Raw genomic sequence first — 57671 nt, forward strand, 5'->3', positions numbered from 1 at the left:
TTTTTGACGGGATGGTAAAAGTATTTAAAAAACTAACGCTGCGTACCCGGGAAATTATCTTCCAGGTAATTTTGCATGGCCTGGTTTTTATTTTCTATGCGGTAAGCAGACAACATCCTCAGTTTGAAAGTTATGAAATACCTTTTTTTCTCAATTATGCACTTTTAGCTTTTATCATCAATTATTTTCTGCTGCCCAAATTCCTGTACCAAAAAAAATACACCCGGTTTATTCTTTTTCTTTTATTGACCCTTGTAGGTGTGATCTTAATTGAGGAACTATTTCTTGAACAAATTTTTTTCCCCGATACCCGAGGGACTAATTTCCCGGGGATTTTCTTTACCCTTTTAGGCATACTGCCAGTAAGTACCATTCTTGTGGGGCTCAAAACGATTTGGGATGCATTTGTCAAACAACGTGAGCTAGAGGAATTACAAAATGCAGCAACAGAAAACGAGCTTCAGTTTCTGAAATCCCAGATTAACCCCCATTTCTTATTTAACAACCTTAATAATTTGTATGCCCATGCCATTGAAGGCTCTTCCAAAACTCCGGATATAATCCTGGAATTATCATCGGTTTTGCGTTATATGCTATATGATTGCAAAGCCCGGTATGTCGCTCTTGACAAAGAGGTTGAACAACTCGAAAACTTTATCAATATAAGCGAAATGCAAATTGAAGATCGCGGAAAAGTTACTTTCGAAACGGATATCCAATACGGGTATAAAATTGCGCCATTGCTATTGTCTGTTTTTGTAGAGAATGCATTCAAACACAGTACGGCTAGTCAGGCAAAAGACATTGATATTTATGTCAAAGTAAAAGTGACTGTCGATGGGGAATTGCATTTTACATGTGAAAATACGTTTGCACGGGAGTCGAATATAAGTAGTATTTCCAGTGGAATTGGCCTGGAAAATGTAAGGAAGCGGCTTCAATTGTTATATCCCGATCAACACCATCTCGATATTTCGATCGAAAAAAATCGCTATAAAGTTTTCTTATCTTTATCACTTAACCGAATTGGTGAAGAAGCATGAAATGCATTATCATAGAGGATCAACCACCTGCCCAACGGATACTGAAAAAATTCATTGAGGATTATGGTTCACTGGAATTACAAGCTATTTTTTCAGAAGCGCTTTCAGCATTGGATTACCTAAAAAAAGAAAAGGTAGAGTTGATTTTTTTAGATATCCATTTACCCAAAATATCCGGAATTGATTTTCTCAAAACATTAGTCCACCCTCCCAAAATAATCCTTACCACGGCTTTCCCGGATTATGCGTTGGAAAGTTACGAATTCGACGTAGTGGATTATTTACTAAAACCTTTTTCGTTTCAACGATTCGTTAAGGCGGTTACGCGCGCCCGGAATATCCCTGTACAGGGAACGAATCCGGATTCAGGAGAGGAGCAGGAAAACGAATTATTTGTTAAATCGGGATATGAGTATATAAAAGTAAGCATAAGTGATATCCTGTATATCCGGACGGATGCTGATTACACCGAAATTTATATCCCCGTCCGCAAAATCCTTAGTTCCGAATCCCTGCGTTATTGGGTGGAGAATCTTCCGGATGAAAAATTTATCCAGGTGCATCGATCGTTTGTCGTACAAATCTCTAAAATTGAAAAATTTGCAGGCAATCGTATCGAACTTGTAAATGGTGATGAAATTCCCATTGGACGAGCGTATAAAGAGGCCTTTGTCCAAAGGTTGGTATAAGTTGTGACTTTTGATAATAATACATGCCTTGTAGTTGATGCACTGGGTTGTTGGGGAGAAATTACATTTGCCTATGGAAATGCAAATATACCTCCTCATTCTTGATTCGTTTCAATCTTTCTTCAATCATGCTTAAAATGGCTACTTTTGGGTAAAAATATAATATGAACCGATACGTACTTCTATTGATCATTTTTGTTGCCAATTTGACGTTTTCATTTGCCCAAACCCCGGAAGAAAAAATCCAGGATATGGGGATCACTTTACCTGAGATTAGTCAGCCCCTTGCAAATTATGTCAAATGGCGCCAGGTTGGGAATATGCTTTACCTTTCGGGGAGTGTATCCTCCGCCGAAGGCAAGCTCGGAGTAGACCTTGCCGCAGATGAAGGATATAAAGCAGCCCGCGAGACAGGGGTTCAAATCCTGGCTACACTGAAAGTGGCGTGCGGGGATCTTTCCCGTATCAAACAATTTGTCAAAGTCAATGGGATGGTTAATTCAGCCCCCAGCTTTTATGACCAATCAAAAGTAATGAACGGATTTTCCGATTTGATGGCAGAGGTTTTTGGTGAGGCAGGCAAACATGCCCGGGTAGCGGTAGGCCAATCTTCACTGCCTTTTAACCGGGCGGTGGAAATTGATGTGATTGTGGAATTGAGGGAGTAATTTAAAGGTAACCGACAGGATCGCATTTTCATTATAGCAATATCTTACAATGGTCAATTAGGGACCAAAGAATTGGAAATGAAACTGGTAGTAGAGATTCAATACGCGAGGTGTCTTATTTGTAAACAAACGGGACCGTATTGTATAAGCAGTAAACTATAATAAACGTTTACCCAAAATGATTGAACTTGCATGACTGGTAAACTGTCGGTAGTAGATATCTATTAAAACAATAAACCACCTGGTATGTCTGTATGCACTGCACCTAGGGCGCGGTAATTTGCAATTTTACCGATATTTACCTATTGTGATTATATTCAGCATTCTATGAGATTAAGTCTATCGGAACAATAAATGGGTAAAAATAAGGTGATAACATTATATGGGGTGCCATAGACATTGTAGCAGAAAAGAAGTTTAGAATGCCCAATAGAACTCTATAGGGCTAAAAAGGAAATTATCACTCAATGGTTTTAGGCTAAACATCCTTTATACTATTCGACAGTTTTTTATTGACGGAGGAGAAGTCAGCTAAGGTTCTCGAAGCCGCTCTAAGTTCGTATCAGGCCAAATCTTTTATCAATAATAAGCCACTAATACCCGAATGGGTTGTCAGTAAATAGCCCGTCATAAGATTAGTGAGATTTATTCAACTCCACCTGCGATCTGTAGGTATTTTTGGCAAGTTTAGAAAATGGAAGATTTTAGAAGAAATTTGAAGCCACCACTATAATCACCCCTATCTTTGTCAGAACCGAACGCAATCTTTCGATGGCTCTGTGTACATAAATCCGAGCTACGTTAGGTTTTATATCCAGGATATTGGCGATGTCATTGTAGGACAGGTTGGAAAAATACCGGAGGTAAAGGGTCTGCTGGAGGTAATCCGGTAAGTTGGCAATTTCTGATTGAAGTTGTTGGTTTCGAATTTGTTCGCTTTCCTTTTCCATCCATTGGGTTTCTGCACTTTGGGACTGGATGAGGTCTTCCACCACTTGATTTAGGTTATTTATATCTGCTTTATTGGACTTATTGAGATCTTTAATCAGATTATTCCGCAGGGACCGGAACAGGTAAACATCAGGGCGATCGAGTCGGGATACTTTATTTGGATTTTCAATAAACCAGATTAAAATATTTTGGATGGCGTCTTCGATAAGTTGGAGGTCAGAAGTTACCAGTTTGCCAAACCGGATAAAAGTATTGTAATGTTGGGAATAAAAGTCTCGGAAGGCAACTTCTTTCCCATTGGCCATGGCCCTGAGTGTAAAGATTAGGTTGTCTTCTTCTATTGGTTTCATTCCGGGATAAATTATTTCACAGTCCGATAATTATTAGTCAAAATTAGCGATTTGGCGAAAGGAAATTGTAATCAAAACTAATTTTTAAATATTTTGCAGTGCAAATATATAAAATAATTAATATGTAGTTATTTGAAAGTAAGTTGTTTTAGAGGGTTGGTTCAATTATTTTGATTTTGGTGATAAATAAAAATTAAAATTTTTTCTATAAAGAGGTTAACAAAACTGTTATTAGGGACTCTATTCAATAAACAATCCAAAATATCAGTTTAGAAGAATGTAATTAAATGAACAAGGATCATCATAAAATAGAAAAATATAATAGCTACGATATATACGATTTCCTGGAAGACCGTGAATTTAGAAATTATGTTCTTCTTGATAGTGCTAGTGATGAAAGTTGGAGGAGGATAGTTGAGGAGTATTCGAGTGAGTCCGGGGATAGCGCTTTTGACAAAGCCCGATCGATATTATTGAATTTACGGGCTCATTTCGAAAATAATGGGTTGACAGATCTTGAAATTCGTGCAAGAATTGACCAGCGAATTAATACATACCGGGCACAAACTACAAAGCACAATAAGAAATTAAGAACCCGGAGGCTAGTATGGCGGGCAGCAGCAGCTGTCTTGATCCTGATTGGAATGGCGTGGTTGCTACAATGGAATAATCGTCCCACGGTTATGTATGAAACGGGTAATGGTGAGCGGATCGTTGTCGAGTTACCCGATGCTTCTGTTGTCCATTTAAATGGAAATTCAAAATTGATATGGAACCGCCATTGGGAAGACAGTAAAGTGCGGAAGGTATTTCTGGAAGGGGAGGGGTATTTCGATGTAGCAAAAGTCGATGGTATGCCGTTTGATGTGGTAACCGACGATGTGACCATTGAAGTGTTGGGTACTGTATTTAATGTCAATAACCGTCGCCAAAAAACAAAGGTGTTTCTGGAAGAAGGAAAGATCAACCTGAAGATCAATGAAAAACCCGAAGAAAGTTTGATGTTGGAGCCGGGGGATGAAGTGGAATACAATGCCGGCGATGAAAACCTTATCAAATATAAATTAGAAGAAGGTAATGAGAAGATTACCTGGAAAGACGGCTTGTTGATTTATCGGGAGGAACCGCTGATAGAGGTAATGAAGGAAGTAGCAGACATATATGGGAAGGAATTTATGTTTGTGGATAGCGCCTTGTTGGATCGTAAGATTACCTCGACTATACCGTTGACGGATTGGGAAATGAGTGCTACGGCGATCCAGATGGCCATGAGACTTGAGTTTAAGGAAAAGAACGATACAATACGGATAAAAGAAAAAGACTGAGAAAAAATTGGACCCTTTTCCCAGTCTATATTAGAACTATTAATTCAGTTTAAAAGTACAAAAGTATGGAAATAGGATTACTTACTCGATGGAAAATACTAGTTATTTTCCTTTTAATCGCCTATCAGGGTATTTCTTCTCCTGATCCGGCCGAAAAATTACAAGCAAAGGAAAAATACCTAATCGAGGTATTGGATGAAATCAGTGAGGAGCACAATGTCTACTTTACGTATGACTCTGATATGATCAAGGATGTAAAGGTAGAGTATGAGAAGAAGGAAGGGGAAAGCATTCGTTCAGTGCTTGACCGGGTATTGAAGGAGGTGAATTTTGGATTCAAGATCTTCGAAGATCGTTTTGTTATTATTTATAAGAATGACGATGCCGGGATTGAATCATTGGAGCAAATGATCCGCCATATGGAAGGCATCGTATCTGCGCGGAAAAATGCAGCACGGAAAAATGTAAAAGTGGACCGACTAAATACTCCTAGTGCGCTGGAGGTGTACAATAAACGTCTGGTCATCAATGTATCTGGTATGGTAACCGACCAAAACGGAGAGCCTTTGATTGGGGTAAATGTGCTGGTAAAAGGTACAGATAAAGGAACGGCCACTGATTTTGATGGAAATTTTACGTTAGAAGATGTAGGGGATCAAGCGGTTTTAGTTGTCTCGTATATTGGGTATCAAACGCAAGAGGTTCCATTGAATGGAAAGCACGAAATAACAATTACATTACTGGAAGATTCCCAGACCTTGGATGAGGTGGTAGTGGTGGGATATGGGACGGTAAAGAAAGAAAATTTAACAGGGTCAGTTGACAATGTTAATATGGAGAAACTTTTAAATAATCGGCCAGTAACTAATATTACCTCAGCATTACAAGGCGCACTTTCAGGAGTACAAATTACTAAAAGCACAGGAAGGCCAGGAGACTTTGGGGCCACTTCAATTTCTATTCGAGGAATGATGTCTATTAATGGGGGTAGTCCATTAATACTTGTGGATAATGTTCCTGTGGAAAATATTCAATCTATAAATCCTGTTGATATTGAAAGTGTTTCTGTTTTAAAAGATGCCTCTTCATCTTCAATTTATGGAGGACGAGCTGCTTTTGGAGTAATTCTTATAAAAACAAAAAAGGGGGTAAGGAATCAAAAAATAAAATTTAACTACTCCAGTAACTTGGCAATTAGTTGGCCTTTTGAATTGCCAGAAAAGGCGACAGCGTTAGAACAAAATATTGCTTTATTAGCAGCAGGGAATCTAAGTGATAGGTCAGGGCAAGATTTAAATACATGGAATAGTTTGTTAAAAGATTATCAATCGAATCCTTCAAATTACCCAAATGGAGCAACCTATGTCGATGATGTGTATTATCATTTGGCAGAAAGTGATATGTACGACTTAAGTTTTACAAATAGCTTTGAACAAATACACAATTTTTCTTTTTCAGGTGGATCAGAAAACTCTGATTATAGGGTTTCATTTGGATATTCCAATGAGGATGGAATTTTTGAGTTCGATAAAGATACCTATAAAAAATACACAATTAGCGGCAATTTGAACACTGATTTAACAAGGAGACTTTCTTCGGAGTTAAACATAAATTATAAAAATGATTATACTACTGTTCCCGGTTCAGTTGGGAGGGTTATATACTCAATTGCTAATGAAAAGCGGGCAATTAATGTTGGTTCACATACTCTTGAAGATGGATCTACTTTACCTACATTAACACCTAGAAATATTTTAGATCGTGAACCTCCCAGAAAAGAATATAGTGATAATTTAAGGATCTTAGAAAGATTGAATTATAAAGTTTCAGAAAATATTAATGTTACAGCAGAATATACATTTATTAAATCAAACAATAATAGAATAGATGTTGGTACTGGTAATAATTATTGGGATATTAGTTCCTTTTTCGTAACGCCGATTAATAATAACAGTAGCTATTACAGAAATTTTGGAGATAAAAATCATCACGCTTTTAATTTATATACAAATTTTGGAAAAGACTTTGGGAGCCATTCTTTTAAACTATTAGTTGGAACAAATCATGAATTAATTAAGACCTCAGGTTTTAATGCTATGAGATTAGATTTATTAAGTGTTAATGTACCATCCTTAGCTACCTCTACAGGAATTATGTCCAATAGTGAAACCTTTGATGAAAATGCAATATCAGGATATTTTGGACGATTAAACTATATTTTTTTAAATAAATATCTTTTAGAAGCTAATGTGCGCTATGACGGTTCTTCAAAGTTTCCAATAGGGAATAGATTTGGTTTGTTTCCTTCATTTTCAGCTGGTTGGGTTGTTTCTGAAGAACCATTTATGAAAAATATAAGAAATGTCATAGATTTTATGAAAATTAGGACATCATGGGGTGAAATTGGGAATCAAGATGTGGCAAACTACACGTATATTCCTAGTATGGAAACCAATAGTTCAAATTGGGTTGACGCAACAACTAATCTTAGAAACTTATCGATTTCTGTACCTGCTCTAGTGAGTTCTACATTAACTTGGGAAACGATAAGATCTAAAAATATTGGTATTGATATAAGTGTATTAAACGGAAGTATAAATGCAACTTTCGATTATTTTCACCGATTAACCCTTAATATGCTTGGTCCTGGTGAAGAATTACCTGCTACTATTGGCGCTGCAGCACCACAAAAGAATGTGGCAGATTTAGTTTCAAAAGGATGGGAATTAAGTCTTAGTTGGAATAAGGTTATTAATCCAGGACTTAGTTACTCCTTAGGTATTAAATTGTGGGATGATAGGGCATTTGTGACAAAATTTGATAACGAAGGAGGAATATTAAGCCAATACTATGAGGGATATGAATTTGGTGAAATTTGGGGATATGAAACTCAGGGATTTTATAAATTTGAAGATTTCATTCAAGGAACTCTGGATGAGAAATTGTTGAATGGTAAATTAAAGGACGGAATCCCAGTTTATTTGACAACTGCCATTACAAATCCGGGAGACATTCGCTATGTTGATTTAAATGGTGATGGACAAATAAGTCCAGGAACAAATACACTTTCTAATCCAGGAGATAGAAAAATCATTGGCAATAGTAACAGACGATATCAATTTGGTATAACTGGAAACTTATCTGTTAAAAATTTTAATATCTCTTTTTTAATTCAAGGCATTGCTAAACGGGATGTTTGGAAATCTGATCAGTCATATTGGCCTTATGTTAATATTTATGATTCGTTTAATAAATATGAATTGGATTTTTGGACTCCCGAGAATCTAGATGCATATTATCCAAGACTGTATGAAAGTGCAGGAGGGAACACCGCAAATAGCCGATTAGTTCAAACCAAATATTTGTTAAATGGAGCTTATTTACGAGTGAAAAATATCGAGTTAAATTATACGTTGCCTGAGCAAATAATACAGAAATTAACAATTGATCGATTAGGAATATTTTTATCCTTTGAAGATATTCTAAGACTTGATTATCTGCCAAAAGGGATTGATACAGAGCTAGTTGATATCGGAAGTGGATTATCTTATCCGGTTATCTCTAAAATCAGTTGTGGAATAAAATTAACTTTTTAAATAGGTGAAAATCATGAAATTATTTAGAATATTTATTGCTATAGTTGTTTTCATACTAAACTATAGTTGCGAAGATTTTTTGGAAAGGACTCCCAAAGATGAATTATCGATAGAATCTACTTTTTCGAATTATAATACAATTAAGGCCTATGCATGGAATTTTTATAATGATTTTTTAGGCTATGGTACTGGGGGTAATCCATCCTTTATTCAGGAGGAATTTTCTACGGATTTAATGGCTAGAAGTCGGAGAAATGCATATTCTCCTTGGATTTGGCAAACAGTAGAGATTCCTGCAACTGACGTCGCTAATTATTCTCAACCTTTCGAAGGAATTAGACGATGTAATATTATGATTGATAATATAGATCAATCAGGTATTTCAGAGTCAGAAAAAAATCATTGGCGAAGTGTCGCTTATTTTTTTAAGGCTTATTACTATATGGACTTAGTGAATAAGTATGGTGATATTACTTGGGTTGAAAACACTTTGAAGGATGATGATGATACTATATTATATGGACCCAGAACTTCAAGAGATATCGTTGCTGCTAATATCCTTGAATTACTAGAATATGCGGAAAATAATATCAATCCTGATGGTAATATCAATGTAGATGGTGAAAATACCATTAATGTACATGTCGTTAGGGCATTAATTTCAAGATTTGGAATAAGAGAAGGAACATGGAGAAAGTACCATGGACTTTCAGGTTCAGAAACTTATTTAAGTGCTGCTATATCCTCATCAGAAAAATTAATTGAAGCATATCCTAATATTATGGCAGATTATTCAAAAGTGTATTGTAGTGAATCTTTGGCAGGAGCAGATGGAATAATTCTATATACACAATATGAAGAATCTGTTTTGGGGCATACTTTTGGATGGTATCCTGGTAGCTCAAATGGATACTGTGATTTAACTCGTAAAGCGATAGATATGTATTTGATGAAAGATGGGCAGACTAGATGGACGAGTCCTATGTTTGAAGGGGAGTATCCATATAATAATGAATTTAGAAACCGAGATCTGCGGCTATATTATACCACACCTCCCCCCTATAAAATTATAGGTCCAGGTGTTACTACAAATTGGGATTATACTGATACTCCTTCAGATAGGGAATTTATTGACATAATGGATACCTTGTCAACGGATGGATCGAAGGGTTTGCCTATGCGCGCATGGAGTGGGCCAGTTGTGCAAAAGGTTCCCCATTTTTCTGATAATAATTATGGTCAAACATGGAGTATTACTCTTACGGGGTACCAATATAGTAAACTTTTTACAAGATTGAATGAAGGTTTACGTCCGTGCATAAATGATTCTCCCGTCTTCAGAATGGGTGAAGTTTTGCTTAATTATGCAGAAGCTAAAATGGAATTAGGAGATTTCAATCAAGATATTTGTGATGCTACTATAAATAAATTGAGAGCTCGTGGCGGTGTTGCTAGTTTAGATATTTTAAATATACCTGATGACCCAACCCGTGACCCATTAGTAGATCCTGTTTTATGGGAAATTAGACGAGAAAGAGCTGTCGAATTAATGGGAGATGGTTTTCGATTTAATGATTTAAGAAGATGGAAAAAAATGGATTATGCAACTGAAAGAAAGTTAGGGAAATATATTGTTGCAGCGGAGGAGAATAATAAAGTTCCAATATTAAATGGGGCGAGCGAAGGTTACGCAGCATATGAAGAGCAGCCCCCAACTCCCTTTTTGGAGCATTATTATTTATATCCAATACCAACAAATGAAATAACTTTATCACAAGGCCAAATAAAACAAAATCCTGGATGGTAATAAGGAATTCTTAAACTATAAATTGGGTGATAGGGGTATTGATTTATTTTTATAAAGATCTAATATTTGAAATAATTAATTCAGGTAATTTTTAATGAGAAACTATAATTCAAAGAAAGATGCTATTATATATAGATTATTTCAATACCTGATAAAAATGGACAATGTTTAATTCATTTTATACTATGTCAAAATTATCTTTTGTTTGTTTTGGGAGTTTTCTAATACTAATATTTTCATGCAATATTTCTGATAACCTTAATGAGACAAAACTAATTGAAGAGAACAATTTTGATTCTCTGTCTTTGAACTCTTATGTAGAGAATGATTTCCCTTTTTTCAGTACTTATTTGGATGCACGAGAGTTGGGTAGAAATTTTCCGGATAACAATGTAGTTTCGCGTGGGCTGGTTGTAAATCTTGGAGATAGTTCGTATGCTTGTTTTGACAGGGATTTATTGCGATGGTCGGTAGCATGGACGGGGGATTTGTTAACGGAAAGTATGTTACCCCAAGTGTCGTATAGTGACTACTTTAATAAGGAAAATACCGTTCCTTTGGTAGCAGGTAAAGCGGATATTGCTACAGGTGTTTATCCCGGATGGTCTGCCGGGCAATTGGTATTGGAGGACATCCGTTCTGAAAATCAATTTCGGGAAGGCTTTGCCTGGGGTCCTTTACCATCTGATTATGGTCGTTGGAATGGATGTTATCCATATGGAGACCGGGTGGTGTTATCTTATTCAATTGCCAATGCCAATGTATTGGAATTGCCCGGATCTGTGAAAAAAAATGGAGAAACAATATATACTCGAACAATAGAAGTGGATGCATTCTCAGATACTTTATTTATTAATGCGGCTGAGATACGGAATGGAACTAATAGCTATATTGAGGACGGAACAGGGTATATCTATGTGGGAAAAGCTCAAGATTCCCTAATTGCAGTGGGGATTGGAGGAAGCAGCTTAGAATCGGGACCAAAAGTACGGATAAGTGATGGAAAATATATAAGTGTAGTGATACCACCGGGGGATCAAAAAAGGAAGATAGCGATTTTTTTATGGAAAGGCTGGCCTGAAGATATTGAATCCTTTCATTCTGCTATTTCAGATTTTAAGATTGAAATGCCGAATTTCGGTAAAGGAGGAGAGCCTAATTGGCCGGAAAGGGTACTTACAAAAGGGATGATGGCATCTGATACATCGACTTTTGTAACAGATCTTGTTACTCTACCCTTGCCCAATCCCTGGAACAGAAACGTACGTGTTACGGATTTGACTTTTTTAAGCAAGGAAAAGGCAGCCGTTTCTACCTTTGAGGGAGATATTTGGTTAGTGGATGGAATCAAAGGAGATCTGGAAAAGATGTCCTGGAAGCGATTTGCTTCTGGATTGTACGAGCCGATGAGTATTGAGTATTTTAGAGGTCAAATTTATACTTTTGGGAAAGAGGGTATTGTTCGACTGCATGACATAAATGGGGATAATGAGGCGGATTTTTATGAGAATTTTTGTGATTTGATGCAGCAATCCGCCGAATCCTATGAGTGGGCATCGGATATGGTGATGTCTGAAAAGTACGGTATTTTTATTTCGAAAGGTGGCGGCTTAACCGCCAGGCCTGGAATCACAAAAGTAATGACACCAGGATTCAGAGCAGGATCCAATCATTCCGGGGTGATTATGAAAGTATCCCTGGATGGTAAAAAAGTAGATGTATTCAGTACCGGCTTTCGAGCGCCTTATATGGGATTTCATCCGGACTCTGGTATTTTGACCGCTACTGATCAACAAGGTAATTACGTGCCTTCGACACCAATTTATTCTGTGGGGGAAGGGGGATTTTATGGAGTTCCGGCAACGAGCCATCGAGGAGATCATCCCGTTGTCAAGCGCCCTATTACCTGGATTCCTCACCGAATTGATCGTTCTGCTGGTAGTCAAATATGGATTACCAGCGGACAAATGGGACCGTTGAATAATAGCCTCGTACATTTTTCATTTGGACGACCGGGTCTATTCAAGGTCTTATTGCACAGTACAGAGAATGGAATTCAAGGAGCTGTAGTCCCTATACATTCTGAATATTCAACACCGGTGATAAAAGGGGAGATGGGACCTGGTGACGGCCAATTGTATATGGCTGGATTTAATCTTTTCGGAAGTAGCTCCGAGGGGATAAGTGCAATCCAAAGGCTGAGGTATACCAGAATGAAAAATTATATACCCAACAAATTTCGAGTTGGAGAACAAGGGGTGATCCTTTCTTTTGACACTAAATTAGATTCTAATGTGGCTATTGACCCAAAGAGCTATAAGGTAAAGCGCTGGAATTATCAGCGGTCGGAGAAGTACGGGTCGGGCCATTTTAAACTGGACGACACCCCGGGGGAAGAGATATTACCCGTCCTGTCTTCATATATATCTACTGATCAGAAAAAAGTATTGCTTCTGATTCCAGATATGAAAGTAGTGGATCAAATGGAGTTATTGTACCATCTTAAAGCGAAAGATGGTCAGGAATTGAATGACGGTGTTTGGTTTAGTGTAAACCACGTAGAAGATCTGGATTTGCAGTCTCAGGACTTTAAGAATGTGAACTTGGACAAATTGCAAATCGATACTGAAAGGATTACATCATTAATAAAGTCTGACCCACCCATTACCCGGGAAAGGGGTAGGGATTTGTTTAGAGAAAAGGGATGTGAAAGTTGTCATTCTTCCGGGACAAAAACAGATGGGATGTATGGCCCCCCGTTCAAAGGTATTTACGGTTCAGAAAGAGCCATGGCTGATGGTTCTTTTGTGATTGCTGATGATGATTATCTCAAAGAGTCAATTCTTGAACCGGAAAAGAAAATTGTGAAAGGATATGAGGCGGAAATGCCTTCTTTTCAAGGAATTTTATCAGATGCAGATATAGAAGCTTTGTTGCTATATATCATGTATTTAAAATATTGATTTAGTAATGGTTAGTCGGTTTAAATTATACACAACTACAATAGGGGTAGCAGTTGTTGCCCTGTTGATTATATTTTTTTGGATTGAGTTTAAGTCTCAAGAGAAAACAAAGGAAACGGTATATTTATCTGATCCTGAAGTTCTAATAAAAGGGGAGAAACTTTTCGAGGACAATTGTTCCTCGTGTCATAATTTCTCCCATAATAGTATTGGTCCTGGGTTACAGAATACTACCAATCGATTGCCAAAAAAGTGGCTTAAAAGTTTTATTCGGAATGCTCCCGAAATGATATCTAAAAAAGATGCCAGGTCAATGAAATTGTATGAGCAATTTAAGCAGGTAATGCCACCGTTTACCAACCTAACCTCAAAAGAGGTGGATGCACTTCTGGCATACATGCACCAAAACCAAAGTAATGAGGAAGGAACACAAGAAACAAATGATTTTTATCTGAAGGACCCTGTTCCGGCACGGATCCCTTACACGGGAGGAAAATTGTACTTAACAACACATTCAATTGCCCCGGCCAGCGGAACAAAAGCTCCTATGGCAAGAATCAATAATATGCGGACTTTGGATGGAATGCAAGAAAGGATGTTTGTCATTGACTTACAGGGAATCCTGTACGAGATCCGTGATAAACAATGGACCGTTGCAATGGATATTAAAAAACTGCGTTCGGACTTTGTTTCATCTCCGGGATTAGGAACGGGCTTTGGGAGTTTTGCCTTTCATCCTGATTTTGATGAAAACAGATTATTATACACCACTCATGCTGAAAAATACAAGAATACTCCTGGAGACCTGGGTTTTGAGGACACTATAGAAGTAGGTCTCCAGTGGATTTTGACAGAATGGAAAGTAGAAGATCCTTTGGAACTTCCATTTAAGGTTAAAGGCAGGGAGGTGCTTAGGATTGACTTATTAACACCTTTTCACGGTGTTCAGGAAATTTCCTTTAATCCCTATGCTTTACAAAGTGATGAAGATTACGGTCTTTTATACATCTGTGTAGGTGATGGAGGTGCAGGTGAAAAGGGGTATGATTACCTATGTAATAGCCCTAATTACGCTTCGAGCTCTGTTTTAAGGATTGATCCTTTGGGAAGAAATAGTAAGAATGGAGAGTACGGTATTCCTCCTTCCAACCCATTTGTAAATGATACGAGCTCATATGTGTTGAAGGAAATTTATTGTAGGGGTTTCCGCAATCCCAATCGAATTTCCTGGACACCGAATGGCAAAATGTTAATAAGTGATATTGGTCAATCAAATATAGAGGAAATAAATATAGGGGAATCGGGAGCAGATTATGGATGGCCTGTAAGAGAAGGAACTTTTATGATAGATACAAAAGGAGATGTAAGCAAAGTTTCAGCACTACCTGATGGTGAACTACCTAGTAAATTTACATATCCGGTTCTGCAATACGATCATGACGAGGGTAGGGCGATTTCAGGTGGGTTTGTGTACAATGGTTCAGCAATTCCTGAACTTAAAAACAAGTATGTTTTTGCAGACATCACAAATGGACGATTTTTCGTAACAGAGAATACTCAGATGAATATTGGTGGAATGGCTTCAATTAAGGAATTAGAGATATGGATTGATAATGAAAAAACCACATTTCAGGAGGTAAATGGTCCTGCCAAACCTGATCCGCGTTTGGGAATAGGGTTAAAGGGAGAATTATATGTTTTTACTAAAGCTGATGGAAAACTTTATAAAGTGGTTGATTACAAACCTGATTAATGATAGATTTTATATTCCAATTTACAAATTTATAAAGTGGATAAAATAGTATGTTTATTTATATTAACACAGTTATTTGTATCTCCAAATTCTGCTTTGAGTTTTGAATCATTTCTGAAAATAGGTAGGTTGCATGTTTGTTATTTTTATACATTTCCTGCAAGCGACATGCAAAAGAATATTGGGCAAATTTCTTTGTCACCAGTTGAATTTACGGATACCAGCAAGCAAAAAGTTCAAATGATTAATCACAAAGATTCAAAATATAGGAATGATACAATTTCTTCAATTGAATTTTCAGGATTTTTAAAATACGAAGCTTTTTTTGATTCACGTCAAACGGTAAACGCCCGTGAAGGTTTGGTTGTGTTGTATCCGGCGAATCGTTTATTAGATTTTAATCAAAAAGATATTAATGCGAATCCAAGTATAAATATGCTTTCAATACATTCCCGGTTAAGGAGTGGTATTAGAGGTCCTGTTATATTGGGAGCTATTTCAAGCGCGGTAATTGAAGCAGATTTTTACGGAAATGAGAATCAATTTTTCAGTGATCTGAACGGGTTGAGATTATTCAATGCATATGTGAAGTTGAATTGGAAAACAACGGAATTAATGGCTGGCCAGTATTGGCATCCAATGTCCGTTCCGGGATTTTTTCCAAGAATGATTTCATTTAATGCAGGTGCACCCTTTCATCCGGTAGCACGAAACCCTCAAATTCAGGTTTCACAAGAATTAGGAAGCTTTAAATTAATTGGAAGTTTACTATCACAAAGAGATTTTAAAGGAACGGGGCCTGCAGGTCCGGGCTCACAGTATTTGAGAAACTCTGGTGTGCCCAATATTCATCTACAAGCTCAATATAGCCAGGATTCTTCAAGTCTATCTGCAGGAATTGGAGTGAATTATAAAAAGATCGTTCCGGAATTGTATACAGAGAATGGAAGTGGAGACATATTTAAAACAGGTAATGCATTAAACAGTATATCCTGGACAGGGTATTTAAATGCTAAAGTATTTAATACATCAGTAAGGCTCCAGGGGGTTTATGCACAAAACGCCTATGATGTACTTTTGATAGGGGGATATGCTGTAAAAGGAGTCAAGGATTCTGAAACAGGTGAAAGAGCGTTTTCAAATTTAAATACGGCTTCGGTTTGGACGGATATCCAATCTGGCGGGAATGCTAAAATACAGATTGGGTTATTTTGCGGTCATACAATGAATTTAGGGACGTTTGAACCCATTGATGGTCCCTTCTATAGCCGTGGAGTGGATATTGGAAGTGCGACAAGGGTTGCTCCTCGAATAATTTATTCGACGGGACCACTGGGAATTTCATTAGAAGGAGAATATACTTCTGCCAGATTTGGTGATGCCAACGGGGATCAAAAAGGAAGAGTGACAAATACAAGTCCAGTATCAAATTATAGACTGTTATTTTCAATTAAATATTCATTTGGAAATTTTATCAATTAAATTTTAGTCAATTTTTAAATAGTATTATGATGAAGCGAAGAAATTTTATTAAAAATAGCATGGGTGCAGCAATTGCTGGATCTTCATTGATGAATGGATTTAATATCAATCAAACTGAAGAAGATTCTCCCATGACACGAAATAAACTAGGCAATATTAATTCACAGCATAACATAGAGATAAACTCCATACAGGATAATGCTAAAAGACCTTCCTTTTTAAATAAATCTTATCCGATAATAAGTGGTATTTTTGCAGGTCAAACAGTTAAAGAATTAATTGCGGAAGCCAGAAATGCGGAGTTTGAAGGAGCTAAAGGTATAACAATAGACCTTTTCGATTTAAAACCGGAATTTAGAAACTCTGATTCGCTAGAACGAGTCATCAATTCTGTGAACTTACCATTTATGTTTTATTTTTATCGCAACGATAAATGGAAGGATTCAAGTGATGATGACCGTCAGGAATTGTTGTTGACAGCAGCCGGTTCAGGAGCTTCAATGATTGATGTCATGGGAGACTTGTATGACCCTTCTTCGAGGGAAATTACGTATAACAAAGAGGCAATAGATAAGCAAAAAAGACTTATTGATAAAATTCACGAAAAGGGTGCAGATGTGGTTATGTCTTCTCATACTTCAAGTTCCCTGTCGACAGAAGAAGTTGTCGAACATATGCTTGCACTAGAAAAACGAGACCCGGATGTAGTCAAAATTGTAACAAATACCAATACAGAAGAAGAACTTGCTGAAGCTTTTGCAACAACGATGACACTGAATCGTGAACTAAAGAAACCATTTATTCATCTTTGTGGGGGAAAATATAGCCGCTTACACCGATTTGTCTGCCCTACGTTAGGAGTTTCAATACTGTTCGCAGTTTCTAACTATTCTGATCGATATGGTTTTGGACAACCGACTATTAAATCAATGAAGGCAGTTCTGGACAATATTCATTGGAATATTAATAGTGTAAAATAAATTCAATAGTGTTGCACTGATTAATGAATGCCCCATATAAATGGATAACTTTTTTTGCTCATTTATTATGTCCCCCATCCACATAGCCATCAATAGAATTAGCTGGAAAGTAAACTATGACATTTTTGATTCTTGGTTGAGTGAAAAAGATGAAACATAAATTTAAAAGCAAAATACTGTAGTTCGAGCGTATTTCAAAGTTAAATATTCAGGCATAATCTAAACCTACCTTAATACTAGAAATAAATAACATTTCGGCTTGAAATAGCTTTTTATATACCCTGAAAATATTATAAGCTAAATATTGATAAGGTTGAAGGAAGCTATGGAAATGAAAATTATTGTAGCTTTGATGAAGGATTGTAATTGTCATCAAGCCAGCTTATGGGGATTTGGGAAATATTTAAAGATTGTTGCCTGTGCTGACGAGAAGATGATGAAGTGAATAATATCGACCTACTTAGAACTTGGTTTGAAATTCAGATAATCAGTGACTACCTTGGATTGAATGACATTTTTTATAACAAAATATAAATGCTAATAGATAGCAAACTTCACGCAGTTTTATACTTCTCTATAAGAGGATTGACTTGTTTACTTCTCCTGTGCTTCAACACCATTTTACCTGGACAACCCCTTTGGCAAAATCCAATGGAAAAACAAGGACGATTGGGTTCCCCTTTGGTAGAAACTTCCCCTTTTGTATTTAATGACAAATTATTTCTGCTGGAAAATAACCAGCGATTTTGGGACGTACAGGGAGCCAAGCCCGGAGATTTTTTTCGTGAAGATGAAGTCAGGATCAGAGATGTGGAGTCGGGCCAGGTCATTTCTGTACCCCTTAAAAATCATGCCTTTGGGACGGTTTTGACCTGGAACAACCGTGTATATATTTTTGCAGGGGATTATGGAGAAGGGAAACCCTGGCGTCATATAAGTGAGATTTCGATGACTAGTTCCACCGATTTAAAAAATTGGACAAAACCAATAACCATACTAAAGGCAAAGGAGGATGAGTTTTTTTACAACACCGCCGTGTGTAGAGGGGAAGATCGGTTTGTGTTACTATATGAGACCAATGACGATACATGGAAACCGTTTACATTCCGATATATGGAGTCTACCGATCTGGAAAATTGGAAGGAGATTCCGGATGCGATTTATGGAAAGAAGAAATATGTGGGTGGTCCGGCATTGTATTATGAAAATGACTGGTATTATACGCTGTACCTTGAATCCCTAGAAAATGGATATGAAACGAGGATTACACGATCCAGGGATTTGATTACATGGGAAGATGCTTCTTCAGACCGCCCGTTTATCACTTTTGATTCTACACATAAAGATATTCCATTAATAGATCCTTCGATTTCTGAAAGCAATGCGTCTGATGTAGAACTATGTTATTACAATGGGAAGACTATTATTTACTTTACTGGCAGTGATCAGACCACTGCAGGAGATCTACAATGGGCCACCTATGAAGGTACGCCCCGCCAATTGTTCGAACATTTTTTTAAAGAAACGGATGAACAGACCAACAAACCTCCCCAGCATCAGGGAGACTGGACTCCGGTCCTCACTTCTCCTGAAGATAGAAGTAAATATAGGAGTATTTCCGCAGTGGATATGAGGGTGAAGCCTACCCGTCAGCAACTCGCCTATCAGGAAAGGCAATTGGGAGCTTTCATCCACTTTGGACCGGCTACTTACATCGAGTCAGATATGCTTTCCGTTCCGGATGCTGATTTGTTTAATCCCTCCCGGCTTAATGCTGAACAATGGGTGAAAACGGCTCGTTCGTTTGGAGCAAAACATATTGTCCTGACAGCCAAACATCACAACGGGTTTTGCCTATGGCCCACAAAGACGACGGATTATTCAGTAAAAAATTCTCCGTGGAAAAATGGTGATGGGGATGTCGTAGCAGAATTTGTAGATGCCTGTCGAAAATATGATATGAAGGTAGGATTATATTTATCGGGAGGGGATAAGCATTTTCCTTGTTCCAGCACCCCTGATCCTCAGGGAGAGAGAAAACTAGTGGGTGACATTGATAAGTATTTCCCGGTGTACCTCGAACAACTCAGAGAACTGTTGACAGCGTATGGAGAAGTATCAATCGTATGGTTGGATGGTGCCTATGACCCATTTGGATGGGATGTTATGGACCCTGAAACCTTGGAACCACTGGGAACCGCCTATGGAGATGCTATACGTTCGATGGTTGCCCATTTACAACCCAATGCCGTAGTAATGGGTGGGACCAAGCCGGATGTCCGGTGGTCAGGGAGTGAACAAGGATGGGCGGCTTATCCTTTGTGGAATACTGTTGAGCCAGGTAAGGAACTTGATAATTGGGTCGCGCCTAATAATGTCGGATGGATTCCGGCTGAAGCCAACTTGCACACCCGAAAATCCTGGTTCTGGACGCCTGATTCCGATAAATCACTCAGAAGTATTCCTTTTTTGAAGAAAGTCTATTTCGAAACCATAGGTCGGGGTGCCAACTTGCTTATTAATATGACGCCTGACACCAGTGGCTTAATTCCCGAAGCAGAAGTAGATCGATTAACCCAATTCGGAAAAACCTTAAAGCAGACTTTTTCAGCTCCGATAGGTAGTACCCGTTCTGTAGAGAATTTGTCTGGTGGCGAACTTGTAATAAATATTCCCAGTAAACAACAAGTAAACCTTCTCGTTATTGAAGAGGATATTCGACATGGACAACATGTCCGGCAATATAAAGTGGATGCTTATACCGATGGAGAATGGACAACTATTGCCGAAGGCCAAAGTATCGGAAGGAAGCGAATTCAAATCTTTGAACCTGTAGAAACTACAAAGATTCGACTTTTGGTAGAGGGAAAAGAGGATAAAGCTTTTATCCAATCTTTTACGGTTTATCGGGCGGAATAAATGTTGTAACTTGTTTCTTGTCCAAAGTTGAGACGTCGTTGATTAAGTTGTGTGGTATTGTATAGAAGGTATTGTTCACTGAAAGGATACCAGGATCTATATTTCTCCGGTTTGGTATAGGTTGTAATTTCTTTTTAATCTTGACACGGTTTAATTTCATTATATTTAACAAAATTATTGAGGTATGAATTATATACAAAAGTGGAGGTTTGCGCTTATTGCCTTTTGTCTCCCACTAGTATTGTGGGCCCAAAAGTTTGAAGTTTCGGATGATTATTTGGATGAGATTTATCCTTCGTTAGAGGAATTATATATCCATTTCCACCAGAATCCCGAATTGTCAATGCAGGAGGAGGAGACTTCAACATTGATGACCCAAAATCTCCGGGACCTTGGATTTGAAATTATTACTGACCTGGGGGCCACCAACCGGGCAGGAATTTTCAGAAATGGTGAGGGGCCGGTTGTATTAATCCGTGCAGATATGGATGCATTACCGGTCAGGGAACAAACCGGACTTCCCTATGCAAGTGAAGCAAGAGGGGTGAATGCGGAAGGAGATTCTACGGCCATTATGCATGCTTGTGGCCACGATGTACATATGACGGTTTTTACCGGGGTAGCGCGTACATTGGTAAGATATAAAGACGAGTGGAGCGGAACATTGGTAATGGTAGCCCAAGCTGCCGAAGAAGCGGGTTTGGGGGCTGACTTGTTGTTTAAAAACAAGCTATATGACAAAGTACCTAAACCGGATTATGCCTTGGCCCTACATACAAGTTCGTATCACGAAGCGGGAAAAGTAGGGTATAAAAGCGGACCGGTTTTGGCGAGTGTAGATATGATAGATATTACCGTACACGGTCAGGGGGGACATGGTGCGGCTCCTCATACAACAATTGACCCTATCGTATTAAGTGCACAGTTGATAGAATCTTTCCAGACCATTGTCAGTCGGGAAAATAATCCATTTGATCCCGCCGTAGTAACAGTAGGATCTATCCATGGCGGAAAAGTCCACAATGTCATTCCTGATGAAGTGAAATTGCAATTAACCATTCGATCGTATTCTACAGAAGTACGAAATAAGATTATCAGTGCGCTGGAAAGAAAATGCAATAGCCTGGCAAAGGCCGCGGGTTTGAAAGAGGAACAATATCCTGATATTAAAATCCGTGACCCTTATACACCCACTACGATTAATGACAAAGCACTCACGGAAAGACTGGTTGGGGTATTTAAGAATGTATTGGGTGAAGAAAATGTGGTAGAAACACCCGCTTATACATTCGGAGAGGATTTTAGCCGGTTTGGCTTACAGGATCATAAGGTCCCGATTTGTTTGTTTTGGTTGGGGGCAGTAGATCCTGAAAAGATGGACGGCAGGGATCTTCCTTCATTGCACTCGCCGTTTTTTGCGCCATTACCTGAACCTACCTTGAAAACAGGAGTAAAAGCTATGACTTCTGCTGCTTTGGAGTTATTTGAAGAGTAAAATTATTATGACATGAAAATTATCACCGAAACTTCTAAGAAAATTTTATTTACTACTTTTCAAATTATAGTATTTTTTCTAGTAATTCCTGCTTTGACTTACTCGCAAAATACAATAAGTAATAATTCTTTGACAGAAGTTAATCCTCCCGGAAGCCCCGGAGGAGGTGTTGTACAAGCTATCGTCGGCGCCAGGTTGATTGACGGCTTGGGTGGAGAACCAATAGAGAATTCTGTGGTTATTTTGGAAGGAAACCGAATAAAAACTGTAGGTGTTGTGGGGGATATTGAAATACCGGAAAATGCTAAAGTAGTTAATGCCGAAGGTCAGACACTCTTACCCGGTCTGGTTGATGCCCATTTCCATTCGGTAAACAATAATGAAGTGCTCAATCAGTTTTTGAGGAATGGAGTGACTTCAATGCGGGATCCCGGACATCCCTTTCGATTTTATCAGGCGTTGGATTTTGCAAAGAACCCTGTTCCCCGTATGTTTCTCACAGGCTCACACCTTGATGGATATCCGGGCGTATATAAAGATCATGCGTTGTTAGTGAAAGACAGTGGTCATGCTCGTGAAATGGTCCATCAATATGCAAAAAATGGAAGTTCGGGCATTAAAATTTATTTCCGATTACCGTTGAAATATTACGAACCTATTGTTCAGGCAGCGGATTTTCATGGAATCCCGGTATTTGCTCATTTGGAATTGGTTGATGCAGACGATGCCATACGAGCTGGGGTATCGGGGATAGAACACGTAAGTTCATTTGGTACGGCAATTGCTGAACCTTCCGCTGCGGAGGAATTCAGGAAGGCTGTTGAAAGAAATAGCAATAACCGGAGGGAGGGAAGATATAAGCTTTGGGCTGGTATTGATTTGGAAGCTGACCGGGTAAAAGATGTAATAAAACTAGCAGCAGATAAGAAGATATTCTTTTGTCCTACGTTGGCAACCTTTGAACGTCAGTCAGGAGGGCAAGGCGTTGAAGATTATCATGTACAGGCTTTTGAAAATATGTTGAAATTTGTGGGTATGGCTCACGATGCCGGAGTAACAATAGTTACAGGGTCTCATACCCACTCTAAGTATGTGGAAATGGGTTGGGCCTATCAGCGTGAAATGGAGTTGTTGGTAAAAGCGGGTTTGTCCCCTGATGAGACGATTAAAGCAAGTACAAGTATGAATGCAAAATATTTCCGCTCTTCAGAGCGAATAGGAAGTATAGAACCGGGGAAAATGGCAGATTTGATTCTAGTCGAAGGAAATCCATCCAGTTCCATATCTGAAATGTACAATATCAGAAAAGTTATGATTAATGGTAAGTGGGTGGATAATTCTGTTGTCGAATAGGCGGTAATTATTTCCTCTTAAACTGAACTTGAAGAATTGTTGTCGATTCAGGGTGATAGAGAGCTGAAAGAACAAAGTTTATATCCTTATCGGTAGTATACCCATCCTGACCAAATAGGGAATTAAGGATTTCAAATTTATTATTTTGACCGGGAGCAATCCTATAGAAGGTCCTTAGTACTGCTGTCAATTTTACTTATGGGTTTCTACTTCCCAGGAGATTAATCATTTCCCGATCCGATTCATGAACAGCGACGAAATTAGGACCAATAAAATCTTCATATTTGTATTTATAAGGTCTGAATTTAACTTTCCTTGGGAATATTTTACCGACGACATAACCGTGTTTATTAAAAAAAGAATAAAAGTCGATTAATAAGTTTTTGGTCGTGATATTAATATACCCGTATTCAAACTGAATAATGCGGATTTTTTGATCGGAAATACTTTTTTCGAATCCTTTAACAGCATCGAAATCAGCTCCTTCAATATCCAACTTAAGAAAGTCTAATGTATCTATCCTGTGCCTATCAAGAAAATGATCTCCTTTTACCAGTTTGATATTTTCTGTTTTTTGCTGTTGAAGATTATTACCTCTTATATCAAAAATACTGGCATGCGTGGAAGATTCATATATATTAATTTTTTTATTGGTTTTTTTATGAAACAATCCTTTCTTAATGGGGTACACATTCACAAGGTCGTTGGTGTTTGCTTTTAGTTTTTCATATGTTGTATCAACAGGTTCAAAACTGTAAATCAAACATTCGGGATTGAAGGAATTAAGTAATTTAGAATATGTCCCGGTATTTGCTCCCCCGTCAATGATTACTTTTGGGTCAGTGGTAGATATTTTTTTAATTATAGTTTTTTCCCCATTGCTATGGGGGTTGTGGTTTCGGTTTTCATAAATGCGGTGCATTGATCTTCCAAATCCTGAAAGTCCTTTAAATAAAAGATTGTGCGAGTTTCGTTTAAAGAGATTTTTTAGTGACATAAACTAAAAGTATATTTAGTATTTCAATAAAGTCCTGTTTATTCAATTTTATAATGTAACGTTATTTTTATGGAATGAAAAGGAAATTTAATATTTACTTATCATTCTAATTATTATTATAGGAGGAAGATTATTTTAATTTTGGGTTTTTAGTAAAACCTATCAAGCAAGTAAAAAACATGAAAATTTATAGACCAATACGTAGGGAACTTACACTGTTTATTGTAATGTCGACATTTTTTCTGGGTAGCCATTTAAATGCACAAACGGCAAACGGGTATGTGTACGAAGACACCAATAATAATCAGGAAATGGATGCGGGGGAGAAAGGTATACCTGGAATAGGAGTGTCGAATGGCTCAGACGTTGTAAAAACCAAAAGTGATGGTTCTTATGAAATACCAGTATCGGATGATAATATAATTTTCGTTATTAAACCTACCGGATATGCTCTGGCTGTAAATGAATATCAACAACCGCAGTCCTATTATATCCATAAGCCCAATGGATCTCCTAAAATGGATTTTACCGGTGTAGCTCCGACGGGTCCATTACCGGAGTCAATTGATTTTGGTTTAATACCTCAACAGGAAGATAATAATTACGATATCATATTGTTTGGTGACCCACAACCCTATACGCTGGAGGAAGTAAGTCACTTCAACACAGCCATTGTATCGGAATTAGTGGGTACGAAAGATTATAAATTCGGTATCAGTCTGGGCGATCTGGTAGGGAATGATTTAACTTTATTTTATCCCTACTTGCATTCGGTTTCCCGGGTTGGCTTGCCATGGTACCATGTATACGGGAACCACGATATGAATTTTGATGCGGAGACCGATAATATGGCTGACGAAACTTTTGAAGCTGTATTTGGCCCGGCGAATTATTCGTTTAACTATGGAAAAGTGCATTATATCATCATAGATGATGTGTATTACCCGGATCCCCGTGATGGAAGTGGATATTGGGGGGGATTTCGTGAAGACCAACTGGAATTTTTGGAAAATGATCTTAAACTGGTACCCAAAGACTATTTGGTAGTCGTTAGTTTGCACATACCTCTTACCGATTTTGGTAGTGGGGATCAATTCAGGGATGAAGATCGAGAAGCACTTTTTGATTTATTAAAGAAATTTCCAAATACAATTTCCCTTTCAGCCCACACCCACTTTCAGATGCATGACTTTTTTGGAAAGGACCGGGGATGGAAAGGAAAAGACGTACATCACCATTATAACGTAGGGACCACTTCTGGTGATTGGTATTCTGGTTCTGATGATAGTTATGGTACGCCGAATTCGAGGATGAGAGACGGTACGCCCAAAGGATACGCCGTATTGAAGATTAAAGGAAATGACTATGAGTTTGATTATAAAGTTTCAGGAGCGGATTGGTCTGAAAAGATGCATATCCACCTGCCCAGGGTTGTTCCTCAGAATAGGAGGAGCCGGGCCCAGGTAATTGTCAATTTTTTCCAGGGATCCAGTAAAGATTCATTATTTTATAGAGTAGATGGCGGAGAATGGATGCCAATGCGATATTCACCCATGCATGATCCTGTTATTTCCAAAGTTCATCATGATTGGGAGTACAATTACACTTTACCCGGAGGGAAAAGACCGTCTTTCCCTGTAGAGTCCACTCACATTTGGAGAGCGGGGATTCCCAATGACCTGGATCCTGGGAAACACGAGGTGGAAATTATGGCAAAAGACTTTTTAGGTAGGGAGTATACAGGAAAGGCATCGTATCTTATTCGATAGAAATCTCTGCATAAGGTAAAATTTATTGAACCTTGAGGGTTAGATAAGAATTTTTTTATATTAAAAAGTCCTCAAGGTTCTTTTTAGTTTACTTAGAACGTTGTCCGAATTCAAATATATTTACCTCCTTCATCGGATACCCGGGGCGAACGATGGTGTCAGGGAAATCGGGAACATTGGGGCTATTGGGGAAATATTGTGGCTCCATGCAGAAACTCCCCCATTTTATATACTTTGCCTCGCCTTTCCCGGGCCTTTCGTTACCGGAATTACAGGTGTAGAATTGTAACCCGGGCATAGTGGTGTGGATTTTCATAAAACGGCCGGAGTTTTCATCCCATATTTCGGCGGCTTGCAAGAGACTTGAATTTCGTTCATCTTTCAATATATAGTTGTGGTCAAAACCCCCGGCAAGAATAATTTGCGGGTTAACGGAGTGTAACCGTTCGGTAATTTTAACCGGACTCCTCAAATCAAATTCGGTGCTTGCAACGGATTGTTTTTCCCCTTTGACAATAAAATATTCGTTCATTGGGAAAATGTTCTCTGCAAAAATTTGAAAGAGTTGAGTTCCTATTGATCCTGAATCGTGACCAGAGAGGTTGAAATAAGGATGAGATGCGAGATTGACAGGAGTGGGGCAGTCTGATTCGGCTTCCAACTCCATTTTCAGGGTTTGCTTACCTTGGAGAGCGTAGGAAACCCTCACTTGGACATTGCCGGGATATCCTTCCTCGCCGTCTTCTGAAAAATAAGTAAAAACCACTTTGTCTCCGGTATATTCTTCAGTAGTCCACATCCTGGCCTGAAAACCTGTAGGCCCCCCGTGCAGAGTAGCCCCTTTTACATTTTCGGATAAAAAATACGTCTTCCCTTCTAGATCAAATTTTGCATCTTCTATTCGGTTGGCCACGCGACCACATACCGCTCCATAAGCATTCACATGGCTTTGGTAGGTCGATAATTCATCATATCCCTGAAGGATGTCTTCTCTTTTACCACTTTTATCAGATACAAAGGCTTCAATCCACCGCGCTCCGAAATTGGTGAAAACAAATTCTATTGAATCGTTTTTTAAGCTGTATTTTTTGGCTGTATTTGTTCCCATTATTAAATTTTCGATCAAAATTATTATTTTACAAATAGAAGCAAAGGTATATTGAGATTTTAAATTCTTAAATGAATGGATTTTGAAAAATAATAAATGAAAAAGGAATATAAAAAGGACAATCTTACTATAACCTGGGAGCCTGATAAATGCATCCATTCCGGAATTTGTTGGAAAGGGTTGAATAGGGTATTCAAACCCAATTCCAGGCCGTGGGTAGATGTGGATGGTGCGGAAATTGGCGAAATTACGGCACAAATTGGAAATTGTCCTTCAGGGGCATTGGGGTTTTACTTCGATAGGGAAGAAAAAAAGAATTTAACTCCGGATTTTATTCCAGAAAAAACAACTATCCAGGTAATCAAGGACGGGCCCTATTTGATAAAAGGGAAATTGGAAATATCTGATTCGTCGGAGGCGACCCTAAAAAACAAAGTGTTTTTGTGTAGGTGTGGTCATTCATCCAAGAAGCCTTATTGTGATGGATCGCATAAGAGAAAGGGCTTTAAAGGGTAGTTAAATATTAAAGGGCCTAATCCCGCACGTTTGCGGGATAAAGTTAATAGTGCTTAAAATTAGCAGAGCTAAGACTTGGAAGTTTTACTCATCCATAATTGCCCCTACGTTAGACTTTTAATGTACTTTTATATTATTCCTCTACCAATACCGGTATCATCTTCTTTGGAGGGCTGGAAAGCATCTATTTTTATTTTAACAATACCTTTTCAAACTTTTCTTTATTTTTTGTAGTGAAAGCTTTGATATACGGGCAAATGGGTTTGACTTTTATTCCCTTCTCCTCTGCGTACTCCATGGCGAAAGTTGTAATTTTGGCTGCGTATCCTTGACCTCTGTAAGTGGGTGGAACGAAGACATAGGTGTATGCCCAGGTGGTATCATCCAGGGGGCGGTAATTCAGGAATGCAGTTTGTCCATCCAGGTCCCATTCAAACCTTGAAGATTTTTTATTAAAAATGATTTCGTTCATATTCGATTTTTATTGAAATCCATTTAAGGGGACTTCCATTATTAATATTTCTCCGGTTTCTTCGGGAACTATATCAAAATATTCAATTTCGGAAACCGATAAAGCATCTCTAGGGTTGAGTATTTGCCCGTCAATATTGAATTTACCGCTAATGACGAATATGTACACCCCGTTGTCAGGCTTCCGGAATTGGTAAGTAGTGCTGATTTTTTCTTCCAAATGCCCTATGTGAAACCATGCATCCTGATGGATCCAGGCGCCTTCTTCGTTTTTATCCGGTGAAATGATTTGCTGGAGTTTATTCTGTCGATTTCTGGGATTGAGAGTAAGCTGTTGATATCTCGGTTCTACATCCTTTTTGTTGGGGAATACCCAGATTTGCAGGAATTTAACGGGATCTGTTTGGCTGCCATTCATTTCCGAGTGGACAATACCTGTCCCGGCCGACATTACCTGAACGTCATTTTTACGTATCATGCCTTTGTTGCCCTGGTTGTCTCCATGGGATAAAACACCTTCTAAAGGAATACTTATTATTTCCATATTGTCGTGGGGATGTTGGCCGAATCCCCTCCCGGGGTCGACGGTATCGTCATTGAGGACCCGCAATGCCCCGAACTGTATTTTATCGGGATTATAGTAATTGGCAAAACTAAAGCTGTGCCAGGAATCCAGCCATCCGTGATTGGCGTGCCCCCTGGATTCTGCAGGATGATAATGCTTTTTCATATTTTTGAGTTGTACATGCTATAATTATTTTATAAAGCCAGCTATAACCAATACAATATTCGAAAGCTAATTATTGTTCATTTATCGGGTAAATGGAAAAGCTTCATTGGCAAAAAGCGTACATTTGAACCTATTTAAATTTAATCTTTAAAGTAAAGTACATTCATCTATGATTGAAAAAACATATACAGACTATCTTCCGGATACATTGGAATTGGTGAGAAAAGCAGGGGCTGCATTGCTCGATATTTACAATGGGAATAAAAGCCTGGATGTAGAGACTAAGTCTGATGACTCGCCTGTTACCATTGCGGACTTCCGTTCGAATGAAATATTGATCAAGGGGTTGAAGGAAATCGATGTGAATATTCCAATCATTTCTGAAGAAAGTGCCAGGATTCCATATGAAGAGCGTAAGGAATATGATTATTTCTGGATTATTGATCCACTGGATGGGACGCGGGAATTTGTGCAACATCTCGATGAATTTACTATTCACCTGGCGCTGGTAAAAGGTAACAAACCCGTGATGGGTGTCATTTATGCACCGGTTTATGATGACATGTACTATGCCTGGGAGAACGGCGGAGCCTGGCGTGAATATGATGGACAAAAAACAAAGCTAAAGGGACATTCTGTCGATCTCAATGATTCGGGTTTGAGAATTGTCCGTTCTAGATCAAATCTTGACCCCAAAACCCAGGAAGCGATAGATGGTTTTGATGATCCCAAACCGTATATTCTGGGTAGTGGCCTGAAATTTATGAAGTTGATCACGGGAGATGCAGATTATTATCCCAGAGTGCGGACCAATATGAAAGAATGGGATGTGGCCCCGGCATCGATCATCCTGGAAGAAGCCGGTGGCGGATTGTTTGATTGGGGGAAGAGGACACCGTTACAATACAATAAAAAGGAATTGACGGTTAAAGGCTTCGAGGCCGTTTCGCTGGTGGAGTAGTACTTACCGCTCCAGAAATAATTGCGTATCTGTCTGGTTGTATATTCCGAAGATACCATATCCTCCACTAATATTGCTATAGACTGGCCTTTTGGTGGTAAAAGGTTCACCATAGATCTCTTGTGCACCCTCCAAATCTTTAAAAAATCGGGTCAATTCGGGAGAAAGATGGCTTACTTCTACTTTCAGGACATTGATAAAAAAACCTGATTTCCCAGGACTGATCAGTTCTAAATAATTGTGTTTTCTATTCCAGCGCTTCTCCCGTTGGAATGCCTATGGCAAGCTAGGAGTTTTAAAATTGGATTTTCAAACATATAAGGGAGGCCTTTCGGCAAGTGGGTATACTATGGCTTAAATAATTATGAAACACTAGTGTAGTATTTTTAGGATACAATGTTATGGAATAAATAATTGAATAATTTTATTTTAACTTAAGGGCTATAAAAGTAGAATAAAATGATTTTTAATATAAGCAGAAGAAAGTTTGTGAAAGGGACAACCGCTTCTTTGGTTCTTTCTTCATTTGGCGATTATGGACTTGATTTGATGTATAGGGAAAAACCCTGGAGAGTGGGACTTATTGGAACCGGTTGGTACGGTAAAAGTGATCTTTTTCGGCTGATCCAGGTGACTGATGTCGAAGTTATTGCGTTGTGCGATGTCGATGAGAATATGTTAGAAGGGGCCATAAACCTGGTGTCAGAACGTCAAAAGTCAGGTAAAAAACCCCAAAAGTATTCTGATTACAGGAAGATGCTGGCTAAAGAGGAGTTGGATATTGTACTGATCGGAACACCAGACCATTGGCATGCTCTACAAACGATTGAAGCGCTCCAGGCGGGTGCCCATGTTTATGTGCAAAAACCGGTCAGCGTTGATGTCATGGAAGGTGAAGCAATGGTTGCCGCAGCGCGTAAATATGGAAAAACCGTACAGGTGGGAACACAAAGAAAAAGTACTCCTCATTTGATAGATGCCAAAAAGAAAATAGTGGATACGGGACTATTAGGGAAAATCGGGCATGTGGAATTGTGTTGTTATTACCATATGCGGGCTAATGGGAATCCCCCTGTTCAGGAGGTTCCTGACTTCTTTGATTATAATTTGTGGACAGGTCCGGCGCCGTTACGGCCTTATGATGGATTGCCTCACAGGCGATGGTGGAGAACATTTATGGAGTATGGAAACGGAATAATGGGGGATATGTGCGTACATATGTTGGATACGGTTCGGTGGATGCTGGACCTGGGTTGGCCGACAAGGATTAGTTCTTCCGGAGGTATTTATATCGACAAATCTGGAAAATCAAATACTGCCGATACCCAATCTGCTACGTTTGAATACAACGGTCTGAATTGTGTATGGCAGCATCGCGCATGGGGACATCCGGCAGATCCGGACTACCCCTGGGCATTCAAAATTTATGGAGATAAAGGAACATTGAAAGGAAGTGTTCAGAAATATGAATTTATTCCCCGGGGTGAAGGGGATCCTATTCGACAGGAAGTCGTCTACGAACGGGAAGAATATCCGGAAGACCTGACGGAAAAAGACATTGAATTACATGCGGCACCTGCTACCCGTTTGCACATGCTTGATTTTTTGGCTGCTATTGATCAGGGTAGTCGTCCTGTAGCTGATATCGAAGAAGGCCATATTTCTTCTGCTAGTTGTATTCTGGCTAATTTGTCCATGAAATTGAATCGTTCGCTTGAGTATGACCCCGTGAAGAAGATCGTGAAAAATGACCCGGAAGCTACGGCTTTATTGTCTAGAGATTATAGAGGGCCATGGGTGCATCCGGTACCGGGGGATTTTTGATAGTGGGTAATGTAATTATAGTTCAAAACATACTTGTAATTATTTGCATGATTGAAAAATTCGAAACCAAATTGAAAAACTACCTTTTCCTGGCTTTTATTATTGCTTGTTTATGTGGGTGCGAGCCCCAAAAAGTTACCTGGGTAGCCATTGGTGATTCCATTACCTATCTGAATGACCACCAGGATGAGACGGGCCATCGCCTGGAAAAGGGATATATGACACGGCTCTGTGAAAAATATCCCAATGTGGACTATATCAACCAGGGGCACAACGGTTGGACAGCTATTGGCATTGCAGAAAATATTGAAGACCTGGGGCTGGTGGAAGCCGATGTATATACTGTCTTTCTGGGAACCAATGACTGGTGGCAGGGGAAGCCGGTGGGTACTATGGCAGATTATGAAAATAACACCGGGACGGGCACTTCTTCGGGTAGTTTCCGAATTATTGTTGACAAATTGAAGTCATTGAATAAAGGTGCTCAGATTATTCTGATCACTCCCATGCAGCGAGGCGATTTCGTCTATGTAAATGATTATTCTAACAATGCCTTTGGATCGTATAAAGCAAAAAACGGTCAAACCCTGGAGGAATTTGCTAATCTGGTTACTTGGATTGGGAAAAAGGAAAATTTTCCAGTTGTAGATCTCTATCACAATAGCGGGATTACGGATGAAAAGGCGGTACATTTTAAAAGATTAAAAGATCCGGAAACAGGGCAATATAAGAAATTCATATACCCGGATTATGTTGACTTACCTTTTGACCCTGAGAATGATGAATATCCCTATCCTGAAGATGCCATCTATATGACATACGATGGATTACACCCTTCCGATGAAGGATGCGAGATTATCGCTGATATGATAATCGAAAAATGGGAGGGGTTATAAGATATCCGGACCTGTATACAACCATTAAGTTTGGTAGTTTCTGTTTTTGATTGACTGAAATGGTTTCATAAGGGATTATTCTATTATACGTGAACTCGACGAATAATTGTTTCTGTCATTATTTTTGCAATATTGGCAATGCCGAGGCATCGCTATGCGGAAATCAATGCCAGAAACCTCATTTTTACTTGTTTTCCCACCCTGGGCTACACCCAGGGTTAGTAATATTTCGCTTCCCGCCGATTTCATGTCGGGAAAGACACTTCAGAGCTTTCATCTTTTCCATCGAACTGACGTTATTATAGTATTTGTTACATTGTAGAAGACTAGATTTACGGTGTCGCTTCCTTTTCTTTCCATTGTTCTTTTACTTTTTCCCTGTGCATATTTCCCCATTTGACCAATTCATCAAGGACCTTGTGAAGTGTCGAACTATAGTCTGTCAATTGGTATTCTACCGCTACCGGGCTACCCGTATATACCTCTCTTGTAACGAAACCATTTATCTCCAGCATTTTTAATTCTGAGGAGAGTACTTTTGCAGAAATGCCCTTAACCGTTCTCTGGAGTTCATTAAATCGTTTAGGCCCCTCCATCAGCGCGATAATAATCCTGAGTTTCCACTTGCCACCAATGACATATAAAGCATCTTCTACTGCTGACAATCTGGAAATACATTTATCGCTGTCTAACCGCTGAGAATCTTTAGGTTTCATATTATTTTATTCATGATCGGACAAGTTACAAAAATGTAACTACTTACCTAGAGTAAAGTGATAACTTTTTGTTAGTTCCAATTGATACATTTGTCGAATTCAAAATCAAAAAGTAAATTATGAAGAATAATACCTTATTCATTCTAACCCTTCTTTTCGGACTAATGATGGTTAATGCCGGCTTGAACAAGTTTTTGCACTATATGCCAATGCCAAAGCCTGATGAAGATACAATGGCCATTTTTGGTGCTTTTAGTACACTTCTTTGGATTATGCCTTTGGTTGCCATCATAGAAATAATCGGGGGAATCCTCATATCTATACCCCGTTTTCGGGCGTTAGGAGCCATTGTCATTTTTCCGGTAATGGTAGGGATCGTAATACACCATTTAGTTCTCGATCAGGAGGGGTTGGCTATACCCCTTGTGATGGTTTTAATTAATTTCTGGGCAATTGCAGATAATATAGACAAATACCTGCCCATGATTAAAGAACAGCTAGAAAGTACTGCTGATTAGATTTTTTTATGAAGTATTTTTTCCCATTTTTAAATGAGATAATAAAAAAGCCGGAACCTTTCGGAACCGGCTTTTAAAAATAACTTCAGTATTTTTTTATTTAAAACGCATAATTCAATCCCAGGCTGAAAAAACTCTGCATATCCTGGTTTTCAAATTCAGCTTTTCGCAATCCCCATCCGACGCCAACGCCAATCCCTTTCCACAAATTGAAAGCAATGTTGTTGATCCATGAAAATTCAGACATGGAAGCGTCAAAAACCTCTCCTTCGGGAGTCATAGCTTCAATAGTCTGGTCTCCATAGGGAAGGAAAGAGGTAAACGTCGATGTAAATAACATTTCATTTCCAACGATGGTGAATTTTTTATTGTATTCGGCTCTGAGTTTAGCACCGAGTGCAGCCTGGTTTTCTACATTATCAAAACCGGAAAAAGAAAAGTGGTAATTTAATGGGTGTACAATAACGACAAGGTTATTATTGGGAGTCCAGGTGGCACCCGCCCCCAGGTCTGCGGTACCAGGACTTAGAAAATTGCCTAAGGATGTATTCAATTCACCCATGGCAGATGCCGCAAACTTAGGAGAAAATCTGTACCCATAAAGTGAAGATAAGTTTAATAAATCTACTGTACCGTTATCGAATAGCCCGTCATCCTCGCTATCATCTAAATCGATATCTTGCCATTGCTTGGTAAGTATGCCGGAATTTCTCCACATCGACTTTTCTTTGATATTATTGGCATACCCGGAAAGGTTTAATCCGAGGCTGGATGATTTGGCATCGGGATTGGGACTGGCTGCCCATCGCTTATTATTGTTAAAGGCGAATCCGACGGTACCGCCAAAGCCAAATTGCCATCCACCCAGTATATCAATCTGCTTTTGTAATGCGGAGGCTGAACTCTTTAATGTATTGACTTCAGCGGTTTTTTCATTAATTTCACTTTGTATTTCCGCTTTTTGTTCTTTCAATTCTTCAATACTCACTTCATCCTGGGCCTGGAGTGTAATAGAAAATAAGGGAATAGCCAACAATAGAAATAAGCGTAAATTTTTCATTATTATAGTTTTTCTTTAAAAAAATCCATTCTTGTGACGCAAACATACAGTAAAAGTCATGTATTGGACTGTAAAAAAAATGTTAAAAGCTAGCCTGGACGGATAGTTATAAGTTTAAATGATGGAATATATACAATGGTTTTCCTATTCCGTTATCGGTAAAAGGTAAGGGAAAGAATGCTGTAAAATTGCCTTTGCTCTTCAATCTTGTGAGTTAATTGTTCTCAAAATTTCTGCTCTTGAAATAGCGATCTTTTTATCTCTAAGGCAATTAGGATGCAAAGTGACACTTAGGAAAAATCTCTTAGCGCAACTAACTGCTTTCCATATTTGAGTGGTCAGAATTTAAGCATACCGGATATAAAAGAACAAAATAATAGCGGTAATCAATCCCCACCAGATCACAGGGTGTCTGACCCCTCTTTGAAGAGCCCTTTCCGAAGGAGGTAGTGAAAGGCTTTCTTTGGTCCAGATCAAACCTTCTAACTCAGCTTCGGTCTTGGGTTTTGTGAACAAACTAATGGCCACACAAACCAGCATACAGGTCCAGAAGACAATGCCTGTTCGATTGAAGAAGGGCATGCCGGGAAACCATATTTCCATGGCTATAGACATAGGGATGGTCAATATCCCGGCTGCCAGAGCCCCGGCATGTGTTGTTCTTTTCCACAAGATTCCCATTAGAAACATAGTGGCAATTCCGGGAGTAAACAATCCATATGCATTGAGTAAATAAAGAAATACCGGTTTATCCGAATGTTCGAGAAAGAGTGCCGTACATAGGATGCCGATGACAATAATTACTGTTCCCGAGATTCGACCAAAACGAACTGCTTGTTTTTCAGAAGCATTTTTCTTGAAATAAGGAAGGTAAACATCTACAGTTAATATGGTTGTGCAAGAATTGATAGCCCCGGAAAGATGCGACATGATTGCGGCGATAAGCCCTGCCATAACCAACCCTACCAGTCCCGCAGGTAATAATTCTTCTACAAGCATAGGGAAAAGCAAGTCAGGTTGTTCCAGGTCCGGAAAAATCTGCGGTGCCACCAATGCGGGAACAACAATTATCAAAGGTACCAGGAATTTGAGATAGTCACCAAAAATTACCCCCATCCGGGCATGCCATTCATTTTTAGCAGCCATTACACGTTGTACGATAAACTGATTGGTAGCACAATAGAAGATGCTGATGCACAGCATCCCGCCTAGATACATTGTCCAGGGGAAATCCGGATCATTAGCAGGTAATATTATATCCCAATCTTTCGAAGTTTCCAGAACGGATGACCATCCGCCTGTGGCATTTACAGTAGCAAATGTAAGGATAATTCCTCCCAAAATTAAAATACCCAGCTGCAACATTTCTGTCCAAACTACTGCTCTCAAACCCCCGGCAATAGTATAGATTCCGGTGAGAAGTGCAAGCGTGACGACGCTGGACATTATTGGGATTCCGAGAAGGGAATGTAAGGCCAGTGCTCCCAGATACAACACCCCGCTTATTTCTACTAATACGTAGGTAAACAGAATAAGAGCAGAATAAACTGTCCTTGAAGCAGTCCCGAATCTTTTGTGAAGAAACTCGGGAACGGTATAAAATCCATTGCGGATATAAAAGGGTAAAAAGATCCAAAGTAATGCATTGAATCCAATCAATACAGCACCCCATTCAACCACTACTGCTACAAAACCTCTTTCGTAAGCCACTCCCATAGCCCCGACCAGGTGGTGGCTGCTTATATTGGCTGCAATTATACTACCTCCGATCATATACCAGGGAAGTTTGTCCCCTGCCAGGAAATAGTCTCTTTTGGTTTTTTGGCCTTTTCGCGAAGCCCAAATACCTACTCCAATAATAGCTAGTATGTAAATTGCAAAAATAGCAATGTCAAGGGAAGTCAGATTCAGATCCATTAGTTCCTTTTCATTTGATGGATAAATTCGGATGTTTCTTTGATTAAGTTTTCCAGAGAGCCTTTTTCAAATGGAGTCTGCCATACTGAGTAAATGTTTTCACTATAAAAGTCTTTAGGGGGCAGGTATCCAATGGAACCATTTACCAGGTTCATGATTGCAATATGATGTTGGTTGAATTGATCTCGTATGGTTTGCTGAAAAACGGAATAGGCTTCATTGGGTTGACCTATCAAAAAAGCTCCCCCAAGTTTCCATATCCAAATAGGCACATTGGTTCTTTCCCCGTCTCCGATCGCTGACCGAATGCAATATTTTCTCCAGAGGCGCTCTTTTTCAACAGGGTCCCTTGTTTTTTTCCACATTCCTTCCAGGGTCTTTGCATCATTCATAGATTTTACTTCATAGGAGATATGTTGATGAAGGGCATTGGCACTTTTGTCGGGTCTATGATGTTCAGAAGACCAAAGCGCCAGAGGGGCTCCTGATTCCAAAGCTTGTTTAAATCTGATAGTGGTTTCGGGAAGCGGCATGGATTCAAGTGTAGATAGCACTGCATATCCCAATTCCCGTCCATGGCCCTCTGCTACTTTTGTGTCTCCGGTATATTGTATTGCTGGAGCCAATTCTCCGGAGGCCCCCTGTAAAAACAATACCGGGGATTGGGTGTTATTCGTCACTATTTCACGCATACTTCCTATATAGTCCGGGGATAATAAAGTATTTTCCCAGGCCAGCGTAGTCGGGTGACAGGCATAATTAACGATTGTACCTATTATTTGCCCATTTGAATTTGTCGCTCGACCTACCAAAAGCGTATCATCGGCTTCTGCCTCCGGATTGTATCCAACCAGGTATCTATCCTTGTCAGAGTCTTTAAGGTCGCGATTTTGGGCAAGCGAACATTTTCCGTAACTCCACGACAAGCAGGCAATAGATGCTTGTCCCAGGGCATTTGATATAAGATCTATGGCAGTTTTTATTAAAAAATCGAAATATTCAGGTATGAGTTCTCCACCTTTTTTGTCCTTATCAGCCTGGCAAATACTGGGACCAGAGTGTGTGTGCGAAAGGCAGAGCATCAGATTGGGTTCGGGTATATTTATAGAATTCAGTATTCGACTTCTCAATTCTTTTTCATCCTGGCTGTTTTTCCACCATCCCAGGTCTACCGTCAATAATACCAAAGGAGAATTGTTTTTTTCAGTCTGAAAAGTCATACACGACATCATAAGCGATTGGTGAATTCCAGTGGCTACGTGGATATCAGCGGCACCCCAATTCCCTGTATAGATCCCTATGCTGGGAGTAATATCCTGACTTGATACACCAATAAATCCCTTAAATGACGATGGAGTAGTATGTGTACTTGGTTTTGTCATATTCCTGATATTAAAGTGATAATCCTCCATCCATTAACAGTGTGCTTCCGGTCATATGTTGATTTTCAGGTAGGCATAAATGGATAATTTGTTCTGCTACTTCATTAGCGGAGATCAGGCGATGAACGGGCACTTTTTCGATGGATTCTTTTTCCATGCCTGGATTTTCTTTCCATATATTGCCACTTAGCCCTGCTTTTACATATCCGGGAGCAATTTCATTTACTAAAATGTCATAAGCAGCTAAATCTTTTGCCATACATTTACATAACATACGGATAGCAGCTTTGGATACGCTGTATGCCGGCATATGTTGATGTACAGAATGGGCAGCCCAGCTTCCTGTGAAAACGACTCTTCCCGGCAATTTCTGTGACAGAAGTCTGGCTGTGGTATCCCGGGTTACATAATAAGATCCGTTGAGATTGATATCTATTTCTTTTTGCCATTGGTCTGGGGTGACCTGATGAATACCAGCCATAGTGGCTGTAGCTGCGTTCGCTATAATATATTGTGGCGTGCCTATAGTATTTTCTATAGAGTCTATCCATTTCTTTACCTGGTTGTATTTGGAAATATCAACCTGGTGATACAGACATTCCACATTATATTTTTCAAGTGCTGCTACGGTATTTGAAGCAACGTCTTGACTATGCAAATCACAAATGGCAATGGATGCCCCCCTACGGGCAAATGCTGCTGCGGTAGCTTTCCCGATGTCTCCGAGTCCTCCACTGATAATAGCTACTTTCCCTTCAAAAATTCGATCCATGTTATTACTTTTATTTAACAAGTCCTTGTTCTACTTAATTGAAAGATTCATTCCTACAATCATTGACTATTATCACCAATCTCCCACACTTCCGTCAGCATAAAATGTCCTTTGTAAGACCTCTTGTTGAAACGGATGTTTTTTAATGACATCTTCGTTAATTTCAATACCTAATCCCGGTTTTTCATTGGGTCTGACTATTCGGCCTATTTTTTCAACAGTAAAGCCTTCTGATATGATTTCTTCCCTCCATGGGACGTCATTGTGGACACTTTCACAGATCATATAAGAGGGACAGGAAAACCCAAATTCGATGGATGCAGCAGTACTTACAGGCCCTTGAGGATTGTGTGGTGCTATAGATACCCGGTAGGCTTCTGCAATAGAAGCAATTTTCCGTATTTCACTGAGTCCTCCACAATGGGTGATATCGGGTTGGATTATACTTACGGCCCTTTTTTCGAGCATATCTCGAAATGCGTGAACTCCGATCAATCTTTCTCCACTGGCTATTGGGGTAGATACAGATCTTTGAATAAGAGCAATATCTTCAATAGTTTCAGGCCAGCAAGGTTCTTCAAAGAAATAGAGGCCATAGGGTTCCAGTGCTTTGGCAAAGAGCATTCCCATTCTTGGGCTGGGGCGGGCATGACAATCAACCATAATGTCGATTTGATCTCCCACAGCTTCTCTCATGGCTTGTACGCAAGCCACTGCATAATGGATGGGTTTGAGTCCTTCCAAAGGCATGGTTTCGGGTACCGCCATGGATTTAAAAGCGGTAAATCCTTCATCTGTTGCTTGAAGCGCCAATTCCCCAAATCTTTTGGCATCGTTTGGTTGGGTTTCATAAAAGTCTTCCATCTTACCTCCACCGAGATGACAATATAAACGAATGTGATCTCGCACTCTTCCTCCCCATAATTCATGGCATGGAACATTATGAATTTTTCCCAAAATATCCCAAAGGGCAATATCAATTCCACTGATAGCCGTACCTCGTACGATACCGTTCCCGTGCCAGAAGTGTTGCCTGTACATCATTTGCCATAAGTGTTCAATACGTCTGGGGTCCTCACCCACGATAAGGGTAGAAAGATCTTCTATCGCACCAATTACTGAACGCGTATGCCACTCAAGTGTCGCTTCACCCCAGCCCCATAAACCTGCCTGGTCTGTGTGTATTTTGACAAATATCCAGTTGCGCATTCGGGCATGACATACAAAAGTTTCTATGTTGGTGATTTTCATCTATTAAATTTTTTGATAACATTCTGCCCCGAAGGGATTACTTTTTGAGAATTCCTTTGAATTTTTTAATCATTTCCGGTATAGATCTTTGATTAAAAAAGTTTATGCTCTATTCATACTTTATTTTTTACAGCGAGCCTGGAATCTGACTTTGACAACAATTTTTTCAAAACTTTTTCTGTACTTTCCAGAGTGTAATCAATATCTTCAGGAGTATGCGCAAAAGAAATACTTCCTTGTTTGATGGGAAGTGGGAAATTGAAAACACCCTGTTCTATTAATTCCAGTCGGTATTTTCGGTCGAAGTCAAAGTCGTGATGATCAATAATATCGTGAAAATCTATTGGGGCATGATCCATGAAGTAAGTACAAAAAGCCGAGCCCTGGCGAGCTACGAAAAATTCAAGATCAAAGTTTTTAAAGATTTCATTTAATCCTTTCTCAAGGGATCTTCCCAGGTTTTCGACATATTCATATACATTGTACTTGTCTGAAGAAAGTTTTTTGATCGTTGCAATGGCGGCTGCGGTGGTTAATGGAAAGGCATTGAAGGTTCCTGCAATCAATACCCTTTTTTCTTTATCCGGATGGATGAAATAATCCATGTATTCCTTTTTGCCACCGATAACGCCAAGAGGATAGCCATTGGCTACAGCTTTACCAAAGGTACTGAGGTCGGGTGTCACCCCACAAATACTTTGGTAGCCTCCGAGAGCATGCCGAAAACCGGTTTTAACCTCATCAAAAATAAGGAGGAATCCATGTTTATCCGCTAATTTCCTCAACCCCTGCAGATATCCTTCTCTGGGTTTGACGATGCCTATGTTTTGTAGAATCGGTTCTAGCAAAATACACGCCACATCATAACGTTTTAAAACATATTCGACAGAGTCCAGGTCATTGAAATTAATTACATGGACCAAGTGCTTACTGGATTCGGGTATTCCAGCTGATATCGAATCAATGGGATATTCTCCAGGGCTTACCCTGGGACCTATAGCTTCTTTTGTGCTGATTACATTGCAGGCCACATCGTTATGCCATCCATTATATCCACCTTGCATAATTATGATGTGGTCTTTCCCGGTTGCCGCGCGGGCAATTCTAATGGCGTGATACGTTGCTTCGGAACCTGTAGTGGTTACCTGGATGCTCTCTACACCTGGTATAGCATCGCAGAACAAATGGGCCAATTCACCTTCCAAATCCGTAGGTCCGGCCCCCATTAATATGTGTTGATTTTCGAGAGTCCTCCGTACTTCTTCATTGATATCCGGATCATTGTGTCCCAGAAATGATGCTGCAAAACCTGCTTGATAGTCAATGTATTCATTATTGTCCAGGTCAATTACATGACTACCCGTTCCTTTTGTAAAGCAAATATTTGGTTCGGATTTCCGATTTAGGGATACTACGCCACCTGGTATCCACTTTTCATTTTCTTCTATTAATTCTTTTGATTTTTGCCAATTATTCATGAGTGATTTGTTATTTCATATAATCTGCTTTCCCGAGATTTGAAGGGAAAAATTAATTTTATTCGTAAGTCTTAATTTTTTTAAGCTTTTAAAGTATACAAGATTTACTGGGGATCAAAATTTGGTATTCTCATGTGCTCTCCGTCATTCAGAGCCGATTCGTGAGCAATGATTCCCGGAGCCGTATATGCCAATGCTTCATAAATATTGATTTCCGGTTCTCGATCCTCAATAATTGAAGAAATAAATTCATGTGTTATAAAAGTATGTGATCCACCATGCCCTGAATTATGCTGCATAGGCTTAGGTAACAAATCCGTTTCATACCATTTTTCCTGATCGTAGGGTTTGAGTTCCGGGTGCGCAACGGTAAATCCACCGTCGTCCTTTACCATTTTGTCTCCCGCGTGAACTGTGTGTACGGGTTCATTTTTATAGCCCATATAATAGCTCATTTTATCCCCGTTCCATTCCCCTCTCTCGCAATGAGATAGCGCTCCACGCCAGCAAACTTCCCCTGTGAAAGCATTGCCTTTGTCGGTTTTAAAGAGAGCTGTGGTGTTCCAGAAAGGATTGTCGTACGGGTTCCCTTTCAGGATAGGGTCGTTATCTCCCCATCCGATTCCGGTCGCATGAGTGAGGCGTTCCCCGGTTACAGCAATTAAAAATGCGGTAACATGGGTGGGATACAACATGGGAGGAAGACCGTGTCGCCATGTTGCTGTTCCGTTTGGTTCGAAATATAATTCTTCAAGTCCCGGGTGGTAATATTGAGCGGAACTACTCATGATATTTCCGAATTTCCCTTCCTTGTACATCTTTTTGGCGGTAATAGTTTCCTGCCGATAGGTTGATGTCTCGGCCATCATGTATTTTTTACCACTTCGTTTAACAGCATCAAGTATGCGGTAGCAATCGGGGATGGTCAGGGCTGCAGGTACAGCGCAAAGTGCGTGTTTGCCTGCTTCCAGGGTTTGAACTACATGATTAGCGTGGTCAGGTGCTGGAGTAAATAATCCAACCGCTTCAATTTTGGGATCTTTTAGTAATATCTCTAAAGACTCGTACGATTTGTCGCATTCATAGCGCTTCATTAAGTCCGCGCGCCTGTCTGCTCTAAGATCACTTACTGCCTCAACAGTGACATTGGGATGTTCATTAAAGTAAAATCCGAGCCCAAATCTTCCGCCCACTACTCCTACGCGTACTTTTCGAGAGGAAGTGAAAGGTGCGGCAAAGGCGAATCTCGGGGAGACGGCTAAGGTCGCGGCTGCAATGGCTGAGGTGTTCAGAAATTTTCTACGAGAAGTCGTTGATTTTGATATATTCATCATTGTTAGTTTTTATGTAATTCAAATAATGTAATTTTTAATTAAAATGGGCCTCCCGAAGTTACCGTAATTGCTTGGGGTCCTCCGGGTTTGGTACCTCGTATTCCTTTTGGTATTTCTCCCGGTTTATGTTCAATATTTTGAAGCAGCATTCCTGTGCTCCTGTCATACCAATCTGGTGTTAAATGATCAGGCAAGGAATCATCAGTTGCTTTTTGCCATTTTTTCATTATCTTTCTAAGGGTTTTTAATTCTTTTTTATATGAAGCCAATGAAGCAATATTAAATAGTTGTAGCGAGTCTTTGATGCAATTGTATAACTCTTCGCGTGGTCTCGGATTAATAAATATATCGTTTTGGGTTGAAGACAATTGCCCATTGTTTTTTAAAAAAATTAAATCTTTAAATGATGGGCTTTTTATGGCATCTGAAGGAGGTGGATTACTAAGTGAGGGTCTTTTATTTATAATGTACATGAAGTTTTTGGTTCGCACCATCCTTTCATATGTTTCAAATCCATGCCAGTTGTGTTCAGCAAATATATATTTTCGAAATTCCAGGGTAGGATTATTAAATAATGACTTGAAACTTTTTCCCTGAAAGCTTGCAGGAATATCTATACCTGCAATATCCAGTATAGTGGGAGCAATGTCTATGGCACTAACCATGGCGTTACATTCTTCTCCCATCATTTTAATTCCCTTTTTCCACTTTATTACTAAAGGGGTCTTAATCCCACTATCATATAACCGGGTTTTACATCGGGGGAAAGGTCTTCCGTTGTCTGATAATATTAGTAATACGGTATTGTTTAAAACCCCTTGTGCCTTAAGCTCTTCTTCCACTTCTCCAACGTAATGATCAAAGCGCGTAATTTCATCGTAATATTTTGCCAGGTCTTCGCGGGTTGATTTTGTATCTGCTAAAAAGGGTGGTGGCTGTATTTTATCAGCTTTATGGGTTCCTGCGAATGCATTTTTCCCCCAGGTCCTATGAGGGTCTGTGGAAGCAAACCACATAAAAAATGGCCGATTTTTTGGTCTGTTTTTTATGGTATGTATCCAATCCGATTCTCCTCCGGGGCCAATTTCTTTATCGTTTATTTTGTCAAAAGACTTTCGCGGATTATCTCCCAAATGCCATTTTCCCGATTGAGCGGTATAATATCCAGCCTGCTTTAATAATAATGGGAATGTGGAAATATTCTTAGCCAGAGCCCCTTTGTAGGTAAATTCCGGAAATCCTGTGTTGTGTGGGAACCTTCCTGAAATAATACTTGACCTGCTTGGGCTGCAGGAACTTGTAGTAAGGTAAGTATTGTTGAACTTCAATCCCTCTTTGGCAAGCCGATCTATATTTGGGGTCGATACATTTTCGTTGCCATAGCACCCTAGGTCATTCCATCCCAGATCATCTGCAATGATAAGGACAATGTTCGGTTTATTACTGCCTGATAAGAGTGTTGTGTTTAATATTAAAAGGGCATTAAACATAAATCGAATCATAATTGGAAGTACGCTATTCATACTGATATCTTCTAATACTTTTCACTTGACTGCTTTATTTTTTCTGTCGAATATTTGTGAGTAAGTTTTCTAATATCATAAGTGAAGGAAGTAAATAGTTCTTCCCACTTTTGACGGCTTTCCCTGGAATACGTGTAAAATCCTTTACCGTTTTTTATTCCCAAAGCTCCTTCCGAAACGATTTTTTCCATTAAAGCCGGAGGTTTGGTAGAGTTATTGAGTTCTGGAAATAAATCTTTCATAACGGCAAGATATGCCGGAATACCGGTAAGGTCCATAAATCTGAAAGGGCCTGCAAAGGAAATCCAATATCCGACATCATTTCTTAAAGACCGATCAACGCTTTCGAAGGTGGCATATCCGTTTTCTACCAGAAAGAAAGCTTCGCGGAGCATGGCGTACATTATTCGATTGGCAATAAAGCCCCTGATGTCTTTATGTAAAACAGAAGGTTCTTTTTCCCATTTTTTTGCAAGGTTTAGTAGAGTCGATAAATGAGTCGAATCACTTTTGTCTCCACAGATAATTTCCATAAAACGGGTAATGTGAGCAGGTTCTGCCCAATGTAATCCAAATACACGCTCTGGAAACTGCATATCCTTTTGCAGAAGTGAAACGGGGATTGCAGAGGTGTTACTACAAATAAGCGCCCCGGAATCTACAATATTTTCGAGTTGCAATAATAAGGCTATTTTTTGATCAATATTTTCTGATATGGTTTCAATAATAATATCGCATTTTCGAATCTTTTCTATTGTATGTGAAATGGTTAACTTACTAAGCAAGGAATGAGGGTCTTCATCAATTATTCCTTCATTTTTTTGTTCTCTGAGATTGTTTTTGATATTATTCAGAGCGATACTATTTTGGGTTGTATTTTTGTCAAATGCAATAACCTCAGAAGAGGAAGGTAATATGCAAGAGGTGATACTTTGCCCCATCAACCCAAGACCTACTACGGCTATTTTATATTGCGTTTCCATTAATCTGCTTTTATTTTTGTATTTCCGCCTGTTTTCATGGAAATATCTACAGGTTGATTTTGTACCCATTCGCCACGGGTAAAATCGGGAACATCTATGGACCGGGATCTTTGTGAGACCGATTGTATACTCAGTGGAAAGACAGAACTCCACAATGCTGCATCGTATACGTCCTGGTCGAGGGGTATTCCGTTTCTCAGACAATCAATGGTTCTCCAGTCCATAATGAAATCCATTCCTCCGTGCCCACCTATATTTCGAGCAATTTCACCAATTTTACTGATAATGGGAGGTTCGTATACTTTCTTTAGTTTTTCTATCTCGGCGTCAGAAATCCATTCATGTCCCCTGGAAAACCTAACCGGTTTTGGAAATTTGCGTGCCATACCTTCGGTTCCGCTAACCAGGTGAATTCTGGAATATGGTCTTGTGGAACTTACATCGTATTGAACAACAATGGTCTTTCCTTTCCGGGTTTTTATCGTAGTTGTATTTATATTCCCATTATAAGGTTGATTGACAAAATCATTGTAAAACGAATCTGTTTTGCTCTTTTCCAGTGCCATTTTGTTTAATGAAAAATCTGCACTGGATACGGAAACCAGGAATTCCATCCGGTCTCCTCTATTGATATCAAGGATTTGACATATGGGTCCAAGCCCGTGTGTCGGATATAAGTTGCCCGTGTTTTTATACATTTCGTGAAGTTCCCACATTTGATAAAATCGATCTTTATCAAAAAGATATTCTTTAAGGTCGTGGATATAAGCGCCTTCACAGTGAATAATTTCTCCGAAAAAGCCATCTCTGGCCATGTTCAACATCAGCATTTCTTCGAAATCGTAACAGCAATTTTCTGTCATCATGCAATGCTTTCGGGTTTTTTCCGAGGTTTCCACTAATTTCCAGCAGTCTTCAATTGTTTGAGCAGCGGGAACCTCTACACAAACATGTTTGTCATTTTCCATAGACATAAGTGCCATGGGTGTGTGCCACCGCCAGGGAGTGAGTATATAGATCAGGTCAATATCTTTTCTTTCGCATACTTTTTTCCATATATTCTCAGTTCCGGAGTATTCATCGGGAAAGTGCTTGAATTCCTTACAATACTCCATCCCTTCCCTAACCCTTTCGGGTCTCAGGTCACATAGAGCCTTAATTTCGACCCCCTCGATTTTGCACATTCTTTTTACAGCACTCATTCCCCGGTTTCCGATCCCAATGAACCCAATTCTTACGGTATCCAGTATGGGTGCTGCGTATCCGCTCATGTTGAATTCCGATTTCACATTTTCAGTAGTATGGCTGAAAAATGGTGTGGATGAAGGCATCATGCTCCATCCCGTAAGTGCCGTTCCGCTTTTCTTAATAAAGTTTCTTCTGCTGTTTTCCATATTGAATTACTTTAAAAATGCATCTTCTACAAATTCAGGGGAATAATGATTGGATAAAGCCCATTTTAGGGCAGTTTCGATCCGAATTCCATAATCCTGCTGATAATTGAAATAGTCAGGATAAAAATATTGTTCGTGAACTAAAAAGTCTACAAATGGGGGCAATCGTCCGTCGTTATCTTTATTACTAGTAAGATGTGATTCAATATCATCTTTTTTGATTGTATCTATGACTATGCTGGTGCGGATAAATAGTAAATTTTCCTGATTATCAGTCCAAATAAATTTTTTCTTAATGTTTCGGATTTGTTCCGAATTTAGATAATATGAGACTGCCGGAAGTTCGTTGTCAATATTGAAATACCCAATTAGGGCCTTATACCCGGCATCTTTCAAGGCTCTGCATCCTTCCAAATTTGCTGATCCCCAATGTACCGTTGTTACAGGACTCATTACTTCTTTTCCAGCGAAGCGCAGGATTTCACGGTGTATATTTGCACAATCCTGTGCCACTGTTTGATAATCCGCATTGGTATATGGAGCATCAGGAAATTCCTTTTCAGCATGAAAGCTCAATCGGATCCAATCAGAATTTGCTTGCCATTCATCTTTGAATTGATCCGTCATTTCTGATAAATCAAAACCTTCGGTTCTGTAAAACAAGTTGAAATGTACTTTTGTCCCGTACTTTTGGTTAAGTTCTCTAAAAAGTGATAAAAATGGATTATCAAAGATAGATTTATATTGGTTTTTGTGTTGATTGATATCTTTTAAAAACCAAATGCAATCATCTATTGAAAGCCGGTACTTATCCTCAAATGAATCCCCTCTGTAAATGAAGATGTTTTCTGAATATCCCGAAGTGAGGTTAACAATGTCCACTTTATTTTTACCTGGTCGCAATCCAATTTCAGTTTCGAAGCAATGTCCATTGAATTGAGCTTCTTCTCCGTTAATTTTTATGTGATTATCACTGGGGAAGTTAATTTGAAAAGGGATTATTAATAGGTCCTTTTCAAATCTTCCGTTCCTGTCTGAGAACCAATCCCCATCATTAATATTGGGGGTATTTATCTGGTTTTTTCCATTATTCATAGATCATTGGTTTGGGTCTGTCATAAATTGTCAATAAAAGGGTAGAGCATAAAACCAGAATACCTCCGATGATTCCCTGGGTATTGAGGTTTTCACCTAATAGAATGGCCGCGATGGGGATTCCAAAAAATGGAATCAGATAATTTGAAACGGCAACCTGAGTAGCCTGCAAATGCTTTAATGCACTAAAGAAAAGAACCATTGATAGAAAGTTATGGAATAATGTTAATGCACCCATTCCAATCCAGGTTTGTGTCGTAAAATATGGGATTCTGCCAAATACATCTTTTTCATAGATAAGGACAAATGGCAATAATAAGATTACCATCATCAAATAGGTGAAAAACACCATTTCAATTTCGGTGTATTGATTAGCTATTTTTTTACATCCTACATTGTAATATCCGTTTCCCACCAAAGCTGCGAAAATTAAAATATTACCTACAGCATACTTTGATCCGAAATCAATGTCTCTGATGTTTTCAAAAGTGCACAGGAAAACCCCAATTATGGCTATTCCGAAGCTCATCCACTTGACCTTATTCATTTTTTCACCCAATAAGAAAAAGGCAAAAATGGCAGTCAGGATCGGCAAAGTAAGTACTAAAATAGCCGCGTTACTGGCTAATGAATTTTGTGTTCCCCAGGTCATTAATACCTGAGCGGGAAACGCCCCTAATGCTGCAAGTTGGATAAAAATAAAAATATCTCGTATTTGCTTTCCGCTTTTCTTAAAATCCCTAAATACAAATGGGATCAATAGTACTACCGATATCAACATAGGACCCCAAACCGTAAAATATGGTCCTACCTGATCCTGTGTTAATTTTACGCATGTAAAATGAAAAGCCCAGATGAAATTGCAAAAAATCAGAGTGATCCAGGCTTTTGTATTTGTATTCATAAACATAAATTCTTTAACGCTCTTGAAGATCGGTATTAATAGCCTGAATTTTGAATTAAAGTAGGTTCTCCGTCTTTAACACTAAGATCAATTTGCTCTATTGGTATTGGGTATATTTCATTTTTTCCCTGAGTAAATGTAGCACCTTCCATATAGTAAAAATTATAATCCGGAATACTGGTCTCATGTTCAATATACTCATTGAGAACCTCGGCCATATATCCGGTACCGTTATCGTATCGCTGCAAATCAAAGAATCGATGGTGTTCCATACCTAATTCCAGTTTTCTTTCAAATCGTACGGCTTCTCTTGCGAAATCTTGCCCGTTTTCTAAAAAATGCCCGGAATATAGTCCCACCTTGTAGTTGGCTGCAGGTTCGTTTGAAAATCCTGCAAGAGGATCATTATTGTCAATATATTTTTTTACCCAGGTATCCGGATTTGCGGCTCGCATGCGGACCCTATTGACATATTCTTCAGCTTTTTCAAGATTTCCCAATTCTACTTCTACTTCTGCAGCCCAAAGTAATACATCAGCAAACCGAATAAGGTTATATGTATTTGAGGTGCTTCTTACTTCCATTGCTTGAGGTTGGGATTGGAAACTGACGTGTTTGATATGTAAGTATGGACCTGCTACGCTCTGTTGTCTTACCCATGCCAGACCGGGATTGACACCCCAATCCAGGTACGGAATACCCCTTCTTCCTACGGTCCAGTCAAGGCGGGAATCTAAGGAGCCAGAATAGGGTTCAAATGGTTCACTGGAGAGAATATTTAGATCGTGTTTGACATCAGAGTCATTGAATGACGATATGAAAGGTAATCCGGTTTCGGCATCTGTTTTGTATGAGTTTACCAAGCTAAATGAAGGTTGGTAAAACCCGTATGTGGTAAAAGGTCCACCATAGGGTCCGGAATTTCCTTCGCCGCTATTTCTAGTTCCATTTTGTCCGTTAGCGCCGTCGTTTACAGAGTGCATTACTGCAAATACTTGTTCCGGACCGTTTTTTGTATCCGGGTTAAAGTTGTCAAAAAAATGTTCATTAAGATCGTATTTTAGGCCACCCGGTGTAACACCATTCTGAATAATATCGTCAAGAAGAGGCTTGGCATCACTGTGTTTATTTTGAAACATATAGGATTTTACAAGGAAACACTTGGCAGCCCATTTATTGGCTCTTCCGGCGTCAGCTTTTGTTTCGGTTAAGTTATTGGAAGCGTATTCAAAATCTTCTTCAATTCTGGGCCAGGCATTTTCCGTATTAGAAACATAGTAATTCCCTGTACTGGCACTTACGGTTTCATCTACAAATGGAATATTCTTCCACATTAAGGCAATATACAGATGATAGACTCCTCTCAGAAATCGGGCTTCGGCTCTTATTTGTTGAGCGGATTCCGGGGAAATGCTATTATTATCTTCAGTAATCTGGAGCAGTCGGAGTACATCATTACATCTTTGAACCGCTGCATAATAGACTCTCCACCTATCATTCAATCCTCTGGTAGCGGAAGTTGCGGTATAACTCTCGAATTCAGGAACTGGTTGAAGTGCACCTGCCTCAGTCCCGGTGTGAGCATCGTCAGAAGCTACGCCTCCAAATATCCATCTGCCCATGTGCCACCCAGTACCTCCGGTTCCACTTTCGTTTAGCAAAGAGTATGCCCCGATTAAGAGTCCATTTACACCCGATTCATTAGCTAGACTTCCTGAGAAAATAGTTCCTTTGGGACTACGATTCAAAAAATCATCACTACAGGAGCCGGTTCCTAGGAGCACAAAAATTAAAATTAAATAAAGGAATGGTATTTTTTTTATGTCAAATGCTTTCATGATATCTAAATTTTATAATTGCTTTGAGGTAGAATAAATGGTGTTTAGAAAGATAGATTAACTCCAAAGAGAAACGCTGGTTCGTTATTAGGATAATTGGACCAATCAATACCAAAATTAGAAGTATTTCCTTCGATTTCCGGGTCCAGTCCCGAATAGTTGGTTACGGTGAGAAGGTTCAAAGCCTGAACATATAATTTGAACTTGCTAAAATTTGCAATTTTTTGAAGTGAGTGGTTGTCGAAAGTATATCCTAGGATTAAGGATCTCATTTTCAAAAATGAAGCATCTTCCATGAAATAAGAATTGAATACTCCAGCAGTACTGAAGCTGTTTTGACTCTCAATTACTGGGATGTTGGAATTTGGATTTTCCGGAGACCAGGCATTTAATAAATCTCTACTGATTGCTCCCGTATAGGTGCCAAAGAAATTCGATTGAACTTTGATTGCATTAACAGCCTCATTTCCTATGGAACTGTAAAGGTTCGTGGAAAGGTCCCAGTTTTTATAGGATGCGGATAGATTTAATCCAAACGTAAAGTCCGGGTTTGGGGAACCCAAAAATGTACGGTCTTCCTCTGAAATGACACCATCTGCATTGACGTCTTTATATTTAAATCTTCCTGGTGCTGCACCGCTTTGCTCTGGTGAGGATTCAACGTCCGTTTCACTTTGAAATAGACCTATAACTTCATAGCCAAAGAAGGAACTGACTTCCTGTCCTACCTGATTTCTGACGATATTTCCTAATTGCTGGTGACTGGCTGCATCAAAGTAGCCGGGGTCTGGTACGCTTATTACTTCATTTTTGTAGGTGGTCCAGTTTAATCCTACGGAATATGTGAAGTCTTTTCCGGATGGGCTGTTGTATTTGAGGCTTATGTCAACACCTTTGTTTTGAATATCTCCGATGTTGACGGTAGCGGGAGTGGCCCCACCGGCGATAGCGGGGAGCGGTTGACTAAATAACAAACCATCAATAGATTTTTTATAATATTCAAGTGAAAAATCAATTCGGTAGTTGAATATGGAGCCGTCAATTCCGATGTTGGTTACGAGATTTCGTTCCCAGCCTGTAAATACATTGCCGCTTCGAGTCTGTGTGAATCCCTGAACTATACTATTTCCAGTACCTTTAATGTCATAATAAGTGGTTCCCAACCCTCCGCCGTACAGGTCAAATTGATTGACTGCGTTTACGTTGTTTTGAGATCCCATTTCTCCGTAGCTTCCTCTTACTTTTAGGTCATTAAGCCAAGAAACAGATTTCATAAATGCTTCTTGTGACAGCCTCCATCCTAAAGAGAAAGAGTAAAAAATTCCATATCTGTTTTCGGGGCCAAAACGTGAGGATCCATCTCTACGAATGGTACCTCCTAATAAGTATTTGTCATTATACCCGTAGTCCAATTTAGAAAATACTGACCATAAAGCGTCTTCACTGGAACTACTTCCATTTGAAATATTAGTGGTTCCTGTAGACAACAATAAGTAATCGGGGTCATTGGTAAAGTAATTTTGCCGGGATCCGGATAGCCCTCTTGAAACGCTTTCTATTGCTTCGGTTCCGGCCAGTGCAGAGATGGAGTGGAGGCCGAATTTTTCATTAAATGACAAAGTATTTGTCCATACTAACCTCCTTGAGAATGAGGAACTTTCACTATATGAGTTGGGGCTGGCAAAACCTTCAGCTCTTTCGTATGGGGTATCTGAAAATGAATATGAGTACCCATTGGTGAGCACGCCTCCAAGGCTTGTCCTGGCTTTAAGGTTTTTTAGTAAATTAAGATCCAGGAATAGATTTCCCACTATGTTCCAAGAATTGCCTTGATTTTGAGTGGTTCTTTCCTGATTTGCAACCGGATTTGTTGCTGTTCCTACATTGACCCCTGATCGAGTGCCACCGTAATTTCCCATAATATCATAGGCTGGAATCATGGGCATGATACGTGCTGTTTCGGCGATTGATCCGAATTGATTTCCGGTTGTAAAACCTGGATTTTGTTTGTAATATAAATTTAGATTTTGGCCGATGGTAATATGTTTGCCTATATCAAAGGAGGTGTTAACCCGTCCCGAATACCTCTTGATATACGTTTCAGTAACCGTACCTTGCTGATCCAAATATCCCATAGATACGAAATAATTAGATGTTTCAGTGCCACCTCGAATTGAAAGATTGTGATTGGTTCGAAATGCCGGGTTGAATAATTCTTGAAACCAATTGGTGCCTTCTTTATTTGTTTTCTGAATCAAATAATTTGTTGATGGATTAAAAGGATCGAAATTGTACAATTCCGGATCAATAGCGGGGTCGCCCTCATTTGCAATACCTTTTCCGTCCGGTCCCGCGTACATGTAGTCTGGGATTCCATTTGAGAAAAGAGGGTTGTTTGAATCTGCGATTAAGGAAAGTCGCGCATATTCCTCCACATCCAATAGAATATTAAACGGATTTCCACTTAAGGGTGTTTGTACACCTACGTAAGCATCGTAACTAACAACCGGAGCACCGGATGCTCCTTTCTTGGTTGTTACAATTATCACGCCATTGGCTCCCCTTACACCATAGATAGATGCTGCTCCTGCGTCTTTTAGAATTTGTATGGATGAAATGTCATTGGGGTTAATGTCGTTGAGGTTGGCTTCTACTCCATCTATCAAAACAAGTGGAGATGAATTACCGAATGAAGAAATACCCCGGATGTTAACGTTCCCTGCTCGTCCGGGTACTCCGGATGCTATAATTGTGACCCCCGAAGCTTGTCCCTGTAATGCCTGCATGGTGGCACCAGTTGGTAAAGCTTTGGCTGATTCCATATCGACTACGGACACAGATCCTGTAATATCTTTTTTTCGCTCGGTTGTATAACCAGTTACTACCAGTTCATCAAGGGCGTGTGCTTCTGTCTGGAGTAAGACTTCTATAGTGGTGTTTGAGCCGATGGCTACTTCTTTCGTCTCATAACCAATGTACGAAAAAATGAGAACATCCTGAGGACTGGCGTTTAATTCAAATTCTCCATTTTCATCACTGATTGTTCCTTGATTCGTGTTTTTGATCATAATATTTACACCGGGTAAAGTAATCTGTGATATGCTGTCTAAAATAGTGCCGGAGATAATCTGTGTCTCCTGCGCAGTAATTTTATTACAGATACTAGCAGAAAAAACTATCATAGATAGTATGATAATTTTTGAATGAAGCTTTTCTAATTTTTTCATCATTGATTTCATTTTTAAGATGGTTGATTTCCTTGTTTAGTTGATCTGAGTAGGTACGAAATCAATCTGTTTTCGTATACAAATATAAAATAATAATGTATACTTAATAAAAACTTAAAAGTTTTTTACAAATATTTTTATGATAAGGCAATGCGTAAATGGATTTTATTTACACAACAATCAGATCGGTGTATGAATTAATAGAGACGATGGCAGGCTTCTCCTGCTACAATAAACCTGCACTATGCAGGTACAAGCAACGAATCGATGGTTTTATTACCTGGGAAGGATGAAAGGCTCCGAGCTTCCCTATTGTAGTCAGGTATGAAAAAAAGCGTCAAACCCCAGAAGATTAATCTTGTTCCATTTCTCAGATCGAACTCTCGGTAAATGATCCTGCCCTGGTGTTTTTAATTAAGCCAGGATAATTGCATTTAATTTAGAGTTTGGGGATGGTGTAAAATTTATGAATAGGTTTTTTTCAAACCTATGAAATGTCAAGTGCCGTCAATTCTCCTCTGATTAAGTGTTTGTGCAGAGTTCTTTCTGCAAGATTGAAGTCCCTTTTCTTAATGGAGTCAAGAATTTCCCGGTGCTCCTTGTCTGTCAATTCATAATCATCCATATGGGTCATGCTTTGTCCGAGCTTGAGATGAAAAAGGGGTATGTTGCTGTGTAGATAAATATCCTTGAGCTTTTCATTGCCGGAGAGTTCTATAATCGTTTCGTGGAACTTAACATCTGCTTCGCAGGCACCCCCTAAATAGCCGCCTTCTACCATGGAAGTAAAATCATTGCAGATGGTTTCCAATTCAGCTATTTCCTCATCGGATATTCGTTCAATCACAAGTCGAAGGGCTCCCGTTTCCAGGATTTCGCGAATTTCGCGAATTTCTTTAACATCTTCTACAGTCATTGACTTGATGAAGTACCCTCCTCTTTTGCCAAACTCCACCAGATCTTCTCCAAGCAATCGCGTCAACGCTTCCCGGACGGCCGTTCGACTAACATCCATCTTTTGTGCCCACTCATCCTCTTTAAGTCGCATTCCGGAAACTAATTGGTTAGATAAGATTTTTTTACGCAATTCCAGATAGACCTTGTGTGATAGAGAAGATGGCTTCATTTTGTATACAAAATTGATGTTTAATTATAAACTAATATTGGGTTAAAGGTAATGATTATTTTAAAATTCGATTTATTTTCAGGTTTGCCATAATAATATTTCTCTTTTTACTATTATTCTTCCCATATCTTATAGGTACATCTTCTATCTCCTGAAATGAGATGTTCTTCCCTTTGTACTCTTACGTTGTTTCCGAGGACTTCATTGAAAATATTTAATTCGGCACGACAAAAATTTTGACAGGATTCTGCGGCGGCGCAAATAGGACAGTGATCTTCAACAAAGAGGAAATTGGTCTTTTCCTTTATATAATGAGCCATATACCCTTCTTCACTTCGAATTTTCACCAATTTTTTGATTTTACTTTCTAAGGAACCTTCTTTCCGCAAAGTCTCACGGTATCGTTCGAGAATCCCCTTTTCATGCGAATCAAGTATCTTTTCCAGGGCTTCTTCTCCAAGGGTTTGTCGGATGGTGGAAATTAAATGTGCTGTCATTTCTGCATGCCGGTCGGGAAATCGCGAGTGCCCTTTTTCGGTAAGTGACCATATCTGCTTAGGCCTTCCTCTGCCTTTGGCCTCTGAACGGGACCTTACCAGCCCTTCTTTTTCTAATTTTAGAAGATGGAATCTGGCTCCTTCAGAAGTTACTCCCATTTCCTTGGCGATGGAAGACAATGGAAGTGCACCCTTTTCTTTGAGGATGGATATTGAACGTTCATTTTCCGCAAAATCATTATTCATAATAAACAAAGTAATTATTTGGTTTATTAAACAAATGTACTAAATTTGCTTTTGAATTAAAACTTAATATTATGTCTTATCAATTATCAAATTTACCATTTTCTTATGACGCTCTGGAACCTTTTATAGATGCCAAAACAATGGAAATTCATCATTCCAAGCACCATCAAGGGTATATTAATAAATTTAATAACGCAATAAAAGATACAAAATTTGAGGATATTCCTTTGGAGGAGGTATTGAAATTGGCATCTTCCCTGCCTGGTGCTGTAAGGAATAACGGAGGAGGCCACTATAATCATACGTTGTTTTGGAGTATTTTGAAACCAAATGGCGGTGGGACCCCTTCTGGAAGTCTGGAGAGAGCGATTGAAGATGCTTTTGGTTCTTTCGATCGTTTTAAAGAAGAATTTGCCAAAGCTGCAGCTATCCGGTTTGGGTCCGGTTGGGCCTGGTTAATTGTCAAGGACAACGGTGAATTGGATATTACCTCAACACCCAACCAGGATAACCCACTAATGGATGTGGCTGATATCCAGGGAACACCTATCCTTGGGCTGGATGTTTGGGAACACGCTTATTACCTTAATTATCAAAATAGACGACCGGACTATATAGAAGCATTTTGGAATGTAATTAATTGGGCAGAAGTTGCTTCAAAGTATGAGAAAGTCTCTTAATAGTTAGTGTGTGTATTGAGAATTTCTTTAATGATCGGCAATGATCAGCGGAGAAGGATTGATGTCCAGACCAGTATCTAATGTAGAAAATGCTTTAAATGACTGGGGAATTTGCGTTGATCTCTTTGATTTGAGTGAAATGTAATTCCCCCTGTTTTAGTATGGAATTTGAAGATCAAAGCCTGATTTTGGAAATCAACTTAATTCTGAAGGCTCTCTTTTATTAAAACCTGATTTTGTCCTCAAATGAGACGTATATTTTATAATGTCAGATTCAAAACGAAAGGGGCCCTTATATTCGTTTGACTGACAGTACCAACTCGTGCAGTAAACCAACCGAAGTCTTACAAACCACCCCGAATCTCGTTTTGAAACGAGCCTAATAGCTGTCCGGCCTTTTCCCGGCGATTGGTATAATTTGAAGAATGGTTAGTTTTCAGTACAATAATTGACCAGTATGACTGCAAAAGAAATTAGGTTCATTTTCCGAACTCAAGAAAACATTGAAGGATTCGATGAAACTGACTTTACCTAATTATGAAAATTTGGATGAGAAACTGAAAGTCGTTTGACTTTAGCGAAAGAATGAAAATAGTTGGCAATGGATAGAATCTTCGCTTTAGGGAATGTTTTTATTTGAAACAATAATATTAGAGATCAAGACCATTTTATTGGTAGATAGTAAATGAATTCTTGGTGACTTAAAGTCAATCTTATCTGAAAAGTTAAATAATAATTTAAAGGAGGTAATCTTATTCGGTTCCGGATTATATAATGCACATCGAGAGAACTCAGATTATGATATATTGATTTTATTGCACAATAAAGTCCATTGGAAAACACGAAGGGAGATTACAGATTTATGTTATGAAGTGGATCTAAAGTATGGTATTCTAACCGACATTCATATATTAAGTGAAGAGGAATTGGATACTCCCAGGGGAAAACAACCTATCTACGTGAGGGCTCTTGCCAATGGTATTAGGGCATGGTCAGTGATCAGGATCGTATAATATTGATTAAATACAGGATACAACAAGCTCATGAGACAGTTGAATTAGCTGAGTTTTTGTTGACCTACAAT

The 57671-nt window shown here is 39.2% G+C and carries 44 protein-coding genes (1 of these 44 running past the window's edge); 22 read left to right on the plus strand and 22 right to left on the minus strand.

The genetic code is table 11. The features are described from left to right. The first annotated feature begins 11 nt into the window (after positions 1-11). The 3 genes from LVD47_RS03210 to LVD47_RS03220 all read left to right on the plus strand — a co-directional run bounded on the left by LVD47_RS03210 (position 12) and on the right by LVD47_RS03220 (position 2400). Complete coding sequence (locus tag LVD47_RS03210) at positions 12-1043, plus strand: sensor histidine kinase (RefSeq protein ID WP_236974098.1); 1032 nt, start codon at positions 12-14, stop codon at positions 1041-1043. Further along, a complete protein-coding gene (locus LVD47_RS03215; protein WP_236974099.1) occupies positions 1040-1732 on the plus strand; it encodes a LytR/AlgR family response regulator transcription factor in 693 nt (230 codons plus the stop codon). Before LVD47_RS03210 ends, LVD47_RS03215 begins: the two co-directional genes overlap by 4 nt. A 164-nt stretch (positions 1733-1896) precedes the next feature. Continuing rightward, positions 1897-2400, plus strand: a complete 504-nt coding sequence (locus tag LVD47_RS03220) for a RidA family protein (protein WP_236974100.1) — start codon at positions 1897-1899, stop codon at positions 2398-2400. 704 nt (positions 2401-3104) lie between these two features. Here the strand turns inward: LVD47_RS03220 and LVD47_RS03225 are convergent. Then, on the minus strand, positions 3105-3701 hold the full coding sequence (locus LVD47_RS03225; RefSeq protein WP_236974101.1) for an RNA polymerase sigma factor: 597 nt from the start codon (positions 3699-3701) through the stop codon (positions 3105-3107). Between the two features lie 287 nt (positions 3702-3988). Between LVD47_RS03225 and LVD47_RS03230 the strand changes: the two genes are divergently transcribed. The 10 genes from LVD47_RS03230 to LVD47_RS03275 all read left to right on the plus strand — a co-directional run bounded on the left by LVD47_RS03230 (position 3989) and on the right by LVD47_RS03275 (position 23374). Next, on the plus strand, positions 3989-5026 hold the full coding sequence (locus LVD47_RS03230) for a FecR family protein (protein ID WP_236974102.1): 1038 nt from the start codon (positions 3989-3991) through the stop codon (positions 5024-5026). 242 nt (positions 5027-5268) lie between these two features. Further along, positions 5269-8622 carry a SusC/RagA family TonB-linked outer membrane protein gene (locus LVD47_RS03235; RefSeq protein ID WP_236974103.1) on the plus strand — a complete coding sequence of 1118 codons (3354 nt, stop codon included), beginning with the start codon at positions 5269-5271 and terminating at the stop codon, positions 8620-8622. A 13-nt stretch (positions 8623-8635) separates the two neighbouring features. Continuing rightward, positions 8636-10429, plus strand: coding sequence for a RagB/SusD family nutrient uptake outer membrane protein (locus tag LVD47_RS03240; RefSeq protein WP_236974104.1), 1794 nt, complete (start codon positions 8636-8638; stop codon positions 10427-10429). A 185-nt stretch (positions 10430-10614) separates the two neighbouring features. Beyond that, the gene (locus LVD47_RS03245) at positions 10615-13392 is read left to right on the plus strand and encodes a DUF6797 domain-containing protein (protein ID WP_236974105.1); all 2778 of its coding nucleotides are present in this window, start codon (positions 10615-10617) and stop codon (positions 13390-13392) included. 7 nt (positions 13393-13399) lie between these two features. Beyond that, complete coding sequence (locus tag LVD47_RS03250) at positions 13400-15145, plus strand: PQQ-dependent sugar dehydrogenase (RefSeq protein ID WP_236974106.1); 1746 nt, start codon at positions 13400-13402, stop codon at positions 15143-15145. Positions 15146-15385: 240 nt separating this feature from the next. Next, positions 15386-16627, plus strand: coding sequence for a hypothetical protein (locus tag LVD47_RS03255; RefSeq protein ID WP_236974107.1), 1242 nt, complete (start codon positions 15386-15388; stop codon positions 16625-16627). Between the two features lie 26 nt (positions 16628-16653). After that, positions 16654-17607 carry a type I 3-dehydroquinate dehydratase gene (locus tag LVD47_RS03260; RefSeq protein ID WP_236974108.1) on the plus strand — a complete coding sequence of 318 codons (954 nt, stop codon included), beginning with the start codon at positions 16654-16656 and terminating at the stop codon, positions 17605-17607. A 651-nt stretch (positions 17608-18258) separates the two neighbouring features. Next, complete coding sequence (locus tag LVD47_RS03265) at positions 18259-20526, plus strand: alpha-L-fucosidase (RefSeq protein ID WP_236974109.1); 2268 nt, start codon at positions 18259-18261, stop codon at positions 20524-20526. A 184-nt stretch (positions 20527-20710) separates the two neighbouring features. Then, entirely contained in the window at positions 20711-22021 is a 1311-nt protein-coding gene (locus LVD47_RS03270) for an amidohydrolase (protein ID WP_236974110.1), read from the plus strand. Between the two features lie 12 nt (positions 22022-22033). Next, the gene (locus tag LVD47_RS03275; protein ID WP_236974111.1) at positions 22034-23374 is read left to right on the plus strand and encodes an amidohydrolase family protein; all 1341 of its coding nucleotides are present in this window, start codon (positions 22034-22036) and stop codon (positions 23372-23374) included. 196 nt (positions 23375-23570) lie between these two features. Here LVD47_RS03275 and LVD47_RS03280 read toward each other — a convergent pair whose 3' ends face one another. Continuing rightward, complete coding sequence (locus LVD47_RS03280; protein WP_236974112.1) at positions 23571-24371, minus strand: FkbM family methyltransferase; 801 nt, start codon at positions 24369-24371, stop codon at positions 23571-23573. 179 nt (positions 24372-24550) lie between these two features. Between LVD47_RS03280 and LVD47_RS03285 the strand changes: the two genes are divergently transcribed. After that, positions 24551-26140 (plus strand): calcineurin-like phosphoesterase C-terminal domain-containing protein, encoded by a 1590-nt coding sequence (locus LVD47_RS03285; RefSeq protein WP_236974113.1) that lies wholly within the window; start codon positions 24551-24553, stop codon positions 26138-26140. Positions 26141-26228: 88 nt separating this feature from the next. Here the strand turns inward: LVD47_RS03285 and LVD47_RS03290 are convergent, their stop codons facing one another. Then, the gene (locus tag LVD47_RS03290) at positions 26229-27248 is read right to left on the minus strand and encodes an aldose epimerase family protein (RefSeq protein WP_236974114.1); all 1020 of its coding nucleotides are present in this window, start codon (positions 27246-27248) and stop codon (positions 26229-26231) included. Between the two features lie 96 nt (positions 27249-27344). Here LVD47_RS03290 and LVD47_RS03295 point away from each other — a divergent pair, with 96 nt between their 5' ends. Further along, entirely contained in the window at positions 27345-27764 is a 420-nt protein-coding gene (locus LVD47_RS03295) for a (4Fe-4S)-binding protein (protein WP_236974115.1), read from the plus strand. Positions 27765-27954: 190 nt separating this feature from the next. Here LVD47_RS03295 and LVD47_RS03300 read toward each other — a convergent pair whose 3' ends face one another. Both LVD47_RS03300 and LVD47_RS03305 read right to left on the minus strand, forming a co-directional pair. Further along, the gene (locus tag LVD47_RS03300; RefSeq protein ID WP_236974116.1) at positions 27955-28236 is read right to left on the minus strand and encodes a GNAT family N-acetyltransferase; all 282 of its coding nucleotides are present in this window, start codon (positions 28234-28236) and stop codon (positions 27955-27957) included. A 9-nt stretch (positions 28237-28245) separates the two neighbouring features. Next, on the minus strand, positions 28246-28965 hold the full coding sequence (locus LVD47_RS03305; RefSeq protein ID WP_236974117.1) for a pirin family protein: 720 nt from the start codon (positions 28963-28965) through the stop codon (positions 28246-28248). Between the two features lie 169 nt (positions 28966-29134). Between LVD47_RS03305 and LVD47_RS03310 the strand changes: the two genes are divergently transcribed. From LVD47_RS03310 to LVD47_RS03320, 3 genes are all read left to right on the plus strand, one after another. Further along, complete coding sequence (locus tag LVD47_RS03310; protein ID WP_236974118.1) at positions 29135-29926, plus strand: 3'(2'),5'-bisphosphate nucleotidase CysQ family protein; 792 nt, start codon at positions 29135-29137, stop codon at positions 29924-29926. Between the two features lie 459 nt (positions 29927-30385). Then, entirely contained in the window at positions 30386-31750 is a 1365-nt protein-coding gene (locus tag LVD47_RS03315; RefSeq protein WP_236974119.1) for a Gfo/Idh/MocA family protein, read from the plus strand. Between the two features lie 71 nt (positions 31751-31821). Further along, the gene (locus LVD47_RS03320; RefSeq protein WP_439651982.1) at positions 31822-32646 is read left to right on the plus strand and encodes an SGNH/GDSL hydrolase family protein; all 825 of its coding nucleotides are present in this window, start codon (positions 31822-31824) and stop codon (positions 32644-32646) included. Positions 32647-32978: 332 nt separating this feature from the next. On the opposite strand, the gene LVD47_RS03325 is transcribed toward LVD47_RS03320, so the two are convergent. Then, positions 32979-33362, minus strand: a complete 384-nt coding sequence (locus LVD47_RS03325) for a winged helix-turn-helix transcriptional regulator (RefSeq protein WP_236974121.1) — start codon at positions 33360-33362, stop codon at positions 32979-32981. A 119-nt stretch (positions 33363-33481) separates the two neighbouring features. On the opposite strand from LVD47_RS03325, the gene LVD47_RS03330 reads away from it, so the two are divergent. Then, on the plus strand, positions 33482-33880 hold the full coding sequence (locus tag LVD47_RS03330) for a DoxX family protein (RefSeq protein ID WP_236974122.1): 399 nt from the start codon (positions 33482-33484) through the stop codon (positions 33878-33880). A 100-nt stretch (positions 33881-33980) separates the two neighbouring features. On the opposite strand, the gene LVD47_RS03335 is transcribed toward LVD47_RS03330, so the two are convergent. From LVD47_RS03335 to LVD47_RS03410, 16 genes are all read right to left on the minus strand, one after another. Further along, the gene (locus LVD47_RS03335; protein WP_236974123.1) at positions 33981-34940 is read right to left on the minus strand and encodes a DUF3078 domain-containing protein; all 960 of its coding nucleotides are present in this window, start codon (positions 34938-34940) and stop codon (positions 33981-33983) included. A 345-nt stretch (positions 34941-35285) separates the two neighbouring features. Beyond that, on the minus strand, positions 35286-36857 hold the full coding sequence (locus tag LVD47_RS03340) for an SLC5 family protein (RefSeq protein WP_236974124.1): 1572 nt from the start codon (positions 36855-36857) through the stop codon (positions 35286-35288). Continuing rightward, positions 36857-38239, minus strand: coding sequence for a hypothetical protein (locus LVD47_RS03345; RefSeq protein ID WP_236974125.1), 1383 nt, complete (start codon positions 38237-38239; stop codon positions 36857-36859). Before LVD47_RS03345 ends, LVD47_RS03340 begins: the two co-directional genes overlap by 1 nt. Before the next feature lie 10 nt (positions 38240-38249). After that, a complete protein-coding gene (locus LVD47_RS03350; protein ID WP_236974126.1) occupies positions 38250-39011 on the minus strand; it encodes an SDR family NAD(P)-dependent oxidoreductase in 762 nt (253 codons plus the stop codon). Positions 39012-39083: 72 nt separating this feature from the next. Then, entirely contained in the window at positions 39084-40262 is a 1179-nt protein-coding gene (gene dgoD / locus LVD47_RS03355; protein ID WP_236974127.1) for a galactonate dehydratase, read from the minus strand. Between the two features lie 113 nt (positions 40263-40375). After that, positions 40376-41740: an aspartate aminotransferase family protein gene (locus LVD47_RS03360; protein WP_236974128.1), complete on the minus strand. Its 1365-nt coding sequence runs from the start codon at positions 41738-41740 to the stop codon at positions 40376-40378. Positions 41741-41844: 104 nt separating this feature from the next. After that, entirely contained in the window at positions 41845-43074 is a 1230-nt protein-coding gene (locus tag LVD47_RS03365; RefSeq protein ID WP_236974129.1) for a Gfo/Idh/MocA family oxidoreductase, read from the minus strand. A gap of 38 nt (positions 43075-43112) precedes the next feature. Beyond that, the gene (locus tag LVD47_RS03370; RefSeq protein ID WP_236974130.1) at positions 43113-44597 is read right to left on the minus strand and encodes a sulfatase family protein; all 1485 of its coding nucleotides are present in this window, start codon (positions 44595-44597) and stop codon (positions 43113-43115) included. A gap of 11 nt (positions 44598-44608) precedes the next feature. Next, a complete protein-coding gene (locus LVD47_RS03375; protein WP_236974131.1) occupies positions 44609-45580 on the minus strand; it encodes a 3-hydroxyacyl-CoA dehydrogenase family protein in 972 nt (323 codons plus the stop codon). After that, positions 45580-46974, minus strand: coding sequence for a Gfo/Idh/MocA family protein (locus LVD47_RS03380; protein WP_236974132.1), 1395 nt, complete (start codon positions 46972-46974; stop codon positions 45580-45582). The genes LVD47_RS03375 and LVD47_RS03380 overlap by 1 nt, the downstream gene beginning before the upstream one ends. A 6-nt stretch (positions 46975-46980) precedes the next feature. Then, positions 46981-48069: a hypothetical protein gene (locus LVD47_RS03385; RefSeq protein WP_236974133.1), complete on the minus strand. Its 1089-nt coding sequence runs from the start codon at positions 48067-48069 to the stop codon at positions 46981-46983. After that, positions 48062-48973, minus strand: coding sequence for a DMT family transporter (locus tag LVD47_RS03390; RefSeq protein WP_236974134.1), 912 nt, complete (start codon positions 48971-48973; stop codon positions 48062-48064). Before LVD47_RS03390 ends, LVD47_RS03385 begins: the two co-directional genes overlap by 8 nt. A 35-nt stretch (positions 48974-49008) precedes the next feature. Next, positions 49009-50811: a RagB/SusD family nutrient uptake outer membrane protein gene (locus LVD47_RS03395; protein WP_236974135.1), complete on the minus strand. Its 1803-nt coding sequence runs from the start codon at positions 50809-50811 to the stop codon at positions 49009-49011. Between the two features lie 44 nt (positions 50812-50855). Further along, a complete protein-coding gene (locus LVD47_RS03400; protein ID WP_236974136.1) occupies positions 50856-54041 on the minus strand; it encodes a SusC/RagA family TonB-linked outer membrane protein in 3186 nt (1061 codons plus the stop codon). Positions 54042-54525: 484 nt separating this feature from the next. Next, positions 54526-55164 carry a GntR family transcriptional regulator gene (locus LVD47_RS03405; RefSeq protein WP_236974137.1) on the minus strand — a complete coding sequence of 213 codons (639 nt, stop codon included), beginning with the start codon at positions 55162-55164 and terminating at the stop codon, positions 54526-54528. Positions 55165-55277: 113 nt separating this feature from the next. Next, positions 55278-55907, minus strand: a complete 630-nt coding sequence (locus tag LVD47_RS03410) for a helix-turn-helix transcriptional regulator (protein WP_236974138.1) — start codon at positions 55905-55907, stop codon at positions 55278-55280. Between the two features lie 71 nt (positions 55908-55978). On the opposite strand from LVD47_RS03410, the gene LVD47_RS03415 reads away from it, so the two are divergent. The 3 genes from LVD47_RS03415 to LVD47_RS23990 form a co-directional block, all read left to right on the plus strand. After that, complete coding sequence (locus LVD47_RS03415) at positions 55979-56587, plus strand: superoxide dismutase (RefSeq protein WP_236974139.1); 609 nt, start codon at positions 55979-55981, stop codon at positions 56585-56587. Between the two features lie 710 nt (positions 56588-57297). Then, the gene (locus tag LVD47_RS03420; protein WP_369427743.1) at positions 57298-57600 is read left to right on the plus strand and encodes a nucleotidyltransferase domain-containing protein; all 303 of its coding nucleotides are present in this window, start codon (positions 57298-57300) and stop codon (positions 57598-57600) included. Next, on the plus strand, positions 57576-57671 hold the 5' end (the start) of the coding sequence (locus LVD47_RS23990) for a HEPN domain-containing protein (RefSeq protein WP_369427736.1). Its footprint extends 153 nt past the window's final position; the window shows 96 of its 249 coding nt (coding positions 1-96); its start codon is at positions 57576-57578; its stop codon lies beyond the right edge, outside the window. Before LVD47_RS03420 ends, LVD47_RS23990 begins: the two co-directional genes overlap by 25 nt.

This window comes from Membranihabitans maritimus (assembly GCF_021729145.1).
Lineage (GTDB): Bacteria > Bacteroidota > Bacteroidia > Chitinophagales > Saprospiraceae > Membranihabitans > Membranihabitans maritimus.

Bases quoted from the DNA above. Each gene is read 5' to 3' on its own strand.
- LVD47_RS03210 (WP_236974098.1), top strand. From the start codon at position 12: ATGGTAAAAGTATTTAAAAAACTAACGCTGCGTACCCGGGAAATTATC.
- LVD47_RS03215 (WP_236974099.1), top strand. From the start codon at position 1,040: ATGAAATGCATTATCATAGAGGATCAACCACCTGCCCAACGGATACTG.
- LVD47_RS03220 (WP_236974100.1), top strand. From the start codon at position 1,897: ATGAACCGATACGTACTTCTATTGATCATTTTTGTTGCCAATTTGACG.
- LVD47_RS03225 (WP_236974101.1), bottom strand. From the start codon at position 3,701: ATGAAACCAATAGAAGAAGACAACCTAATCTTTACACTCAGGGCCATG.
- LVD47_RS03230 (WP_236974102.1), top strand. From the start codon at position 3,989: ATGAACAAGGATCATCATAAAATAGAAAAATATAATAGCTACGATATA.
- LVD47_RS03235 (WP_236974103.1), top strand. From the start codon at position 5,269: ATGATCAAGGATGTAAAGGTAGAGTATGAGAAGAAGGAAGGGGAAAGC.
- LVD47_RS03240 (WP_236974104.1), top strand. From the start codon at position 8,636: ATGAAATTATTTAGAATATTTATTGCTATAGTTGTTTTCATACTAAAC.
- LVD47_RS03245 (WP_236974105.1), top strand. From the start codon at position 10,615: ATGTCAAAATTATCTTTTGTTTGTTTTGGGAGTTTTCTAATACTAATA.
- LVD47_RS03250 (WP_236974106.1), top strand. From the start codon at position 13,400: ATGGTTAGTCGGTTTAAATTATACACAACTACAATAGGGGTAGCAGTT.
- LVD47_RS03255 (WP_236974107.1), top strand. From the start codon at position 15,386: ATGATTAATCACAAAGATTCAAAATATAGGAATGATACAATTTCTTCA.
- LVD47_RS03260 (WP_236974108.1), top strand. From the start codon at position 16,654: ATGATGAAGCGAAGAAATTTTATTAAAAATAGCATGGGTGCAGCAATT.
- LVD47_RS03265 (WP_236974109.1), top strand. From the start codon at position 18,259: ATGGAAAAACAAGGACGATTGGGTTCCCCTTTGGTAGAAACTTCCCCT.
- LVD47_RS03270 (WP_236974110.1), top strand. From the start codon at position 20,711: ATGAATTATATACAAAAGTGGAGGTTTGCGCTTATTGCCTTTTGTCTC.
- LVD47_RS03275 (WP_236974111.1), top strand. From the start codon at position 22,034: ATGAAAATTATCACCGAAACTTCTAAGAAAATTTTATTTACTACTTTT.
- LVD47_RS03280 (WP_236974112.1), bottom strand. From the start codon at position 24,371: ATGTCACTAAAAAATCTCTTTAAACGAAACTCGCACAATCTTTTATTT.
- LVD47_RS03285 (WP_236974113.1), top strand. From the start codon at position 24,551: ATGAAAATTTATAGACCAATACGTAGGGAACTTACACTGTTTATTGTA.
- LVD47_RS03290 (WP_236974114.1), bottom strand. From the start codon at position 27,248: ATGGGAACAAATACAGCCAAAAAATACAGCTTAAAAAACGATTCAATA.
- LVD47_RS03295 (WP_236974115.1), top strand. From the start codon at position 27,345: ATGAAAAAGGAATATAAAAAGGACAATCTTACTATAACCTGGGAGCCT.
- LVD47_RS03300 (WP_236974116.1), bottom strand. From the start codon at position 28,236: ATGAACGAAATCATTTTTAATAAAAAATCTTCAAGGTTTGAATGGGAC.
- LVD47_RS03305 (WP_236974117.1), bottom strand. From the start codon at position 28,965: ATGAAAAAGCATTATCATCCTGCAGAATCCAGGGGGCACGCCAATCAC.
- LVD47_RS03310 (WP_236974118.1), top strand. From the start codon at position 29,135: ATGATTGAAAAAACATATACAGACTATCTTCCGGATACATTGGAATTG.
- LVD47_RS03315 (WP_236974119.1), top strand. From the start codon at position 30,386: ATGATTTTTAATATAAGCAGAAGAAAGTTTGTGAAAGGGACAACCGCT.
- LVD47_RS03325 (WP_236974121.1), bottom strand. From the start codon at position 33,362: ATGAAACCTAAAGATTCTCAGCGGTTAGACAGCGATAAATGTATTTCC.
- LVD47_RS03330 (WP_236974122.1), top strand. From the start codon at position 33,482: ATGAAGAATAATACCTTATTCATTCTAACCCTTCTTTTCGGACTAATG.
- LVD47_RS03335 (WP_236974123.1), bottom strand. From the start codon at position 34,940: ATGAAAAATTTACGCTTATTTCTATTGTTGGCTATTCCCTTATTTTCT.
- LVD47_RS03340 (WP_236974124.1), bottom strand. From the start codon at position 36,857: ATGGATCTGAATCTGACTTCCCTTGACATTGCTATTTTTGCAATTTAC.
- LVD47_RS03345 (WP_236974125.1), bottom strand. From the start codon at position 38,239: ATGACAAAACCAAGTACACATACTACTCCATCGTCATTTAAGGGATTT.
- LVD47_RS03350 (WP_236974126.1), bottom strand. From the start codon at position 39,011: ATGGATCGAATTTTTGAAGGGAAAGTAGCTATTATCAGTGGAGGACTC.
- dgoD (WP_236974127.1), bottom strand. From the start codon at position 40,262: ATGAAAATCACCAACATAGAAACTTTTGTATGTCATGCCCGAATGCGC.
- LVD47_RS03360 (WP_236974128.1), bottom strand. From the start codon at position 41,740: ATGAATAATTGGCAAAAATCAAAAGAATTAATAGAAGAAAATGAAAAG.
- LVD47_RS03365 (WP_236974129.1), bottom strand. From the start codon at position 43,074: ATGATGAATATATCAAAATCAACGACTTCTCGTAGAAAATTTCTGAAC.
- LVD47_RS03370 (WP_236974130.1), bottom strand. From the start codon at position 44,597: ATGAATAGCGTACTTCCAATTATGATTCGATTTATGTTTAATGCCCTT.
- LVD47_RS03375 (WP_236974131.1), bottom strand. From the start codon at position 45,580: ATGGAAACGCAATATAAAATAGCCGTAGTAGGTCTTGGGTTGATGGGG.
- LVD47_RS03380 (WP_236974132.1), bottom strand. From the start codon at position 46,974: ATGGAAAACAGCAGAAGAAACTTTATTAAGAAAAGCGGAACGGCACTT.
- LVD47_RS03385 (WP_236974133.1), bottom strand. From the start codon at position 48,069: ATGAATAATGGAAAAAACCAGATAAATACCCCCAATATTAATGATGGG.
- LVD47_RS03390 (WP_236974134.1), bottom strand. From the start codon at position 48,973: ATGAATACAAATACAAAAGCCTGGATCACTCTGATTTTTTGCAATTTC.
- LVD47_RS03395 (WP_236974135.1), bottom strand. From the start codon at position 50,811: ATGAAAGCATTTGACATAAAAAAAATACCATTCCTTTATTTAATTTTA.
- LVD47_RS03400 (WP_236974136.1), bottom strand. From the start codon at position 54,041: ATGATGAAAAAATTAGAAAAGCTTCATTCAAAAATTATCATACTATCT.
- LVD47_RS03405 (WP_236974137.1), bottom strand. From the start codon at position 55,164: ATGAAGCCATCTTCTCTATCACACAAGGTCTATCTGGAATTGCGTAAA.
- LVD47_RS03410 (WP_236974138.1), bottom strand. From the start codon at position 55,907: ATGAATAATGATTTTGCGGAAAATGAACGTTCAATATCCATCCTCAAA.
- LVD47_RS03415 (WP_236974139.1), top strand. From the start codon at position 55,979: ATGTCTTATCAATTATCAAATTTACCATTTTCTTATGACGCTCTGGAA.